The 57,671-nt window shown below is 35.3% G+C and carries 52 protein-coding genes (1 of these 52 running past the window's edge); 35 read left to right on the top strand and 17 right to left on the bottom strand.

The window, feature by feature from the left end:
• The 3 genes from SCA31_RS10610 to SCA31_RS10600 form a co-directional block, all read left to right on the top strand.
• Nucleotides 1-88 carry the 3' end of an alpha/beta fold hydrolase gene (locus SCA31_RS10610; RefSeq protein WP_410696967.1) on the top strand. Its footprint begins 800 nt before the window's first position, so 88 of the gene's 888 nt are visible here — the last part of the coding sequence; its start codon lies off the left edge, out of view; it ends in the stop codon at nucleotides 86-88.
• Between the two features lie 250 nt (nucleotides 89-338).
• Entirely contained in the window at nucleotides 339-1,241 is a 903-nt protein-coding gene (locus SCA31_RS10605; RefSeq protein WP_410696966.1) for a LysR family transcriptional regulator, read from the top strand.
• 12 nt (nucleotides 1,242-1,253) lie between these two features.
• Nucleotides 1,254-1,757 carry a GNAT family N-acetyltransferase gene (locus SCA31_RS10600; protein WP_410696965.1) on the top strand — a complete coding sequence of 168 codons (504 nt, stop codon included), beginning with the start codon at nucleotides 1,254-1,256 and terminating at the stop codon, nucleotides 1,755-1,757.
• Nucleotide 1,758: 1 nt separating this feature from the next.
• Here the strand turns inward: SCA31_RS10600 and SCA31_RS10595 are convergent, their stop codons facing one another.
• Nucleotides 1,759-2,223 (bottom strand): GNAT family N-acetyltransferase, encoded by a 465-nt coding sequence (locus tag SCA31_RS10595; RefSeq protein WP_410696964.1) that lies wholly within the window; start codon nucleotides 2,221-2,223, stop codon nucleotides 1,759-1,761.
• Nucleotides 2,224-2,658, bottom strand: coding sequence for an acetyltransferase (locus SCA31_RS10590; protein WP_410696962.1), 435 nt, complete (start codon nucleotides 2,656-2,658; stop codon nucleotides 2,224-2,226).
• A gap of 419 nt (nucleotides 2,659-3,077) precedes the next feature.
• On the opposite strand from SCA31_RS10590, the gene SCA31_RS10585 reads away from it, so the two are divergent.
• The 3 genes from SCA31_RS10585 to SCA31_RS10575 all read left to right on the top strand — a co-directional run bounded on the left by SCA31_RS10585 (nucleotide 3,078) and on the right by SCA31_RS10575 (nucleotide 5,408).
• Nucleotides 3,078-3,953, top strand: a complete 876-nt coding sequence (locus SCA31_RS10585; RefSeq protein WP_410696961.1) for an aldo/keto reductase — start codon at nucleotides 3,078-3,080, stop codon at nucleotides 3,951-3,953.
• A gap of 46 nt (nucleotides 3,954-3,999) precedes the next feature.
• Entirely contained in the window at nucleotides 4,000-4,155 is a 156-nt protein-coding gene (locus tag SCA31_RS10580) for a hypothetical protein (protein ID WP_410696960.1), read from the top strand.
• Between the two features lie 182 nt (nucleotides 4,156-4,337).
• On the top strand, nucleotides 4,338-5,408 hold the full coding sequence (locus SCA31_RS10575; RefSeq protein ID WP_410696959.1) for an NAD(P)H-dependent flavin oxidoreductase: 1,071 nt from the start codon (nucleotides 4,338-4,340) through the stop codon (nucleotides 5,406-5,408).
• 135 nt (nucleotides 5,409-5,543) lie between these two features.
• On the opposite strand, the gene SCA31_RS10570 is transcribed toward SCA31_RS10575, so the two are convergent.
• From SCA31_RS10570 to SCA31_RS10555, 4 genes are read right to left on the bottom strand one after another with little or no spacing between them, the layout of a single operon-like run.
• Entirely contained in the window at nucleotides 5,544-6,881 is a 1,338-nt protein-coding gene (locus tag SCA31_RS10570) for a UDP-N-acetylmuramate--L-alanine ligase (RefSeq protein ID WP_410696958.1), read from the bottom strand.
• Between the two features lie 6 nt (nucleotides 6,882-6,887).
• On the bottom strand, nucleotides 6,888-7,325 hold the full coding sequence (locus tag SCA31_RS10565) for a hypothetical protein (RefSeq protein ID WP_410696956.1): 438 nt from the start codon (nucleotides 7,323-7,325) through the stop codon (nucleotides 6,888-6,890).
• Nucleotides 7,326-7,329: 4 nt separating this feature from the next.
• Entirely contained in the window at nucleotides 7,330-8,136 is an 807-nt protein-coding gene (locus tag SCA31_RS10560) for a lysophospholipid acyltransferase family protein (RefSeq protein WP_068939518.1), read from the bottom strand.
• Nucleotides 8,137-8,163: 27 nt separating this feature from the next.
• Nucleotides 8,164-8,793, bottom strand: a complete 630-nt coding sequence (locus SCA31_RS10555) for an NUDIX hydrolase (RefSeq protein ID WP_076356641.1) — start codon at nucleotides 8,791-8,793, stop codon at nucleotides 8,164-8,166.
• A gap of 435 nt (nucleotides 8,794-9,228) precedes the next feature.
• Between SCA31_RS10555 and SCA31_RS10550 the strand changes: the two genes are divergently transcribed.
• From SCA31_RS10550 to SCA31_RS10525, 6 genes are all read left to right on the top strand, one after another.
• Nucleotides 9,229-10,047, top strand: a complete 819-nt coding sequence (locus SCA31_RS10550) for a hypothetical protein (RefSeq protein WP_410696955.1) — start codon at nucleotides 9,229-9,231, stop codon at nucleotides 10,045-10,047.
• A 171-nt stretch (nucleotides 10,048-10,218) separates the two neighbouring features.
• Nucleotides 10,219-10,617, top strand: coding sequence for a hypothetical protein (locus tag SCA31_RS10545; protein WP_410696954.1), 399 nt, complete (start codon nucleotides 10,219-10,221; stop codon nucleotides 10,615-10,617).
• 10 nt (nucleotides 10,618-10,627) lie between these two features.
• Nucleotides 10,628-11,359: a CsgE family curli-type amyloid fiber assembly protein gene (locus tag SCA31_RS10540; RefSeq protein ID WP_410696953.1), complete on the top strand. Its 732-nt coding sequence runs from the start codon at nucleotides 10,628-10,630 to the stop codon at nucleotides 11,357-11,359.
• Nucleotides 11,360-11,370: 11 nt separating this feature from the next.
• A complete protein-coding gene (locus tag SCA31_RS10535) occupies nucleotides 11,371-11,781 on the top strand; it encodes a curli production assembly/transport component CsgF (protein ID WP_410696952.1) in 411 nt (136 codons plus the stop codon).
• A gap of 27 nt (nucleotides 11,782-11,808) precedes the next feature.
• Nucleotides 11,809-13,170, top strand: a complete 1,362-nt coding sequence (locus SCA31_RS10530; RefSeq protein WP_410696951.1) for a CsgG/HfaB family protein — start codon at nucleotides 11,809-11,811, stop codon at nucleotides 13,168-13,170.
• 11 nt (nucleotides 13,171-13,181) lie between these two features.
• Nucleotides 13,182-14,693, top strand: coding sequence for a carboxypeptidase-like regulatory domain-containing protein (locus SCA31_RS10525; protein WP_410696950.1), 1,512 nt, complete (start codon nucleotides 13,182-13,184; stop codon nucleotides 14,691-14,693).
• Between the two features lie 278 nt (nucleotides 14,694-14,971).
• Here SCA31_RS10525 and SCA31_RS10520 read toward each other — a convergent pair whose 3' ends face one another.
• The 6 genes from SCA31_RS10520 to SCA31_RS10495 form a co-directional block, all read right to left on the bottom strand.
• Nucleotides 14,972-15,619: a DNA-binding response regulator gene (locus tag SCA31_RS10520; RefSeq protein WP_410696949.1), complete on the bottom strand. Its 648-nt coding sequence runs from the start codon at nucleotides 15,617-15,619 to the stop codon at nucleotides 14,972-14,974.
• 229 nt (nucleotides 15,620-15,848) lie between these two features.
• Entirely contained in the window at nucleotides 15,849-16,319 is a 471-nt protein-coding gene (locus SCA31_RS10515; protein ID WP_410696948.1) for an OsmC family protein, read from the bottom strand.
• A gap of 70 nt (nucleotides 16,320-16,389) precedes the next feature.
• On the bottom strand, nucleotides 16,390-17,781 hold the full coding sequence (locus SCA31_RS10510) for a T9SS type A sorting domain-containing protein (RefSeq protein WP_410696947.1): 1,392 nt from the start codon (nucleotides 17,779-17,781) through the stop codon (nucleotides 16,390-16,392).
• Between the two features lie 117 nt (nucleotides 17,782-17,898).
• Complete coding sequence (locus tag SCA31_RS10505) at nucleotides 17,899-19,458, bottom strand: Rne/Rng family ribonuclease (protein WP_410696946.1); 1,560 nt, start codon at nucleotides 19,456-19,458, stop codon at nucleotides 17,899-17,901.
• Between the two features lie 367 nt (nucleotides 19,459-19,825).
• On the bottom strand, nucleotides 19,826-20,116 hold the full coding sequence (locus tag SCA31_RS10500) for an HU family DNA-binding protein (RefSeq protein WP_002984212.1): 291 nt from the start codon (nucleotides 20,114-20,116) through the stop codon (nucleotides 19,826-19,828).
• Nucleotides 20,117-20,396: 280 nt separating this feature from the next.
• Entirely contained in the window at nucleotides 20,397-21,068 is a 672-nt protein-coding gene (locus tag SCA31_RS10495) for a response regulator transcription factor (RefSeq protein ID WP_106917161.1), read from the bottom strand.
• A gap of 180 nt (nucleotides 21,069-21,248) precedes the next feature.
• Here SCA31_RS10495 and tssO point away from each other — a divergent pair, with 180 nt between their 5' ends.
• The 21 genes from tssO to polA all read left to right on the top strand — a co-directional run bounded on the left by tssO (nucleotide 21,249) and on the right by polA (nucleotide 48,449).
• Nucleotides 21,249-21,782, top strand: coding sequence for a type VI secretion system TssO (gene tssO, locus SCA31_RS10490; RefSeq protein ID WP_410696945.1), 534 nt, complete (start codon nucleotides 21,249-21,251; stop codon nucleotides 21,780-21,782).
• Between the two features lie 11 nt (nucleotides 21,783-21,793).
• A complete protein-coding gene (locus SCA31_RS10485; protein WP_410696944.1) occupies nucleotides 21,794-22,318 on the top strand; it encodes a type VI secretion system transmembrane protein TssO in 525 nt (174 codons plus the stop codon).
• Nucleotides 22,319-22,370: 52 nt separating this feature from the next.
• Nucleotides 22,371-23,282 carry a PKD domain-containing protein gene (locus tag SCA31_RS10480; protein WP_410696943.1) on the top strand — a complete coding sequence of 304 codons (912 nt, stop codon included), beginning with the start codon at nucleotides 22,371-22,373 and terminating at the stop codon, nucleotides 23,280-23,282.
• A gap of 46 nt (nucleotides 23,283-23,328) precedes the next feature.
• Nucleotides 23,329-25,734 carry a type VI secretion system protein TssR domain-containing protein gene (tssR, locus tag SCA31_RS10475; RefSeq protein WP_410696942.1) on the top strand — a complete coding sequence of 802 codons (2,406 nt, stop codon included), beginning with the start codon at nucleotides 23,329-23,331 and terminating at the stop codon, nucleotides 25,732-25,734.
• Between the two features lie 383 nt (nucleotides 25,735-26,117).
• A complete protein-coding gene (gene tssD / locus SCA31_RS10470; protein WP_076356671.1) occupies nucleotides 26,118-26,525 on the top strand; it encodes a type VI secretion system tube protein TssD in 408 nt (135 codons plus the stop codon).
• 171 nt (nucleotides 26,526-26,696) lie between these two features.
• On the top strand, nucleotides 26,697-28,628 hold the full coding sequence (locus tag SCA31_RS10465; RefSeq protein WP_410696941.1) for a type VI secretion system Vgr family protein: 1,932 nt from the start codon (nucleotides 26,697-26,699) through the stop codon (nucleotides 28,626-28,628).
• Nucleotides 28,629-28,631: 3 nt separating this feature from the next.
• Nucleotides 28,632-29,972: a hypothetical protein gene (locus SCA31_RS10460; protein WP_410696940.1), complete on the top strand. Its 1,341-nt coding sequence runs from the start codon at nucleotides 28,632-28,634 to the stop codon at nucleotides 29,970-29,972.
• Between the two features lie 2 nt (nucleotides 29,973-29,974).
• On the top strand, nucleotides 29,975-30,658 hold the full coding sequence (locus tag SCA31_RS10455) for a hypothetical protein (RefSeq protein ID WP_410696939.1): 684 nt from the start codon (nucleotides 29,975-29,977) through the stop codon (nucleotides 30,656-30,658).
• A 123-nt stretch (nucleotides 30,659-30,781) separates the two neighbouring features.
• Complete coding sequence (locus SCA31_RS10450; RefSeq protein ID WP_410696938.1) at nucleotides 30,782-32,476, top strand: hypothetical protein; 1,695 nt, start codon at nucleotides 30,782-30,784, stop codon at nucleotides 32,474-32,476.
• A gap of 425 nt (nucleotides 32,477-32,901) precedes the next feature.
• Complete coding sequence (locus tag SCA31_RS10445; protein ID WP_410696936.1) at nucleotides 32,902-33,474, top strand: hypothetical protein; 573 nt, start codon at nucleotides 32,902-32,904, stop codon at nucleotides 33,472-33,474.
• Nucleotides 33,475-33,508: 34 nt separating this feature from the next.
• Complete coding sequence (locus tag SCA31_RS10440; protein ID WP_410696935.1) at nucleotides 33,509-34,180, top strand: hypothetical protein; 672 nt, start codon at nucleotides 33,509-33,511, stop codon at nucleotides 34,178-34,180.
• Between the two features lie 267 nt (nucleotides 34,181-34,447).
• Entirely contained in the window at nucleotides 34,448-36,943 is a 2,496-nt protein-coding gene (locus tag SCA31_RS10435; RefSeq protein ID WP_410696934.1) for an ATP-dependent Clp protease ATP-binding subunit, read from the top strand.
• Between the two features lie 66 nt (nucleotides 36,944-37,009).
• Nucleotides 37,010-37,873, top strand: coding sequence for a lytic transglycosylase domain-containing protein (locus SCA31_RS10430; protein WP_410696933.1), 864 nt, complete (start codon nucleotides 37,010-37,012; stop codon nucleotides 37,871-37,873).
• Between the two features lie 355 nt (nucleotides 37,874-38,228).
• The gene (tssD, locus tag SCA31_RS10425; RefSeq protein ID WP_106917148.1) at nucleotides 38,229-38,642 is read left to right on the top strand and encodes a type VI secretion system tube protein TssD; all 414 of its coding nucleotides are present in this window, start codon (nucleotides 38,229-38,231) and stop codon (nucleotides 38,640-38,642) included.
• A gap of 198 nt (nucleotides 38,643-38,840) precedes the next feature.
• Entirely contained in the window at nucleotides 38,841-41,009 is a 2,169-nt protein-coding gene (locus tag SCA31_RS10420; RefSeq protein WP_410696932.1) for a type VI secretion system Vgr family protein, read from the top strand.
• Nucleotides 41,010-41,015: 6 nt separating this feature from the next.
• The gene (locus SCA31_RS10415) at nucleotides 41,016-42,092 is read left to right on the top strand and encodes a LysM peptidoglycan-binding domain-containing protein (protein WP_410696930.1); all 1,077 of its coding nucleotides are present in this window, start codon (nucleotides 41,016-41,018) and stop codon (nucleotides 42,090-42,092) included.
• Between the two features lie 2 nt (nucleotides 42,093-42,094).
• Nucleotides 42,095-42,781: a hypothetical protein gene (locus SCA31_RS10410; protein ID WP_410696929.1), complete on the top strand. Its 687-nt coding sequence runs from the start codon at nucleotides 42,095-42,097 to the stop codon at nucleotides 42,779-42,781.
• Nucleotides 42,782-42,792: 11 nt separating this feature from the next.
• Nucleotides 42,793-44,130, top strand: coding sequence for a hypothetical protein (locus SCA31_RS10405; protein ID WP_410696928.1), 1,338 nt, complete (start codon nucleotides 42,793-42,795; stop codon nucleotides 44,128-44,130).
• A 397-nt stretch (nucleotides 44,131-44,527) separates the two neighbouring features.
• Nucleotides 44,528-44,941 carry a type VI secretion system tube protein TssD gene (gene tssD / locus SCA31_RS10400; protein ID WP_084086641.1) on the top strand — a complete coding sequence of 138 codons (414 nt, stop codon included), beginning with the start codon at nucleotides 44,528-44,530 and terminating at the stop codon, nucleotides 44,939-44,941.
• Between the two features lie 97 nt (nucleotides 44,942-45,038).
• Nucleotides 45,039-45,470, top strand: coding sequence for a hypothetical protein (locus SCA31_RS10395; RefSeq protein ID WP_410696927.1), 432 nt, complete (start codon nucleotides 45,039-45,041; stop codon nucleotides 45,468-45,470).
• 144 nt (nucleotides 45,471-45,614) lie between these two features.
• On the top strand, nucleotides 45,615-48,449 hold the full coding sequence (gene polA, locus SCA31_RS10390; RefSeq protein ID WP_410696926.1) for a DNA polymerase I: 2,835 nt from the start codon (nucleotides 45,615-45,617) through the stop codon (nucleotides 48,447-48,449).
• Between the two features lie 82 nt (nucleotides 48,450-48,531).
• Here polA and SCA31_RS10385 read toward each other — a convergent pair whose 3' ends face one another.
• The 3 genes from SCA31_RS10385 to SCA31_RS10375 form a co-directional block, all read right to left on the bottom strand.
• Nucleotides 48,532-48,951 carry a hypothetical protein gene (locus SCA31_RS10385; RefSeq protein ID WP_410696925.1) on the bottom strand — a complete coding sequence of 140 codons (420 nt, stop codon included), beginning with the start codon at nucleotides 48,949-48,951 and terminating at the stop codon, nucleotides 48,532-48,534.
• A gap of 106 nt (nucleotides 48,952-49,057) precedes the next feature.
• Nucleotides 49,058-49,807 carry a protein phosphatase 2C domain-containing protein gene (locus SCA31_RS10380; RefSeq protein WP_410696924.1) on the bottom strand — a complete coding sequence of 250 codons (750 nt, stop codon included), beginning with the start codon at nucleotides 49,805-49,807 and terminating at the stop codon, nucleotides 49,058-49,060.
• A 146-nt stretch (nucleotides 49,808-49,953) separates the two neighbouring features.
• Complete coding sequence (locus SCA31_RS10375; protein ID WP_109622558.1) at nucleotides 49,954-50,352, bottom strand: immunity 22 family protein; 399 nt, start codon at nucleotides 50,350-50,352, stop codon at nucleotides 49,954-49,956.
• A gap of 201 nt (nucleotides 50,353-50,553) precedes the next feature.
• Between SCA31_RS10375 and SCA31_RS10370 the strand changes: the two genes are divergently transcribed.
• The gene (locus tag SCA31_RS10370; protein ID WP_410696923.1) at nucleotides 50,554-51,201 is read left to right on the top strand and encodes an MgtC/SapB family protein; all 648 of its coding nucleotides are present in this window, start codon (nucleotides 50,554-50,556) and stop codon (nucleotides 51,199-51,201) included.
• Between the two features lie 36 nt (nucleotides 51,202-51,237).
• On the opposite strand, the gene SCA31_RS10365 is transcribed toward SCA31_RS10370, so the two are convergent.
• Complete coding sequence (locus SCA31_RS10365; RefSeq protein ID WP_410696922.1) at nucleotides 51,238-51,726, bottom strand: copper resistance protein NlpE; 489 nt, start codon at nucleotides 51,724-51,726, stop codon at nucleotides 51,238-51,240.
• Between the two features lie 354 nt (nucleotides 51,727-52,080).
• Between SCA31_RS10365 and SCA31_RS10360 the strand changes: the two genes are divergently transcribed.
• Nucleotides 52,081-54,219, top strand: a complete 2,139-nt coding sequence (locus tag SCA31_RS10360; RefSeq protein WP_410696920.1) for a S46 family peptidase — start codon at nucleotides 52,081-52,083, stop codon at nucleotides 54,217-54,219.
• Between the two features lie 227 nt (nucleotides 54,220-54,446).
• Here SCA31_RS10360 and SCA31_RS10355 read toward each other — a convergent pair whose 3' ends face one another.
• Complete coding sequence (locus SCA31_RS10355) at nucleotides 54,447-57,314, bottom strand: M16 family metallopeptidase (RefSeq protein ID WP_410696919.1); 2,868 nt, start codon at nucleotides 57,312-57,314, stop codon at nucleotides 54,447-54,449.
• Nucleotides 57,315-57,671: the final 357 nt, after the last annotated feature.

Here is a 57,671-nt window from a genome sequence, read left to right as displayed (position 1 = left end):
TTTGGTTTTATTTGAAAATTCAGGACATCAGATTCATAAAGATGAACCGGTAAAGTTCCAGAATTCAATGATCGAGGTATTAAAATAAATTGAATCCGGACTAAAAATATTCATAACAAGAAGCTGGAAGATTGAACCTGTAAATTACCATAGGACAGATTATGTATAGATGTTATTTTGATTAAGTAATTTAAAAAATCAATAAAGTCCGATGATTGTTACTTTATAAGGTTTATTGACTTCTATCTTCTTGTTTTAAACTGTATCATCTCCTTGATTAAGTAATTAGTATTGTAATTATTTTGTAATTTTGTATCAGAATATTAATAGCTAAAGTAATGGTTAATTTAGAATGGTATCGTACTTTTAAAGCCATATATAAAACAGGTACTCTTACAGGCGCAGCAGATGCTTTGTTTATTTCGCAACCGGGAGTAAGTTTGCATTTAAGCTCTCTGGAAGCCTATGTAGGATACAAACTGTTTGATAGGACTGGCAGGAAGATGATTCCCACAGAAAGAGGAAAAGTTTTGTTTAATGCAGTGGCTGAGCCTATTACCAAATTGGAAGATGTAGAGAAAAATTTTCAAAAGTCTACAGAAAAACATACCCCAACCATTAGTGTGGGAATGTGTTTTGAAACTTTTCAGACGACTTTGGAACAATATGTTTCTACTTTACCTTTCAATCTGATTATAAGTTTTGGAGAATATCCCGAGATGTTGGATCAACTGGATAAAGGTATTCTTGATCTCATCATCACCCCGAAAAAAGGATCGTCACCCAATATAGAACACGAAGCATTTTCTTCCGAGCAGATCATTCTGGTAGGAGGAAAGGATGTTGATACGGGTAGTTTCAATAAAGTTTTAAAAACAAGGGATGCAGATCAGATCGAGGAATGGTTGAAAAATGAAAAATGGTATGGAACCACTGGAGATATGGAGCACCTTTTTCAGTTTTGGACTCTGAACTTTGGTCACAAGCCTAACTTCCGTCCGAATTATATTGTCCCTAATTTAAATTCTATTATCCGCTGCCTGAAAGGAGGTACCGGACTGGCCGTTGTTCCTGATTTTTTATGTAAGAATGAAATAGAAAGTGGCGAAGTAAAGCTAATTTGGGAAGGAAAGAAGAAATTAGAAAATACACTCTATTTCGGATGCAGGAAAAAGACTAACTATCAAACAGAGATAGATCATATTAAAGGATTGTTCCGTAAGATGATGGGAAAAAATTAAATTTTTGTAACAGTGAAGAAAATACTAGAAACTGATCGCTTTTTATTAAGAGAACTTACGGTAGACGATGCTATGAGTTTTTATGAACTTAATAAAAATTCAAAAGTGATTCAATACACTGGAGACAGGTCTTTTGAAAGTGTAGAAGAAGCAGTAACTTTTTTGCGGAATTATAAGGATTATGGGGAGAACGGGTATGGAAGATGGGCCGTTATTGATAAATCTAATAATGAATTCTTGGGGTGGTGTGGCTTAAAATATGACTCTTCTAAAGACGAAACAGATCTTGGATTTCGTTTTTTTGAAAAATTTTGGAACAGAGGGGTGGCCACAGAAAGTGCTATTGCCTGTCTGAAGTACGGATTAGGCCAGTTAAAGCTTAAAAAGATTGTTGGCAGAGCAATGTCTGAAAATATAGCTTCCATAAAAGTATTACAGAAGTTAGGATTTACCTTTGATAAGGAATTTGATTTTGATGGATATAAAGGAGTGATCTATACTATTGAAAAAAAATAATTTAGAATAATAGAAATTCTAAAATAACCATATCCCGCATCTGTAATCCGTTTTCATAAATAGGTGCGGGATAATTTTTGATGAAAAAATCTTTGCGTATTCCGGTTGTTGCAAAGCCATTTTTCTCATAAAATCTGATCTGTTGAAAACCGGTATCGGAAGTTCCAACGGTAAGAATTTTATAGTTGTTTTCACGGGCAATTTCCTTAGCCTTATTGATTAAGATACTTCCAACCCCTTTACTTCTATAGCTTTCAATAACGGCAATATTTTTAAGTTCCAGCTCAGTATCATTATTTTTATGTAATGCCATTACAGCAATATTCTCAGCTCCGTCATGTAAAAGATAAATCTCAGAGTTGAAAATGTATTGGTCAATAGCCTCGGTGGTTTCATCGGCTAACAGGAGCAACTCATAAGGGGTTTCCGAATCTCTGGCAGTTTTGTTAAATGTAAATTGTTTCATTTACAGACTCATATGAATAAGTGGATAGTCTTTTCCTGAACCATCTTTTTCGGATCTTCCTGTTCTTTTGAATCCCATTTTTTCATAAAAGCCAATAGCCTGAGGATTTTGTTCATTAACATCTACCTTGGTAAGGCCGGTTTTGTCTTTCATAAATTGATAAAGTGTCTTTCCATAGCCTTTTCCACGGGTATCATTGTGAATGAAAAGCATTTCCAGATTTCCGTCAGCTACAGAAGCAAATCCTTTTGCATTGTCATTTTCAGTAATTAAATAAACCTCAAGATTTGGGAGATAGTCCCTTGGAATAGCTTCTTTGAAATAATTAAAGTCTTCTTCAGCAAGAAAATCGTGTGTTGCTTTTACAGCAGATTCCCAAATTTCCATAATTCTTGGATAATCTTCCGGATTAGCGAGTCTGATTTGATGTGACATGATTTAAAATTTGTACAAAAATAGGGAAAATAAAGATTATTAGCCGGATGTTATTGTTTAGGAACATGTTTTAGATGGTTTGATTTAATTGTGAATTGTTTAAAACGGGAAGGCACAAAGGGAATTATTAAGTTACTTTTTCAAGGCGCAAGAAAATCGAAGATTTTCGGCAGGGATTGGACTTCTTTTTTATTATAATAGGGAATTGACAGTATTCAATTTTATCAAAGATAAAATCCTTGCGCCTTATCAACATAATTAAAGGAAAAACTATAGCATCTTTGGGTTCTCCAACAGCATTTAAAAGCTTATTAAATAACAATTTTTAACAAAAAACAGTAAAATTGGTAAGTCGTAGTTTCGATTTTTTGTAGCAAATTTGTGTAATCACTTTATATTAATAATTAAAATAAAGATTTATGCAAAAGAAAACCTATACAGGACAACCTGTAGTAACTTTAAATAATGGGGTAGATATTCCTGCTTTAGGCTTTGGAGTTTGGCAGATGGAAGATCTGAAAGAATGTGAGAATGCGGTAGTTAAAGCCATTCAAACCGGATACAGGATGATTGATACTGCTGCCATTTATCAGAATGAAACAGCTGTTGGAACTGCCGTGAAAAATAGTGGTGTAGATAGAGATGAGTTATTCATCACTTCCAAAGTTTGGGTTCAGGATCATGGCTATGAAAAAGCAAAGAGTGCATTTCAGAGAACATTGAACAGATTGCAGATGGATTATCTTGATATGTATCTTATTCATTGGCCTTACGGAGACTTTTTGGGAACATGGAAAGCTTTGGAAGAGTTGTACACGGAGGGTAAAATTAAGGCAATTGGGGTATGTAATTTTACGGTTGAAAAATTAGAGGAGCTAAAGGCAAATTCAACAGTTTCGCCGGTCATCAACCAGATTGAACTGCATCCGGTATTCCAGCAAAAGGAATTGCAGGTTTATGACAGAGAAAATAATATTATTACTCAACCGTGGAGCCCGCTTGGAAATGGAAATGCGAACCTATTAAGCAACACAGAACTAAAAACCATCGCTGAAAAGTATAATAAAACAGTGGCTCAGGTGATTTTAAGATGGCATCTGCAGGAAGGTTTTGTGGTGATCCCGAAATCTGTAACTCCATCCAGAATTGAAGAAAACTTTAATGTATTTGATTTCGAACTGACAGCAGATGAAATGAACGTTGTTCGTTCTTTGGATACAGGAAAAAGATTGTTCTTTGATCCTAAGGATCCTGAATGGGAGCAGAAGATGCTGAATGCTGTAGCAGATATTTAATAATTCAATGTGGATTTATACTAAAAGATTCGATGAAGATAAAAATATGGTCACTTTAAACAGTGGCTATATTTTTTCGTATTCTACGTATGATGATTTTTGCGAAAGACTTTTAGCTGCTGAATTATTAGTTGATCATGATTTTATCTTCTTTGATACTACAGATCGTGGCTCACAGCAGTTTCTGCTTAATTTGGATTAGGAAATAGAAGTCAGTCTTGTAGACGAATTGCCTTTGGAATATTTTGACACAGAAACTGAATTATTGTTGTTTGAGTTTAATGAATATATGAAAACTTGGATAGAATAGGTGTGAGTAATGTCATATCCTATTGATACTGAATGATTCATATTTTTTGTACCTTTTTAATTAAAATAATTCTTATGTTTTGGCCGGATACAATCAGTAAAAAAGTAGGAGTACAATATCCTTTAATTCAGGCCCCGATGTTTGGGGTGAGTACACCTCGAATGACAGCTGCTGCATCAAATGCAGACTGTTTAGGATCTTTGGCTTTGGGTGATCTCTCAGCAGATGAATCCATTAAGCTGATCAGGGAAACAAGAAATCTTACGGATAAACCTTTTGCTGCCAATGTTTTTGTACATCAGATTCCCGAGATAACTCATACTTTAAAAGATCAATTTGTAAAGACCAAGCAATTTCTTGAGCAACTGGCTAAGGAAAATCATATAGATGTCAGTTTTCCCGATCTTGAAAATATCAGGATAAGAAGTTATCATGAACAGGTGGAGGCAATAATTGAAGAGGGCTGTAAAATTCTGAGCTTTACTTTTGGAAATCTGGATGATAAAAGTATTCAAAAGCTTAAAGAAAGTGGAGTGGTGCTTATTGGTACTTGTACTTCAGTAAAAGAGGCTTTAATTTTAGATCAATCAGGAATTGATATCATTTGTGTACAGGGAACAGAAGCAGGTGGCCATCGTGGTACCTTTGATCCGGATCATGTTCTGCAGATTGGAGGTTTATCCTTGTTGTCGCAGGTTTATGATCATGTAAATGTTCCGTTAATATATGCCGGTGGAATTTATAATGCAAAAACTTTATGGGCGGTAAAAGATCTTGGTGCAAAGGGCTTTCAGGTAGGAAATATTTTGTTGGCATCTAAGGAAAGTTCTTTACAGGCTTTTGAGAAGGATAGGCTTAAGAAAGTTAGAGAAGATGAAATTATTTTAACGAAAAGCTTTTCAGGACGATATGCCAGAGGAATTAGAAATAAGTACATAGAGGTTGTTGAAAATACAGAATATATTTTACCATACCCTTATCAGAATAAATTGACGAATGCATTGCGTAAGGCGGCTAAAGATCAGCAGAATATAGATTTTGTAGGACTTTGGACGGGGCAGTCTATTCATGATTATAGTGAATTGTCCACAGAGAATATTCTGAGAAACCTCATACAACAATCGGAGGAGATCGGGAAAGAATAAATATGAACCTGATTGTACTTCAAACCTATTTTGTAAGTATTAAAGAATATAAAATTCCTTTCAACTAGTGAAAGGAATTTTGTTTTATATAGAAATTTGAAATGAAAGCTCTCATTGTCAAATTTTCAAGTTAATTTATTTTGTAAGATCTAGTCCTCCAAAGTTTCCTGAGCTCATCATCAGATAAACCCCATTCGTTTTATCCAATGTGTTCCAATAGGCATGAAGTTCTTCAGCATTGGTGAAAACTCTTAAATTTTCATTCCTGAATTTTTCCTTAATGAATTCCGGAGAAATTGGCTCCATTCTTTTGATTTTTAAAGCATCTTCAGAATAGAATACAATAGCTGCTTCTAATCCATCCATTGCGTGGTCATATTGCTCTAAAAAGATAGGGTTTAAGCTTGAATACGTATGAAGTTCAAGGAAACCATATTTCTTTTCATTCTTAAATTGTTCCTTGAAGGCTTTTACTGCTGCTTTTACCTTACTTGGCGCATGGGCAAAGTCTTTATAAAGAGTTCCGTTATCCTCTCTTTCAACTTTTTCAAGACGTTTGGATGCTCCCTTAAAGCTCATGATTGCCTCATAGAAATCTTCATCCATAATGCCCAGTTGTCGGCAGATATGTCTTGCCCCTTCAAGATTCAATAGGTTGTGTGCTCCAAAAACAGAAAGAGGAACATCCCCCATTTCAGTTTTTAGGTATACTTTTCCATTGTTGATCTCATATTCAGGGGTTTTATAAGGGATTTTTCTGAAGTAATTTTCAGCATTCTCCACAACCTTTACCACTTCAGGATCTTCTTCATTATATACCAAAACTCCACCTGCAGTAATGCTGGCTACAAATTTTCTGAACTGTTCAATATAATCATCAAACGTTTTGAAAACATTGATATGATCCCATGCGATACCGCTCATTAAAGCAATATTTGGTTGATACAGTAAAAACTTAGAACGTAGGTCAATAGGAGAGGAAAGGTATTCATCACCTTCCAGTACCATAAAATCATTATCCTGCGTTAGTTTTACCATACAATCGAAACCTTCCAGTTGTGCTCCTACCATAAAATCTACCTCTTTCTGGTGGAAGTTTAATACGTGAAGAATCATTGAGGTAATGGTAGTTTTACCGTGTGAACCTGCAATAACAACTCTGGTTTTATTCTTTGACTGCTCGTACAAAAATTCAGGATAGGAATATATCTTTAACCCTAGTTCTTTTGCCCTTGCCAACTCAGGATTGTCCTGGTGAGCATGCATTCCAAGGATGACAGCATCAATATCTGAAGTGATCTTTTCGGGGAACCAACCCATTTCCTGAGGAAGTATTCCTTTTTTTTCCAGTCTGGACCTTGAGGGTTCAAAAATAGCATCATCTGAACCTGTAACCTGATATCCTTTATCTTTTAATGCGATGGCAAGATTGTGCATGGCGCTTCCGCCAATGGCAATGAAGTGGGTTTTCAATTGTAATTACTGTTTTTTAACATTAGTATTAATGATCTGTTGGAAAGCCTCCAGAATATTGTTCCAGTTTGTTTGATAATTTGGAATAATCAAGCTGGCATCTGTTTTACTGCCTTCGTTTGGACCTTTCTTCACATTAATCGAAATTGAAACATTATCGTAAAGTTTTTTACGGTCTTCCTGTATTCTTCTGAAGTTATTTTGGGAAAGTACCTGATCCAGTTTCTTCAAATCTTCATTAGAGATTTTAAAATCTTCTTTATACTTTTTCCCCTGGCCTTCAAAAGAATAATGAACATTATTCCCTTTGATAAGCAGGTTTTCATATACAGGAGCATAACCTCCACTCTTCGAATAGCTGATATCAAAATCCGAATATACCTTTTGGCTATTGCATGAAACGAGTACTATGATGGCGAATAAGATTCCAATTATTCTGTTCATAATTTTAATTATTTGAGTCCTTTTGTTCTAATTTTTTAGCTTTAAGTTCTTCATCATAATTGTGTAGTAGGTTGAAGTCTTCAGTCTGCTCAATGGCAGTCATGATCTTCAATAGAATTTCCGGTGCTTTTTCATTATCATAATCGATATCCAGAGGAGCCTTGAATTCCATCGTAGGTTTTACACCAGTTACCTTTACGCGGAGTCCTTTTTTATCAAATGCTCTTCTGAAACCGTTGATCTTAATTGGAATAACAATAGGACGTTGGTTTTTTACCAATTTGGCGGTACCTCTTCGTCCCTGGGCAAAAGCAGATGTTGTTCCCTGTGGAAAAGTAGCTACCCAACCGTTGTCCAGTGCTTTCATGATATTGTCTACCTCGCTCATGTCTACCATTCTGTTGACATTTTTTCCTTCTGCTCTCCAAGTCCTTTTTACCGTAACGGCACCGGCTATTTTGAAAATTTTAGGAAGAATACCTTTATTCATGGTTTCCTCAGCCGCTACATAGTAAAAATCAATTTTTGGATTCAACAGGTAGATCGGATTTTTGATTGTATTCAAATATCCGTTATTTACGGCACAGAAAGCATGATACATGGCTGCTACATCTGCAAAATAAGTTTGATGGTTAGATACAAACAGTACATTAGAGTCCGGAAGATCCACAAGGTGTTCTGTACCGGTTATTTTTAACTTATTAAAGCCGTTGAATCTTCTGTATGATACAACTCCTAAAATAAAAATAATAAACCTTTTCAAAAAATAAGGTGTTCCGAATGCATCGGTGAAAATATTTTTCTTCGCCATCTCTCAATTAAACACGGTTGTGCAAAGTTACATTTTTTTCAGCAACTGGCTGAATTCACTTAATATCATTGCTGTAGCTCCCCAGATAATATATCCATTGAAGTTAATAACAGGGACTTCATGTCCTCCTGCACTCGGAAGCGCCATAATTTCAGGGGTATCCGACAGATTTAGGAAAGAAGTGATAGGGAATTCAATAGATTCCACGGCTTCACTCTGCTGAAGAATAAATTCAGGATTCTTTTTAGTATATGAGATATAAGGATATACGTAGAAATTGCTTGGTGGAACATAGATGGGAGACATTTCTCTGATGATGCGTACATAATGCTTATCTATCCCAATTTCTTCAGAGGTTTCCCGAACAGCTGTTTCAGCAAAGTCCCTGTCCATTTCCTCGCGCTTTCCTCCAGGTAATGAGATCTGTCCGCTATGTCTGTCGTGTTCATTAATAGTCCTTTGGATCAGTGGAAAATACCATTCGTTGTCCCTTAAATATAATACAATATTGACTGCCGCAAACTTAGGGTTTTTTGCTAGTACTTCGTCATAGGTGAAAACGGGACGGGAGGGAGGTGAGAATACTCCATGGGCGTGTTCACCGGGAAGTTCTACACTTTTTATTTTCCTTAATAAATCTTTTCCAAAATTTTCCATACCTCAAATTTAACAATATATTCTTGAAGAAATAAGAGCCTTAACATTAATTAACCAATGTAGCAGATAGGAGTAAAAGATGTAAGCATTCAGATGAATCTTGTGTTGAATAAAAATTGGGATGTTAATAATAGCAGAGAGTACTTTAAACTTTACATATCAATAGTGAATTTTTGTTTTGCAAAATGAATAATGAATACGTATTTGATGAACAATTGACGAGTAAAGTGAATGGATAATCTCCTGCTGAATTCCCATTTCTGTAATCAATACCGTATTTTCACGTAACTGAAACCCATGATTTTCTAAAACCCATAAATGGTGACTTTAAGAACTGTATATGGTGATTTTTAGAATTTACACTTTGATGGTGGTTTTTCACTTTGGTGCAGCGTATACCTTTGTCATACTATTAACCAATTAATTTTTAATAAAATGAAAAATTTACTTGCAGGTGTGTTTACACTAATCGCCATGAGTTTCAGCTTCGCTCAATTTAATATTGACGTAACTACTCAAACTGGAAACTTGAATACAGCTACTGTAGACCAAACAGGTCTTTTGAACATTAATTCCTTAACACAAACAGGGAATCGGAATACTGCAGATATTGATCAGGTAGGTATCTTAAATATGAATACTGCAGTAAGTACCGGAAACAGAAACTCAATAGACGTAGATCAGATTGGTATTGCAAACTCAAATAATGTAAACCAACTGGGAAACAGAAACTCTGCTTCAACTTGGCAGCTTGGGGTTCTTAACTCTACAGATCAAACTCAGATCGGAAGAAGAAATAATGCATCTTCAGTACAGATAGGTTTAGGGAACTCTGTAGTCCAGTATCAGGATGGAAGAAGAAATGATGCTTCAGCGATCCAGTTAGGAGCAGGTAATGCTGCTTTTCAGGTTCAGTTAGGAAGACGAAATGAAGCAGACGGACTTCAGGTGGGATCTAATAATTTCCTTGTTCAGTATCAGGATGGTAATGATAATGTTGCAAACCATACTCAATTTGGTAGCAATAACGTTGCCGCTGCTGTTCAGGTTGGAGATGATAACACTGCCGTAGGAATACAGGTTGGTAACGCTAACCAATTATACCAATTTCAATTAGGAGATTCCAATACAGCTATTGACTTACAGATGGGTAATGGTAACTTTAGCTGGATCACTCAAACTGGTGATTCTCACTTCCATCTAGGAACTCAGGTAGGTAATGGAAACTCAATGATTGTGAATCAGTCCAATTAAGCCCTTTTTTATACTGTAAATCTTTAAAAATAAGGAGGAACTACAGGGTGGTTTCTCCTTTTTTGGCTTACTACCAGAAATATACCCAGAAACCGTGATTTTACATCAGTACCTGCTGGGCGTGTTTTTTTCGATTCTCTATTAATGTACCTTTAATTAAAATAAAATGCCATGTATAACTTAAGATGGAGTATTCTAGCTCTAATTGCGTTATTGCCATTGCATGCTCAGGAAATTGACTGGGATAAGGTGAATAGTAATACAGTCTTCAATCTTATAACCAGGCAGACCATTGATCAGGGCTCCTATTATTCCGATATCATTCAGGTAGGGGATCATAATAATGCCGAGCTTTCTCTTAATGCAAGAACTACTATTATTGTAAAACAGTTGGGGGACTATAATGCTCTTTTATTTATCAACTCATTCACAGATAAAGAAACCCAAACTGTCATTACGACACAAGGAAGTAATAATATTATTGATATTACGGGAAGCAACAGTATTTCTGATGGAATTCAGATCAATGTAAAGGGAGACAATAAAACAGTTTTCATGAGAAATTATTAAAACACATGTGATGAAACTTTTAAATTCCCTAAGTCTGAGCACTTTTTTTATCGTCCTGTCTGTATTGGCTTATGGGCAGGAGGATAAAAAAGTAACCGCTAAAATCCAGAGTAGCTTTCTGGAAAACCAGATTAAGCTCAAAGCGGTTGTAATGAATAATACTGCTGTCTACAAAGAACTGAACTACCTTTTGATATCCATAAAAAAAGGAAATGAAGGAAATCTTTCCAACAACCAGCAAAGTGGTAAATTTTCTATAAATCCCAATGAAGTAAAGATTTTGTCTGAATTCAGTGTCAACCTTGATTCTAAGGATGCTATGAAAGCTTTTCTGTATATCAGAGATGAAGAAACCCGAACATTGGTGGCTAAGGATAGCCTGGAACTCAACAGTGGTCTTTTTAAAAAGAAAATTGCCAAGATAGAAGATGATGCTGTTTATGAGTTGAAAGGGCTTACCATTGATGAAACCAAAACCAAGGTTGGAAAAGACTTTTATGATATGTTTTATATACAGTACAGCCAGCTTCCGGATAAAAGCAGCAGCGCCATTACAATTTCTGAACTTCCCCTCCGTGGAACAAGCGGCCAAATCAATATCCAGATCGATGATAAAGTGATCTACAGCTTCATGAGCAATCCGGGGGAAGATTATCTCAAGGAACAATTGACTTTCAGTTTAAAATATATCAAAGAATTTAACGCAAAGAAAAACCTTATTAAAAATGAATTTATCTATTAAAAACGTCCGCCATGAAAACATTAATCCTTATTTTAATCTTTATTGCGGGTATTTTCTTCGGAAAATCTCAACAGCTCGTTTATAAACCTGTAAATCCTGCATTCGGAGGAGATACGTTTAATTACCAGTGGCTATTAAGCTCTGCAAATGCACAAAATCAATTTGATGAAAAAAACGATTATAGTGACTTACTTGATCGTGTAAATTCTCTTGACAGCTTTACCCAAAGTCTCAACAGGCAGATTCTCAGTGAGCTTTCAAGAAAACTGTTTGAAGACCAGTTCGGAGAAGGAAGTTTAAAACCCGGTAACTATCTCTTCGGATCACTTTATCTACAGATTACCAACACAAATCAGGGACTTTTGATCAATATTTTGGATACCAGTACAGGCGATCAGTCCGAGATCGTAATTCCAAAATAACAAATAAACTTAAAAACCAAACTTACCATGAGAACTTACATTTACACCAGAATTTTTTTCTGTAGTTTTCTGCTATGTATTTTGCAGGCTTGTAGTTCTATCTTTGGCTTACCTTCAGATCCCGAAAAGCCAACGATGGGAGAGGTGACCTCTTCTACAGAAGAATTAAAGAACCTTCCTTTACCGAAAGAAAAAGTAGTAATAGGAGTCTACAAATTCAGAGATCAGACAGGCCAGTATAAACCGTCAGAAAACGGAAACAACTGGAGTACCGCAGTGCCACAAGGGACTACTACCATACTCATTAAGGCACTGGAAGACAGCCGATGGTTTATCCCGATTGAAAGGGAAAATATCGCAAATCTACTCAACGAAAGGCAGATCATCAGATCCACACGTCAGGAATACATAAAGGATGCAGATAAAAGCAGCCAGGCACTTCCACCGCTTCTATATGCCGGAATTCTTCTGGAAGGTGGGGTTATTTCCTATGATAGTAATATTTTGACAGGAGGCCTTGGTGCCAGATACTTTGGAATAGGTGCCTCCACACAATACCGTCAGGATAGAATTACTATTTACCTGCGTGCTGTCTCCACACTCAATGGAGAAATTCTTAAAACTGTTTATACTTCCAAAACCATTCTTTCAACCAGCGTGAACGGCAGCTTTTTCCGATATGTAGATACGGAAAGACTCTTGGAGGGTGAGGTAGGATTTACCCAAAACGAACCCGTTCAGCTTGCCGTAACCGAAGCTATTGAAAAAGCTGTGAAATCTCTGATTATAGAAGGAATTCAGGATAAGATATGGGGCAAAGCCATTGAAAATACCAGTTATCAAGCCCTGATTAATGAATATAAGAAAGAACAGGAGCATAATGCAGGAAGAGCTATTGGTAATCGATTTCCTGATAACTATAGACAAAAGATGTCCGTATTTGCCAATGTAGAGGCACAAAAAGTAAAAGATGACTACGTAAACCCTAAGATGAATATAGGAGGAAAAGCGGGTGTTAAATACTTTCTCAATCCTAATTTTAATATAGAGATTAGTGGTAATTATTTTACATTGGAAAATGAAAATATTGTAAAAAGAAACTACTTCGGTCCTGAAGTAAATCTGGAATACCTGCTTTTTCCCAAGTATAGATTTAGCCCATACATTTATGGTGGGGCAGGAGCTTTCTATTCTAAATACAAACCTCAGTACAAGGGACAGTTTGGAGGAGGCCTTGAATATATGTTGGATCACAATGTTTCTCTGAGAGCTTCTGCACAATATGACCTTGGCTTCAAGGATAATTGGGAAGGTCTTGTGAACGGAAAAAGAAAAGATCAGGCCCTACGCTTTGCTCTGGGAATCAATTTTTACCTTGGAAACAAATAAAAACACCAATTATGAAAACTTTAATAAAAATACTTAGCATATTCATCCTTGCCTTTTGTCTGTTTTCGTGTAGTGAAGAACTTGTAGAGCAGGCTCAAACAGGAATATTAAAAGGAAAAGTAGTAAAAAGAGGCAGCAATACGCCGCTAGCAAATGTAAAAATCTTTACAAACCCTACAACACAGACTGTTTTCAGTGGCACTGACGGATCTTTTGAGATCGCTGCCATGCCGGTAGGGAATTACTCTGTAAAAGCAGAACTTTCAGGATATATTACAAGCTTTCAGTCTGTTAATATGCAGAATCAAAATCAGACGGTGACCGTGGTATTTGAGATGGATGATGATGAATCTCTAAACTCTCCACCTACAACACCGCAACTGCTAAGTCCGATAGACAATGCGGTAAACCAACCGCTAAGCGTTGAGCTGACCTGGAGTGCAACCGATCCGGATACAGCAGATGTTTTAAAGTACAGTTTGACAATTAAAAATAATCTTGACACTAATGTGATTCAGGTTAATGATTTGACAGCTAATCATTATACGCTTTCAAATTTGAAGTTTGGTGTAAGTTACTTCTGGCAGGTGTCTGTTTCGGACGACATTCACCAGCCAGTTTTAAGCTTAATCGGTAAATTTACCACCAATACGGTTCCTGCAAACAGGTATCACTATGTACAAAAACAAAACGGTAATTTTGTGATCATATCCAGCGATGAAGCAGGAAATCATTTTCAGTTTACCGATGGATCCTACAACAGCTGGAGACCGCGGAAAAATAACAATGCCGGTCTTATAGCATTTCTGCGAACAGAGGGTGGAAGTACACATATTTACACTGCCAATCCTGACGGTTCCAATCCTTTTAAAGTAACAACCGTTCCAGTTGCCGGATTCAATAATTTTGAAATGGATTTTGCCTGGAGTACCAATGGTAAAGAAATTATTTATTCAAACTTTAATAAACTGTACAGGATCAATAAAGATGGCAGTGGGCTTACATTGATGTATACCACACCTGACGGTAGCTTGATCTCCGAATGTGACTGGAGTTATGACGGAAGTAAAATAGCCCTGAAAACCAATGATTATAATGGTTACAACACCAAGGTATATGTGATAGATCCTACAGGAAATGTCCTTAAAACAGTATTGTCCGGATCATTGGGAGCCAGCGGGGGGCTTAATTTTTCCGTGGATGGGCAACTTCTTCTGTTTACCCGTGATATATCAGGCTATCAGGATGGAAGCGGAAATTACCGCCAACTGGACTCACATATCTTTATCTATAATCTAAACACGGATGCCCTTTATGACATTTCTGCGGAAAGTGAAAAAGCAATGGGAACAAATGATCTTGATCCAAGGTTCTCTCCGAATAATGCACAGGTAATCTTTATGAATACCTCCAATGATAATATTTCGCAAAGAAATATAATGGCTATTGACCTAAGCAGTAGTATGACGGACCTTACACGTTCTGCGCTTTTCAGTAATGGTGAGATGCCGGATTACGAGTAATAATGGGTATTACCAGAAATTAATTTATGGTTTATGCTGCGAAATATAAGTTAAAAAGGATAAGATTTAGGGAAATAGAAAGTAATTCATGATTAAAGTTTTAAAGTTAGACTTCTTATTGCTATCCGAAATCTTATTCTTTGCTATCTATCCTATCTGTAAGAATTAATAATCAGTTTTGCCTGGCTTTTTATTAATAGGAATTAGGGAAATAGGCAAAAAAAATTCCAGACTGTAAGATCTGGAATTTTTTTTGGTTAATTTTTGGTGATTTTCGATTAGTCGATAATATGGTTTTCAATAGCATATTTTACGACTCCTACAGTGTTTTTTACGTTAAGCTTCAAAAGAATTTTTTTTCGGTGTGTTTCTACCGTGTTGATGCTTATAAATAATTTTTCAGAGATATCTTTACTGCTGAAGCCGTCACAAATAAGTTTTAGGATTTCCATTTCACGACGGGTGAGAGGATCTCTTATATGGATACTTCTTTTTTCATGTTCATTGCTGATAAAATTGATCATTCTTTCCTTGGCATGATCACAGATATAAATTTCGTTAAGAAGTAAGGCATTAATGGATCTTAAAAACTCATCATACTTGCAATTTTTATCAAGATAGCTTTTTATGCCTTTGTTGAAAAGCTTACGAATATCAATTACATCATAGCAATTTCCAATGATAATTATTTTAATGTTATGATTTTCGGAGGTGATATTTTCTACAGACTTGTAAAGTTCCGTAAGCATGAGCATGTTTGAACTCATGACAAGAATTTCGGGAGGTTCATCTTTTAAATGCTTTGAAAGAACTTCTAAGGAATTACAGATATGAATTGCGTTGAAAATTTTGCTTTGGGTCAGCAATTTTGACAGGCCTTCAGTATATAACATAGGCTCGTCAAAAATGGTTAGTCTTGGTTTCATCATGGTTAGTTTTGTTTATATAAAAATATAAAAAAAACTTCATATTTTAAACAAAATTGACATATATTTTCGATTTTTTATAAATATATTGATAGTAAAGTGTTATTATTGTTGATTATTTGTTAATATAATTCTCTTTTTGTTGAGTTTTGATATGATAATTTAGAGTTATTGTATTGAAATTGCTTATTTAATCAGTGTTTTAGTATTGTTGTTTTTGTCTGTTAAATTATTTAACTAACACGATAGGGATATGTTTTACTGAAAAATTAACTGAGTTGGCAATAAAGCAAAACTCATTGGCTTTATGATGTAACTGTTCTGCTTTTTCTATCATTGATTTATCTGCTACTGTAACTTTAGGGTGTAAAGTAACCTCAGTAAAGTGGCCGCTTCCATTAGATGTTTCCGACATGATTCCGGTAGCTTCATCTCTATAATCTGTAACAATAACGCCTGCTTCAGAACAGAAATGGAGATACCAAAGCATATGACATGAGGAAAGTGAGGAAAGAAACATTTCTTCAGGATTATACTTTGTCTTATCGCCCCGGAATGATGGGTCAGATGAACCTTCAATGTTAATTTTATGGTCTACGGAGATAATATGGCTTCTTTCGTAATCTTTATAGCTGCTGGTTCCGGTTCCCTTATTTCCCGTCCATTGAATAGTAGTTTTGTAATGGTGCTCTTTGCTCATTTTAATTAAAATAAAAAAGTATCTGCTAAAATTAGCAAATACTTTTAAAAAAAATCAAATATCAAGTGTATTAGTTCTTGATAAGTTTTTTGGTTGTGCTATTTCCTTTTTCAAAGATGACTTTAGCCATATAAATGCCTTTAGGTAAATCAGAAACATAAATATTGCTGTCTTTTAAGGTTTTTAAAATCTTTCCGTCAAGAGAATAGATTTCAATTTTGTTTATCTTTTCTTTTGATTGATAAACCAGATTTTGTTTAATAGGGTTTTCAAAAGAAATATCATTATTGATCTTTATAATATCAGTTGTTGATAGAGTAGTATTGGTAAGCAGATATTTTACAATGTGTCCGTTTCCTCTTATAATGATATTGTCATTATTAATAACCATTTCCTCTACATCAGAATCTGTTTGTAAATAATCGTTAAAAATAGGATCCACTGAGCCATTTTGAGTAAGTTTTGAAATTATATTACTTGAATTGCCGCTTCCCCCAAGATAGTAAGATCCATCTTTTTCGGTAATACTTTGAACCCATGTCCCTCCATTCAGTCCGGAATTTGTATTTATATTGTAGTTAAATGTATTATCAAGACTTCCGTCTGGGTTTATTCTTAAAAGTTTATCATCTGAACCTAAAGAGAAAAGTATTTTATTATTGCTATCTACAAATACAGCAGTAGTGCCACCATATCCATATCCGTTAGCATCTAACAATGGTGCTGTACCATTATTCCCAAAGTTCGTTATTGGTTGCCCATTGGAATTAAATTTTTGAATAAAGCCGCTGTTACTATTGAAACATATAATATTAGATTGATTGTCCATGCGTACAAATGTTCTGCCTGCAGGACTTCCTTGTGTAGTTGTATAGCCATTGTTTCCAAAAGTATTGTCCAAACTTCCGTTGGTATTAAGTCTGAGAATTATATGCTGGCTCTGAATATTTTCGACGTATTTGATAGCATGAACAAGTATTTTGTCATTCTGCAAAATAATTCCATAGGAAGCATAGTTTTGATCAGCAATAAGGGAAGGTATAGTTACAGTACCGTTTGTTCCAAAAGAGTTGTCTAATTGACCATTAGGAAGTATTCTTGATATTGCGACTGCTTCTGTATTCGTAAAACCGAAAACGACCAATTTCCCATCTGATTGTATTTTAACTTCATTCAGATAACTATTATTGGGTAATTGAGCTTTTCCATTGTTTCCGAAAGTTTGATCTAAGGTTCCGTTGGCTGTAAGTTTTGATAAATAAGATTCAGTAACGTTGATTCCATTACCAATATTCACATTATGAGTAAAATAAATTTGATTGTTAGAATCTTGAACCATTGACCAGGTAAGGTTTCCTGGCATTGTAGCTATTCCGTTCGAAGCAAAAGCTGGATCCTTAGAAATAATTTGAGCAGAGATATTCTGGATCACCAGAATAGCCAGTAATAAAATTTTTTTCATTTGTTTGAGTTTTTAAAATGTGCTTAAAAAAAGCTGATAATAATTTTATTTTTTTAGAACTTTTTTGCAAATGTAATAAAAAATCCTCCATTTTTTACTGGAGGATTGAATTTTGTCTTAATTAGAGAATTCTATTAATTCTTCTTTTTTAGCATTGTAGATTTTGTATTCTAAATATTTGAAAGAATCCCTTGGAACAATGGTTACCCATTTTTTGTATTTGATAAACCATTTCATTTGGATACTTTTGATGCCTTTGGTTAGGTAGGCTTCTACAAATGGATGTACATGCAGATAAATTTTTCCTTTTTCTTTCTGCAGAATATTTCTTAGGGTTTCACCCATTCTTTCCACGATAACAATTGGAGCTACAATTTCTCCATCTTTGTTCGGGTTTTCTTCTTTGGTTTCAATCTGTTTTTCCGGACGGTTTCTTTGTCTGGTAATCTGGATCAGACCGAATTTACTTGGAGGAAGAATTTTGTGACGTGCCTTGTCACGCTTCATTTCCTCTTTTAGATGTTCATAAAGATCTCTTCTGTGATCGGAATTGATCATGTCGATGAAGTCAATCACAATGATGCCTCCCATATCGCGGAGGCGAAGCTGTCTGGCAATCTCAGTGGCTGCCATTTTATTCACCTTTAAGGCGTGTTCTTTATTAACAGCAGTTCCGGTAGTAATATTATTTCCGGAGTTGACGTCAACAACGTGAAGTGCTTCTGTGTGTTCAATAACAAGATAAGCGCCTTTTGAGCTTGGAATGTTTACGTGCTTTCCGAAGCTTTGTTTAAGCTGTTTTTCAACATTATAATATTCCAGGAGAGGAATATGGGAATTATAAAACTGGACAATATTTTTCTTTTCAGGAGCAATTACTTCAACGTAATTGGTCATTTCATTCACCATTTGCTCGTCATCACAAATGATATTCACGAAATCCTGATTAAAATTGTCCCTTAAAATAGCTGAAGCCTTGTCTTCTTCGCTTAAAACTTTGGACGGAACTTTATTCCTCTGGATATTTTTAAAGGTGCTTTCCCATTTTTGAATCAGCTGATTCATGTCATTATGTAGGTCGGCAACCTTTTTTCCTTCGGCAACCGTTCTGATGATAACTCCGAAACCTTCAGGCTTGATACTGTCTATAAGAGTTCTCAGTCTTTCCTTTTCCTCAGAACTTCTGATTTTTTTGGAAATGGAAACCTTATTGTCGAATGGAATTAAAACCAAAAAACGGCCTGTAAGTGAAATTTGGGTAGAAATCCTGGGTCCTTTTGTAGAAATAGGCTCCTTGGTGATCTGTAGCAGAACAAGATCATCCTTTGCTATTACTTTTTCTACCGTTCCATTTTTATCTATTTCGGGTTGTATCTCGAAATTTTTTAAGCTTGAAGTGCTTTGTTTTTTAGAAATAGTATCTTTTAAAAACTTTCTGTAGGTAAGATACTGCGGTCCCAGATCCTGATAGTGTAGGAATGCATCCTTGTCATATCCAATATTTACGAATGCTGCATTCAGGTTGGGTGCCAGCTTTTTTACTTTTCCTATAAACAGATCTCCAACTATAAAATCGCTTTTGTCCTCTTGCTCATGAAGTTCACATAGTCTTCCGTCTTCCAGCAGTGCAATCTTTGTAAGATCATCTTCATGCGAAACTATTAGTTCTTTCTTCATTTTGTTATTAGATAAAATTGTTAAGATTTTAGGGAATTGGGGGTGTTCATGATTAATTCATCTATTAAATATAAGGATTTTGAATGAAAACCATTATAATTTTATTAAAATAATATTTGAAACCGTCCATTTTCCGCGGAATCTTATAGTTGCAAACAAAAATATAGTCGGTGAACTTTAAAAACTTAAAATCACCAACTATATTATTATATTGTGAATCTCGATAAGAAGAGATTATTTTTTCTTATGTCTGTTTGCTCTTCTTCTTTTCTTTCTTTTGTGTGTTGCAACCTTGTGTCTTTTTCTTTTCTTTCCGCTTGGCATAATTTTAATTTTTTAGTAACTAGTTAATATTCAGTTAATGTTCTTATTTTACTGCAACTTTCGTTTTTACTTTCTCTACAAAAGATTTTGAAGGTTTGAAAGCAGGAATGTTATGAGCAGGAATCTCAATTGCAGTGTTCTTAGAAATATTTCTTCCTGTTTTAGCAGCTCTTGTTTTAATGATAAAAGAACCAAAACCTCTCAGATAAACGTTATCCCCATTATACATAGAAGTTCTGATCTCCTGCATAAAAGCTTCTACAACTTTCTGTGTCTCATTCTTTTCTGTTCCCAACTTATTTGAGATGGTGTTTACCAATTCTGCCTTTGTCATTTCCTTATTTTAATTTTAAATTTTAGGTGTGCAAATTTAGTTAAAAAAATTGAATACTAGCAAATTAGTGGCAAAATATTTTTGTTCAGATTGTTCAGTTTTTAATGTAAACACTATGTTAAGGTGAATTGGAGATAATTTAATAATAAAATAATATGAATGTAAATCAATGTCGAAATTTAAAGAAATAATCTTGAAAAAAAGTTGGTAAACCATTTGTTACAAGGGTATTCCGTGTTTCTTGCTGATGAAAAATTCAAAAATAAAACTCAAAAAAAATCTACATACTGGAATTATAATATCCATTTTCTACACAGAAACGAATAAGGTGAAGTTTTGTCTTCAGTCCCAGCTTTTCTGTAAGCCGATTGATGTAGGTGTCAATCGTTCTTGTACTCAGATTTAGTTTTTCTGCAATTTCCTTATTACTAAACCCTTCATAGCAGAATCTCATCAGCTGTATTTCTGAAGAAGAAAGCTCTTCTTGCCCTTTCTTCTGTCTGTCCATATATTCCTGTACAGCCAGTGGTTGCTGCTCCCATTCCTTTGAATAAGCTGCATAATCAAACTCATCAGAAGCGATACTTCCCTTAATGATATCCTTGATAGTATTACTTTTTTTCTGGCAATAATATATATTAGGGATCTTCGAAAGAATTTCAGCCATATCTTCCTGATAAGTCCCCGAATAGGTGACAATAGGAGTTTCTGCGTTGTTTTTTCTAATGTATTTAATGGCTTCAATTCCACTCAATACCGGCATAAATAGCTCAATGACGAATACATCTTCCTGTCTTCTGTAGATTCTGTTGACAAGCTCGTGGCCATTGTTACAGTCATTCAGAAGCATGTAGAAAGGATTCTCCATAAGGGTTTTGATCATTATTTTTTTAAAATAAAAATCACTGTCTGCTATTGAGAAACGCACGGTATTAGATAATATTTTACTCATTCTTAATATCGATTTGGCGAATGATATTTAAAATTCAGAGGCCTAATTTATGAAAAACTTATTAAAGTGGAAATTAATATTAATTTAATCAGGGTTTTTACGAAAACAAGACGGGGAAAATACGTATTGTGCATAAAATTTTTTTTTTATATTTTCACAGGCCAAACAAATCGCAAATATATGTCTTCGAACAGGGAAAAAAAATTGAACAAATCTGACGTCAGAACGGGCATTTGGAAGTTTATTCTTTCTTTTGCTGTATTGTCTGTAGTATCCTTTGGTTGTCTGTACCTCTTTTTTAAAAGCTACGATATACAACGTGAGGGGATCAGCAGGGAAGCCGAAAATTATATGGAACTGATGCGTCGAAGTGACTTACTGAAAACCCGTGTGGATAATATTTATGATCGTATGACCCAGCTTGACATGAACAAGGTGGAGAATGACGTGTTTCTCAGAACCAATATCATGGATAACGTGAGAGATGCTAAAAATATTATGGGGAAGGATAGTACAGGGAATTTTAAGCACTATGCTGTTTTAATGAAACAGATAGAACCTATGATTAATTTAAAAACTAAAATTATAGGGGTTGAGTATAAGAAGAAAACAGTTCTAAGGGATCTGGAAGAGTGTATGGGAAAAGTAGGTAGGGCCAATAATGAGCTTAGAAAAGATCCTACAAGAAATTTTACAGGAGGTAGAAGAAGATAAAAATAAAGGATATGCAAGGACACATTACATTATCTAAGAAAGAAAGGCATTATCAGTTTTTTTATTTAATACTGATGCTTGTAACTGCCATGTTATTTTTGGGAGTTATCTTTTTAAAAGGATTTGAATCCCCATTTTCTGATGAAGACGTAAGAGGTATTCAGAACCTTGAACAGAAAGCAGAGTTTGAACAACACCAGAAAGTTATTCTACCAATCATGGACAGTACTTATACCATGATTACTAAACTTACGGATGAAGCACCACAGCCTTTTGTGGAAAATAATATCTTTGTAGGGGTTAACGATCTTAACAATTACTTTAAAAGCTACAATATTGTTGATACCCGAAAAGATGCCTACCCACAGATCGCCAAATTCTATAAAATGTATTTTGAAGACAAAAAGATAATCTCAACCACTTCAGATGATATCAAGAGATTTGAAAAGCAGGTGGAAGAATGCAGAATTGGCTTTAAGGATAAGCAAGATAAGATTTACCAGCGTAAAAGTGCTCTAAAGGCGCGTACGCAGTAATGCATTAATGAATACTAGGAACTATAAATAAAACACATCACAATTATTAACTATGAATTATTTTCAAAAGAACAAAAAGAACATTATTATCGGTGTTATTGCAACATTGCTCATTGCAGCCCTTGTTGTGCTTTGGTTGCAGAAAAAGGTGATCCACTCTGCTGATGATATTGTTGGGGTAGTTTATCCGTCTGCATTGTCGGTAGGGGATACACTTTTATTTGAAGATAAAACCCAGTTTGCAAAATCCAAGAGATGGAATTTCGGAGACGGTACAACTTCTGATAAAAATAGTGGAATCCATTTTTATAATAAACCGGGATATTACCAGGTAAGTTTGATCGTTGATAACAAGTACACTAAATCTTTCCCGGTAATGGTATCGGCAAGAAGTGTTAAGCAATCCAAAGACAGCGTGAAATCTAAAACAACCATTGAGGCGCCGGCCACTGCTATGCTGAATGAAAATGTACAATTCCGTGCTGTTTCTGATGCTACACAGTTTGCATGGAAGTTTGGAGAAACAGGAAATACAGATTCTAAAGAGAAATTAGCCATTTATTCCTATAAAAAAGCGGGAGATTATGTGGTTACTTTATACACAGAAGAAAGCCAGGAGCCTATCTACCATCGCATCAAGATTAATCCTGTCTACAATTCCCTTGAAGAAGAGGAGGTATCTATAGAAGATTCTTATGCGAAAATTGATAACGACTTTAAATATCACCTACAGCAAATTGCTAACGGAAACAGTTTCAATATGCATTACAATTACCTGTTGAAAACTTATTTGTGTAACAATGAAAATACAGTGGTAAAGGTAAATGACAACAAAGTAAACAACTTCTACATGTATTGTGCAGGTCTTCAGTTTGATAAAAACATGGTGATCCAAACTGTAAAAGTGAATTTTGATGATACACAAAACTGTGTAACAAAAGTAGATATAAACCAAAGCAAATAATACCGTCCAGTCTTCTGGATGCGCCAATCATAAAAGATAAAATAGGATGAAAAATAAATTTCCTCTAGCAGCATATTACATAGGATTATCAGTATTATTGACGAGTTGCCAGGTAAAGCTTCCGTCAAAGAAAACACCGGAACCATCACAGTATGGTCAGGTAGATAATTCACCAGTAGTCAATGGGTATCCTAAAAAGTCAGTTCCATGGATCGTTGTTTCAGACAGATCAAGAAACACGGCTTATTTGGATAAAGATGATGAAAAATCATACAAGGAAGTTAAATTTCTGGAACCTTTGATGGTTTTAAAACATAGAGATGGCATGGTAAAGGTTGCGGAATATGTTCCAGATGCCTTAATGAAGAAAGTTTCATCAAAATCCGTAAAAACATACGGTTGGATTCCCGAATCCGACCTGCTCCTATGGAACCACTCTCTAAAAAGCGAAAAAACAGGGTATCCTGTAAGAGTTGCAGTAGTACCTAATAACAGCGAAGTTATTAAAAGTGCTGAAAGATACTACAAAAATGACTCTATTATGGTGTTCAACTCACCAAGCCTTATTGAAACAGCCAACGTTAAAATTCCTAACGGACAGATGGTGTATGTTTACAAGCAGGCAGAAAATAATAAAAGATTTCTGGTAGGAAAAAAACCATCTGTTGATATCGATAGTATTGGTAAAAGCCTTTACGGATGGGTAAGTTCTAATGTGATTTCTACATGGGGAGAACGTTCCGCTGTAAAACTGAAAAATACAACAGGAATCAACGAATCTGAATTGGGAATACATGAAGGGTATCCTGGGGGATCATCATCAGATGCTGAAAACAAAACAGCAATTCTGCTTACTGATGTCAATAAAAGAAAACCATTGGAGAATATTTTTCCGGTGACTTTACCTTTAACTGAAGCTCCTACTCCAAATTCCAAAACAAAGTATTTTACCAATATCCTGGATTACAGTAAAAACTACGTATTTAACGTACTGGGAGAACCTATCTACTTTGACCGTTATAGAGAGATTACAGATAGAGATAAAAATATCAATATTGTTTTTGCATTGGATGTAAGTGCTGGAAATGCTCCATATGCCCCAATTGTAAAATCTTTATTACAGGATCTACAGCTTAGATTTGAAAAGCCATCTTATTTCAATAATGTGAAATATGGAGTAGTTTTATATAAAAATAATCCTTGCGGAAACAATCTTTCAGTTTCTAACCTAAGTACTGATTACAGTAAAATAACAACATTTATTGATCAGAAGACCAATGAGATGAACTGTACCAGTAATAGCGGCTATCAGCCGGTAGGAGAGGCGCTTTCTGCAGCCGGAAATCTTCTTTCCAATGTTCCGGATGAAACCAATATTGTAGTGACTGTAGGAACATCTGCCAACCAAAGTGGAAACATGTACAGTGTAATAGGTTCCCTTACACAGGCACAGGCAAGGCTGATTATGTTCCAGACAAGTGCAAGATCTTCTGATACCTACAACGACTTTGTATTGATGGCAGAAAATGTGGTTACGGCTACTGCTAAAAATATTGCTGAACTTAAAAAGCAAAAGATCATTAATCAGTCAGATGTTCTTACCAAAAATAATTTCAGCCTAGTAGAAGGAGATGCTGGATTTTTCTCATTGGCTTATCCTAAGCAGAGTATGTCTCAGGGATTTGTTATCTTCCCTAAAAAAGGAGATGTTGCTACACCGGGATTCCTGAAAAAATCTGTAGATAGTCTTATTGCACAGGTTACAGTAGACAACCAGAGTATTGATAAATCACTTAATGAATATTTCCACTCCTCAGTAGGTGCCGGAAAAACTGATGTTGACTTAAAATACAAATATCTGTATCCAGGGCTTACCAATCCGGTTTCCGCAGGAATTGCAGCACAGCTGATCAACTATGGAAATCCGTTCCTGGTAAAAGGTTATATTCCAAAAGAACTGAAAGAATATACACCGGGAATAGAAAAAGGAATTCTTATTTCTGAAGCAGAATATGATAATCTGAAAGCTTTCTACACAGAAGTATACAAAAATACAGGGGCAGAAAAAGCAGATTTCAATCAGGCTGCAGCCATCAGAGAATATGTGAAACTTTTAAAGAAATATAATCCTACCATCAAATTCCTGGATAAAGGAGACCTTTATGAGTTACCAATGTCTTACGCTGTGGGGATGAGTACAGGATTTGATCTTTCTGAAGAAGAATTGATGGCCAAGTATAAGCTTAAAGGATGGAAAAAGTCTAAAATTGTTCCTAATGAAACAGTAAGAACATATTTCCGTCACTACAAGGATCTGGCAGAAAGAATGCTTAATCATAGAAATAATCCAGCGGTGAAGATTCAGCAAAATGGACAGACTTTCTATTGGCTAAACGAGTATTTTACACCGTCAAGACTTCCAACAGAAGCACCGGAATATACTAAACATTAATTGTTAGTTTTTATAATATGAAAAAGCAGAAGTACAAGTACTTCTGCTTTTTTTTACAATGAACTCGTAAATGTCATTTAAATGATTGACCTGTATATGTAGAATCTTGATCCAAAAATTGAATTTGAAAGCTGTTTATTTCTCTTTCAGGTGTAAAAAAGGTGTTTTATCTTTAAAGTGTGAAAATATGTAAATTACTTTAATGGTGGTAGTTATCGCGATGCTTATAAATCTAATATCGTAGAATTACTACAAAAAGTAGTAGAACTACTACAATTTTTCAGATTTATACTGAAAAGTTTTTTTAAGAGTAAAAGACCCTCTATATTTGCTACACAATCACTGAATCACAAGATATTACTAACGATTAAAATTTACAAATCATGGCGGAAAGAAATTCAAGAGGAATCTTAAAATTCAACAACGGAGAAGGTCAGAAATTATTAAAGATGAACTATAGCGTGGCCAGATCTACAGATGTATCAGGACGTGTAGCATCAGATCCTTCTAACGCATTAATTAAGGTTACAGTAGAAGCTACTGAAAAATCTGATATCCTGGAAAGTTTATTGAACGGAAAATATAAACCTACAGTAGGAGAAATTGTATTTAACAAATCTCACGAAGAAGGAACATTAATCACTTTGAACTGGCAAAATGGATATGTAATCCAGCACCAGGTTGATTTTGATGCAATTGACAGCAATAGTATGTTGATCAGCTTTGTAATCAGTGCTGAGACAATTGGTTATGGTACTTCTGAGTATGCAGGACTTTGGCCAACTAGCTAAAATTATACACATTATCAACATTCATACGAAAAAAAAGACTGTCCCTATTAAAGGCGGTCTTTTTTTGCCTAGGATGAACTTTATATTGGTTGTTTTATTTTCATATCATATTGATATGGTGACTATTTCGTAAAAAAATGCTATCTTTAAACTAAACCAAACACAAAGCATATGAAAACCGAATCACAGACAAAAGGTTCTTCATTCCGTCCATCACAAAATGCAGACGGAGTTTCTGAAAACCACCAGGCAGGAATTAATAGGCTGGTAAAACTTTCCCTGGTTGTGGAAGGGAAAATTATTAAGTATTATAAACATTTCACACTTAATCAAAAAGCAGGTAATCACCACGAGTTCAGTCTTACTCTTGCCCATGACGCATTGGGAGACAGACAGAGCCATACCCTTGAGGAAGCTAATAAATTCTTAGGGAAACGTCTCACAGTGGTTATTTCTTATAAAGATATTGAACAAAGTCCTGAAAGAAATTTTGTAGGAATCATTACCAAGGTAGGATTCAGCCAAGAGAAGATGAGTTTAGGAAATATTGTTCTTTCTGGCTTCAGTCCAACAATATTATTGGATGGGGCACCTCATATTCAAAGCTTTGGAGGCGCACAGCCTGTTAATATGGGGATTATTGCTGAGGAGGTCATTAAACAGGGAATAGACAAAGGCCGTTTTGATATCAGAGTAGATACAAACGACTATTCTCAGATTATCTACAGCAGCCAGTACAACGAAACGCATTATAACTATCTTGCAAGAATGGCAGAGGCTTATGGAGAGCAATTCTATTATGATGGAGAAGTGTTACACTTTGGAAAACTTCCGCCACAAAATAAGCCTATAAAACTTACTTATGGAAGTAATGCAGATGACATCAGGGTAGAACTAAAGGCCGTTCATACTAAACCACAATATTATGGTTATAACAGTAGTAAGAATGAAAAATTAACCTCTGGAGAAACTCCGGTTAATCACTTGGGAGATCTTGCCAAGACTGCCTATAGTCATAACGAAAAAATATATAAAACCCCCGCTCTTCAGGTAGCTCCCATCAAGGCGTCTACTCATTTGGATGTAGAAAACTCCCAAAAAAGTACCTCAGGAAGTGAAGCGGTAAGTGTATTTTCAGTTTCCGGTTCTACAACTGTTCCGTTTTTGCATCCCGGATGTGTAGTGGATATTCATATGAGAAAGCCGGACAGCAATGAAACTACTTATTTTACTAAAATTATGGTGACTGATGTTGTTCATGAAATTGATACCATCGGCCATTATAAAGGAAGTTTTGAGTCTATTGCAGCAGATACAGGATTCTTACCAAAGCCAGAATTTACACTCCCTATTGCACAGCCACAAATTGCTACGGTAATTGCCAATGCAGACCCAGAAGGACAGGGTAGAGTTCAGGTAAGATTCGACTGGCAAATGAATGATGTCACACACTTTGTACGTGTAATGACCCCAGATGCAGGAGGAACTGACCAGATTACTCAAAACCGAGGCTATGTAGCAATTCCTGAAGTAGGAGATCAGGTAATGGTTAATTTTGTTCACAGCCACCCTGATAGGCCATTTGTAATGGGAGGAATGTTCCATGGTGGAGTTGGATTAGGTGGTGGTGCAGACAACCGTGTAAAATCTATTCAGACCAGAAGTGGACACAGAGTTGTTTTTACAGAAGATGAAAGCATCATCATCACCGATAAAAGCGGTAATGAGATTCACCTGGATACTACAGGAAGCAATATCAATATCACAGCACCGGAAACAATGACCCTGAATTGTAAGAATATGAACATCAATGTAGGTGAAAATATGACGACAACCGTGGGACTGAATAAATCAAACAGCATCGGAATGAACAATACGGAAAGTGTAGGAGCAATGAAAATGACTTCCGTAGTTGGAGACGCAAGTATGTTTATAACCGGAAAACTGACAGAGATGATTGATGGTGATGTTCACAGCGAAACAAAAAAAGAGCGAAACGAAGTCAGCGAAAAAGACATGAATATCCAATCCAGTAAGTTTGTTCATAAACATGCCCAGGAAGAAGTACAAAATAATAGCGGAGAAAAATCCAAATCACACTAAGCAATGAGCAGAACGAGAATTGTAAAAGGTACCTATACCAAGATTTCTCAAGAAGGCCATAGCATGTACTCCAATGCAAATATTATAACCAACGCAGGAGCAGCCATAACAGAAACTGGCGAGAAAGAAGGGGTAAGCTATGGAGACCCTAAAAATCCTCCTGCAGGGGAAATTAAGGCAAAATGTATTGTTATGTTTAGACCTCATGCCAATTGGACTGGGGAATTTGGCTTTGATTGGCTAAGAGCGGGAGATACGGGAACAAAGGGAGATACATGGTATAGAAATATTATAGGGAAATATAGGAACGCTTCCACAAAGGCATTACAACAAATATACTATGGCGGAGCCTTTGTGAAAGAAGCTGCAGAATATAGCAAACTTTTAAATAAGTTTAGTAATATGACCATCTTCTGGAAACCCAAGGTGAACAAGCAGCCCTATTTGTATCCTGTTCCTTATATGACAATCTATAAAGGAGATACCCAAAAATTATCATTAAAAGTTGAAATTGAGGAAGAGCCTAAAAAGCTTACCCTTGTGCATCTTAAAGGAAAAGATGATAAAAACGATTACTTTAAATTTAATAAAGATCAGATCACTATAAAGAAAGGAAAATATACCCTGGATAATTTTCTTGAAATCACGTGCCTGAAATCATTCAGCAGAGATCAGATCATTGAGGTCTGGGCAGATGATACCGTTTGTGGTAAATTAAAGATTCTGGCCAATGATGCTGCGCATCAAAAACAGGGTAAGGTATTATTTATTAAGGTTATTTCATCATCCGGAACCGGAAGTACAACTGGAGAAGCCGAAAGGTTAAAAAACTATATGAAGCAGGCTTATATCAATGTTGATGTTAAGAGCATTAATATCAACCTTTCCAGTGATGCTAACTTTATTCCAAAGCTGAGAAGTAATAGTGGAATACATCAATATCTTGATGCTAAATTGAGAGGGGCTAAGTTTTCAGATGGCAGTGTGGTAGGGAGCAGGTATGACGATTTCTATAGAGTTTACTTTATTTCTGAAGTGATCCATTTGGCGAGTGGCGGCTATCTCTTGGGCCAGGCTCAAGAGATTCCCTCCAAAACTGTATTTGTCCTGAATTTGCAAGACACAGCTACAACGGCCGGAGTTCCTTTTGAATCTGTAAAAACAACCGCCACACATGAGTTGCTTCATGCGATAGGATTATACCATACATTTGATAATGATGGACCTTTAACATTCGAAAAATTCCATACAGACAATATTATGGATTATTACTCTCAGTCTACAGCAATCATAGCAAAGCAAACGTATAAATGGCAATGGGATATATTAAAAAAAATGATTTAATTATGAAAATAATTTTTATATGGCTTTTGCTATCATTCTTTAATTGTAGTGAAGGCAATACAGGAAAATCAGTTTCAAACCAGAATATAATTCAATCAGTAAACACCAATTTACAAATGACAAAATTTGATATTGCAAAATATGAAGCTAATATAAAGAAAGATCCCTCCTATGAAGGGTACGCTAAGGATAAGGATACCTATGTTAAGCAGTATCATATTATTAAGGATGGATATGTAGAAGAAGCCTATACAAAAAGCCTTGTACAAAACTATGTGGAAGAAATCATTACCCATAATAGGTTCAGAGATATCTATATCTTTGACAACACAGGTACATTACAGTCTGTTAAACATTATTTCGGAAACCATTTAGAGATTGGAAAATGGGAATATTATCAGAATGGTGCTGTTGTAAAGACCGAAGATAAAGATGAAAACTATGCATTCGATCTGAATAAGGTTTTAAAATATGGTAAAGATAAAAAAGTAGATTTCACTAAAAATGGTGAAATTTCCAGATCCCAATCTAAGAAATATAATGCCTATGTTTGGGAACTCAACTGGAATACCGGAAAAATGGCTGGTGACGGGGAATCTTATTTGTTTAAAAAAGCAATTCTTAACGGAAATACAGGGGCTGAATTAAGTGTAACGGAATACACCTTAAATCCGCTTGCACGTTAGAATTAAACTCATCATCTGGTAGAGAATCTGACCCAAGATAAAATATTGTGTAAGAGTATTCTTTTTTACCATAGAATGTAAATACAAAACAGCAGCTACGGAAAATCAAAATATCATTCAGCTATGAGTAGGACGAGAATCGTAAAAGGAACGTATACCAAAATATCTCAGGAGGGACATAGCATGTATTCCAAGGAAAACATCATTACCAGTGCCGGAGAGTCTGTAACAGAAACGGGCGAAGCAAGTGGTATAAAATATGGCGGTCCCAAAAGTCCTCCCAAGTCTGAGAAAAGAATCATTGATGTAGTCATGTTTGTGGCCGGAACTACAGATCCGGTGAATACTGCAGGTCTGAAGCATCAGGCCAACACGAATTACTGGAGAAGCAGCCAGAATAATTTCTGGAACAAGATAAAAGATATAAAGCCTCAGTTTTTAGATCTCCATATTGAAGGAGACTTCTTCAGCTGGTCCGGAGATAATGATACAAAAGAAAGAAATCTTGCTGCAGAAAGGCTGTTGGACTTATTTTTGAGAGTATACAAATTCTGGAAAAATCAGGAAGTTCATATCCATTTAATAGGACATTCTCATGGTGGAAATGTTATCAATCAGTTTACAGAGCTTATAGCAACAGATGCAAAATATCCTAAGCCTTGGAAAGTGAAGAGCATCACCTATTTATCTACTCCGTTTTTCAAGAAGAAACACCAGCTTAACCATAGTAAGCTGCATAAAGAATGTAAGATCATCAATGTACATAATGAATATGATCTTACCCAACAGCTTATTGCCGATTTCAGCTTGGTAAATCTGGAAATTTTTCTGAGAAACTTTCAAATGAAAAGCTTCCAGACAGGATTGGATACCCTAAAGTCGGTAGATACCTCTGCATTTAAACATTTATTGAATGTATGGATCAATGATGATACCGAGGGACCACAACTTTGGAGAGAGACAGCTACAGGATTAGCAGGTATAAACCAACTTACGGTAGAGTTCATCAACTACCTTGAAAATATAAAGCCAAGTAAACCAAACTTGACAAAGGAAATGGATCAATTTATCAATGTATTGAAGATCTTCCAACACTGGACCTTTACAAGCCATGCTACCTTTAATAGAAATAGCCGAAACCGTACCGGAGGCTACGGAAGACCGGAATTTTTTGCAGATCTGGACCTTGCATCAGGAATCGGTGCCATTAATAATCTATTCAGTATAAGAACAGGGGTTACCGATAGTTATATACTCAACTTTTTAGCTAAAGTTTTTGCTGCTGAAGCCGGTATTACAGATAGTATTGAAGTGACTTCCTGGACACCGGTGCATCAGACAAAGGGACTTTCAATCTTAGATGTCAATATTACCACCAGCGATCCTTACCATACCAGAAATAAAAAATTGGTATCCAAGAGGTTTATATCAAATACATCAAAAGCAGTTCAAAACAATAATCTTCAGGAAGTATTGATGAGGTTGCTAAGCCAATTTGTAAAACCAAATAAAGTAAAATATGTAACTTACGCCTTGCATGGAGCAGAAATGTACTTTAAAGGTCAAACAGATGCCCAGATTAAAATATTAAGAAAAAATCTAGAAGTCTATATTGATCTTGTAAAACAATATAATGCCGATTTGGTGACAGAAAAAGATGAGCGGGAAATTTCGGATATGATGAAAAGGCCCGGAACAGTTCCTTATTTGGCTATGGCCTCACACAGTTTAAGCCATACTCAGTTTTGGCCTCAGGTAGAGGAGGGATTAAAAAATGCTTTCAGTTCCGGTAAAAATCCTGGTTACAAAAAAAAATAGTACAACAATGAGATTATTAAAATCATTTTTTATTGAATTTTTAATTCTTTTTTTATTCGTTAATATTGTAATAGTCCTTTTCTTGTGTATTGATATTCCTGAAATACAATTTAACTTAAAGACTGTTTTAAATATTATACTGAAATTTGGAATTATATTTTCAATTCCTGTTTCCTTAATTGTCACAGGAAGCCACTTTCTATATAGTAAAATTGCTAAAAATACATTTTTAAAAATCTTAATAATTATTACCGTACTGGTTTTGCTCTATATTATATACTACATTTTTTTATGGTATGTAGGAATTAGTGGTCTAATAGAGGATCCTTTTGCTCAATAAGATCTCATAATTTTGAGAAAGATTAAGATGAAAGCGTATTCATGGTAAATCATGAATGTAAACGGTATTAAATAATAGTAAAGTAATGAAGAAAGTAAGTTTTTTGCTCTTAATGGGCTTATCAGTTTTGGCCTTTGGACAAACAACCCGTGAGATCATCAAGGATTTTGACGGAGACTCCATCAAGGATACTATTCGTATTGATAGTGATAGCCGTACCCTTATTTGCTTTTTGTCTACCCAAAAATTTAAGAAGATACAAAGTGGGGTTATCCAGAAATTGAATTTCGGAAATACCCTTGAGCCTACAAAAAAAGGATTTGAATTTTGGAATGATTTTGACAGATCAGGCTTTAGATGTGTTTTTGAATACGATGCCCAGGCAAAGAAAATGCGTTTGGTGCAAATGCGAAGAATTGATGATATCCTAAGCTTTGATTATGGAGACGAAGCAAAAGGAGAATCAAGGGTAAACCTTATCACCAATGAGTATATTGGGAACTTTTATAAGGCGTCCCATGGAAAACTACAAAAAATGCCAACCATTAAAGCAAAAATGACTTTTCCTGTCACTTATCTGGAAACATTTGATGATGCCCTGTGTTTTGATTATGAGGAGAAATGCCTGGCTTTATATAAAGAAAACGAAAAAAAATAACCACCTTAACCGAACTAGACAACCATGATGGCCAATGAATAATATAACGACTCATTTAAAATATTTCTCAAAACTATCTGCTGTATTTATCTTCAGTGTATTAAAAATCTATGCAATAGGAGTTCTCTCTACTGTCATCACTTTCACATTGGGAATTTATCTTTTGGCCAACAGTTTAGGCTCGTCTTTAGGACATAGTGGTGCCCTTGCATTTTTGGTAGCAACAGTAATGGCGAAGCCGGTATCAGCCGGTCTTTTCTATGTATTAATGATTATCGCACCATTTTGTACTGCCATTTTTGCAACGAAATACGCAATGTCGAGAATTATCAGCAAACTTATACAGGATCACTCAAAGACAATTTTAATCCCTTTTATAGATAAAGTTCTTGATAAATTTAAAACCAATCAGCCAATAATGGTCCGCACAAGTGCAGATTATGCTCTGGCCAGGGTTAAGCTTTTGAATGAGTTCAAGAACAGTTCAGAAAACAAACTACTTAAACGTATTCTGGGCTATGCCTTGAAGAAAATAAAGTTTGACGAACTGAACCTAGGTGATGAAGATATCAACTTCTATGATATTATTAAAACAACCCTGATTGAAAAACTACATGAACTGGCAGAACCCTCAGCCATGTTATTCTATATTTACATTGGACTTCAGTGGCTGAGTTTGGTCTTAATATACTTTTTGAATATATAAGAAATAATGCCTTAACAGTATTAATTGGGATTTTATTTTTGTCTGAAAACAGATGATTAAGATAAAAAAATACGGTTATTACTTCTCTAATTGAAGAATTAACTATCTTTATAACGTTTAGAATAAAATATTTAATTTTAGCAAAACAAAGAGAACACCTTTTGATTCATAGATCACCAATGATGAAAAGTAAAGGTTCCAAACATCAAATAATCTGAAAAAGATCATAAACAGAACGCAAATATATTAATATAAGAAAAATTATAAATGGGAGTACTAGTAACCAACGAAACAGTAAAACAGCTATTTCATATTGCTCAGTCGATAGCGAAGGAAAATTATAATGCCACCTACGGAGGTCCGCATATTCTGCAGGCCTTAATGCATAAAGATATTGGTCTTAATGAATTTTTAAAGAATATAGATAAAGATCCCGGCTATTTCTACGAATGGGCCGATGTTCGCATTGAAGAATATCCTAAAACCAATCATCTTCCCGATGAAGTAGCTCAGGATGATGCTGTAGATACCCTTATAGAAGAAGCAGATGATATCCGTTTAAAACTGGGATTGGATGAGGTTACGCCTATCTGTATTCTGACAGCCATTGTAAAGCCTCAGGTTGTATTTTCATTGCAACAACTAAAGTCTCTTCCTTTAAGAGAACATGATATTTTTAATCTGTATAGAAAAGATACCCCATTTGCCGTTTCAGAAAACGGTGACTTTGCCTCATTATTTTCCAATGGATCAGACTTTACAGATTCATCATTTCCATCCATTAAAAGCTATTGTGTAGACAGAACAGCACAGGCAAGAAACGGAAGTCTGGAAAACATTATCGGTAGAGATAAAGAACTCAGAATGCTGGTTGAAATCCTTTGTCGTAGAAGCAAACCAAACGTAATCATCATTGGAGAACCTGGTGTTGGAAAAACAGCATTGGTAGAAGGTTTTGCCATCGAAATTACAAAGGGAAATGTTCCGGAAATGCTTAAAAACGGTACCCTTTTAGAACTGGACACCGGAGCATTACTGGCAGGAACCTCTTATAAAGGAGAAATAGAAGATCGTCTGAAAAAAGTAATCAATGAATGTAAGAAAATTGAAAAAGCAATTCTTTTCATTGATGAAATCCATACCCTTTTAGATCCCAAGGGAAGCATCGGAAACGTAGCCAATTTATTAAAACCAGAATTGGCAAGAGGTGAAATCACCGTAATTGGAGCTACTACACAGGAGGAATACAGAAAAATTATAGAGCCGGAACAGGCGTTCAACCGTCGTTTTGAAGTATTAACCGTTAATGAACCGGATGAAAAAACCTGCGTAAAAATGATTGACGTTCTTCTTGATGGGTACAAAAAACACCATGGCATCGAAGTAGAAAAAACATCTATTCCGGAATGTGTACGCTTGGCAAAAAGGTATGCAAAAGGTAAAAAATTACCGGACGCAGCGATTGACTTGCTGGACAGAACAATGGCCGCCATCAAAATGCTTGACGAACTTTCAGAAAAAGAATTGGGAAGCTGGAAAGAAAGCTATGATGCAATTTTACAAGAAGAATTTCTCGATAATAAAGATAAGGCAGACGAACTGATCTGGACATACAATTTATTGAGAGATAAAATAAGCCCTATTTTATGGGGATCATTAAGTGAGCAGCCTGCCATTGACAATTCAATGCCTGTAGATCAGATTCAGAAGATTATTGAAGATACCTATGCTGAACTGTTACAACATGCTGCCAAAAAAAGAGAAAAAGTAGATCGTCTGGAACTGGCTGCTGTAATGGCTGCCAAAACTAATATTCCCATTGGAAAGATCCAGGCTCAGGAAAAAGAAAAACTTCTGAATATGGAGTCACTTCTGTTGAATAGAGTAGTAGGACAGGATCATGCATTAAAAATCCTTTCCGATGCCATTGTTGAAAACCGAAGCGGATTAAATAAACCTGGTCAGCCAATCGGTTCATTCTTCCTGTTAGGACCTACCGGAACAGGAAAGACAGAACTTGCAAAATCAATGGCGGAATTATTATTCAACGATGAAAAGGCAATGGTTCGTTTCGATATGTCAGAATTTAAAGAAGAACATTCAGCGGCATTATTATACGGAGCGCCTCCGGGATATGTAGGTTATGAAGAAGGAGGGATGCTGGTTAATAAGATCAGACAACAGCCTTATACCGTTGTTCTGTTTGATGAAATTGAAAAAGCCCACCATTCCGTTTTTGATGTATTCCTTCAGATTATGGATGAAGGAAAAGTACATGATAAACTTGGAAAAGAAGGAGATTTTAGCAATGCTTTGATTTTATTTACCTCCAATATCGGAAGCGAGGAAATCGTAAAACAGTTTGAAGAAGGTAAAATTCCGGAATCATCCTCATTGATGCAGATTATGTCAAATTCAGGAAGATTCAGACCTGAATTTCTGGCGAGAATTACAGAGATTATTCCTTTTGCACCAATCACAGAGTCCATTGCAGAAAGAATCTTCAATATTCAGTTAAAATCGCTTCATACTTCATTAACAAGATTAGGAATAGCCTTAAAGATCACCGATGATGCTGTAAGAAACCTTGCATTAGGAGGGTTCAGCAGTAAATATGGAGCTAGACAAATTTCCGGAGTGATCCGTGCACAACTGGCAAGACCTATTTCCAAAATGATTGTAAGGGAAGAAGTGAAATCCGGACAAACCATTCATGTAGATTGGAATAAGGAAGAAGAAAAGCTAAGCTGGAAAGTAGATTAAATTATAAAATGAAAAGGCTGGCTGGCACATTTGCTCTTTAGCCTTTTTACTATTAATACATTTAAGATGAAAACCATTGTCAAAAATATCTTTACAGGTATCATGCTTTTAGGAACTGTTGCTTTAGTAAACGGACAGTTTCTGGCGGCCTCAGATACTTCGGAAAGCAGTGTGAAAAAATATCAGGGAATTATTAATTCCAATAAAGATCTTGTTGAATTCATTGAACAGCTGCTCATGCAGAAAGGTCTTCCCAAGCATTTAAGAAACCTTGCCCTGATTGAATCACACTTTAACAGGAATATAACCTCAGGAGCGGGAGCAGTAGGTATCTGGCAGCTTATGACGGCACATGCCAACCAGTATGGCCTTTCAGAACAGAACCGTACAGATGTTTATAAGAGTACAAAAACAGCTGTTATTTCCCTGGCCAATCTTTACAAAAAGTATAACAACTGGGTAACCGTAGTGGCAGCCTACAACTGTGGTGAAGGAAACATTGCAAAAGCCATGCAGGCTGCTGGTTCCACTCAATATCACGAATTTTCTCAATATCTTCCCGGAGAAACAATCAATCACGTAAAAAAATATCTTAATGCCTGTTATGCAACAGGAGAGCTGCAAAGTGTTTTAAGTAATTATAACTCTTCACGTATTAATAAAATTTTCTTTGAAGAAGGAAACAGAAAGGTAACGGCTGCAGCACTTTCCGAAACAGAGATCAATGCCGGATTTAGCCTAAAGGTAATTGCTGATGAACTTGATGTAGAAGTGAATGAACTTCTTGCCTGGAATCCCGGAATAACAGAAGAATTACAGAAAAAAGGAGAAAGTTCATTTTATCTTCCTGTAGATTTGATGCCAGATTTTCTTCTAAGAAAACATAAAATCCTTACACGATCTATAAAGGAAGGAAATAGTTTTCAGTAGTAAGTCTGTTTGAATATAATAAATAATGATTGCCGTACTTTTAGTGACGGCTTTTTTTGTATCTTTTTTAGTTTGTTAAATCATGCTAATTTTTATTAAAAAATCACAATATTTCTCTTTAGTGTGTAAAATGTGTCTTTATTTCTGTGTTTTGTAATATTTGTAAATTATTAATTTTAAGACGTTTATATCCTATTGTTAAATCCAATGTCGTAGAATTACTACAAAAAGTAGTAGAACTACTACAATTTTTCAGATTTATGTTTAAAAGTTTTTTTTACCAAAAAAGACCCTATATATTTGCTACACAATCACCGAATCACAAAATATTACTAACGATTAAAATTTACAAATCATGGCAGAAAGAAATTCGAGAGGAATCTTAAAATTCAACAACGGAGAAGGACAGAAATTATTAAAGATGAACTACAGTGTAGCCAGATCTACAGACGTATCAGGACGTGTAGCATCAGATCCTTCTAACGCATTAATCAAGGTTACAGTAGAAGCTACTGAAAAATCTGACATCCTTGAAAGCTTACTAAACGGAAAATATAAGCCTACAGTAGGAGAAATTGTATTTAATAAATCTCACGAAGAAGGAACACTCATCACTTTGAACTGGCAGAACGGGTATGTAATTCAGCACGAAGTAGATTTCGATGCAGTTGACAGTAACAGTATGTTGATCAGCTTCGTAATCAGTGCTGAAACAATTGACTACGGTACTTCTCAGTACGCTGGACTGTGGCCTTCATCAGGTAAATAAGCCTATTCATCATCTTAGTAAAAATAAAATTGGTACAGGACAGTGCACTCGCAAGAGTATACTGTTCTGTTTTTTCATATAGGGAATAAAGAAAATGCTGTCTTAGAGAAAGGCCATGAAATTACCTTATATTTTTTGATTCTGTATATGCTGTATTATCAGCAGTTTATTTAATATTTAACTTAAACACAAAACGCTATGTTTCAGGATGACAAAACAATTAAAGTAGAAAGCCCAAAGAATGATATGACGGCTGGCAAAGAGCAGTTGAAAAATACAGTTCATGAGAATGTTGCCAAAAAAGCAGAAGGAAAAATGAATAAAGCGGGCGAGAAAGTTAAAAAAGTGGCAAAAGCAGGGCAACAAGGGGTAAGTGCTGTACAAGGAGCTAATATGTTTATGAATCAAACTTTCATTCCGAATAATCCGGATATCATTGAAAATAAAGTATGGGCCAAGCAACCAACATCAAAAATACATAATGCTGAGGCTATTCCTGAAAGTTTTATCGCCGGTATTAACCGCGTTGTAAAATTGGATGTGGTGATTGAAGGGAAGATCATTAAACACTTCAAGCATTTTAAGCTGGTACAGAGTGCAGCCAAACATCATGAATTTAGCCTGACATTGGCCCATGATACATTGGGAAGAGCAGAAAACCATAATTTGCAAGAAGCACAAAATTTTCTTGGAAAGAGAATTACTGTGATCTTCAAATATAAAGATATTGACAAAGGCGCTGAACGTAACTTTGTAGGCGTTGTTACAGAAGTAGGATTCAGTCAGGAAAAAGGAAGCCTTGGAAATATAGTTCTTAAGGGATACAGTCCTACTGTACTTCTGGATGCAGCACCTCATATCCAAAGTTTTGGAGGAAGTCAATCAGTTAGTCTGAATAGTATTGCTGACCACGTGATCAGAGAAGGGCTGGGACAAAATAAATTTGATTTCAGGATAGACGCCCAGCATGGAAGTGTCTCCTACAGTTCGCAATACGAAGAAACCCATTATAACTACCTTGCCAGAATGGCTGAAGCTTATGGTGAACAGTTTTACTATGATGGAGAGGTTCTTCACTTTGGAAAACTCCCCCCTCAGGAAAAACCTGTAAAACTAACCTATGGCAGCAGTGTCAATGATATTGCAATCAAGATGAAAGCTCAACATGTAAGTCCAACTTTTTATGGCTACAATAGCAGTAAGCATGAAAAACTGACAGCAGGAAGTTCTAAGATCAGCCATACCTCAGACATTGCAAGACGCGCCTACGAAATTTCAGAAAAAACCTTTACAACTCCATCTCTAAGAGTGGCTCCTATAAAAGCTACCTCTTTTATGGATATTGATGCTTCCCAAAAAGGAACAGCAGGAAGTAAAGCTTCGGAGGTATTTATTACCTCAGGAACAACCACTGTACCCTTCCTATATCCGGGATGTACAGCAGATATTGAAATGCGTAAATCAGACAGTAATGAAACCTCTTATTTTACCAAGCTGATGATCATGGAGGTTACACATGAAGTAGATGCCAGAGGATATTATGATGGGAAATTTGAAGCGATTGCTGCAGATACAGGATTTATTCCACGGCCGGAATTTGAACAGCCAAGAGCGGAAGCTCAATTTGCAAAAGTAATTTCTAATACTGATCCACAAAATCAGGGGCGAGTTCAGGTACAGTTTGATTGGCAAAGCGGACCTGATATCACAGAATTTATCCGTGTAATGTCTCCTGATGCAGGAAGCAGTGACAAAGTAGATAAAAACCGTGGTTTTATGTCTATTCCTGAAGTAGGGGATCAGGTGATTATCAATTTTGTACACCAGCATCCTGACCGCCCATTTGTAATGGGAGGAATGTTTCATGGAAATATAGGAGCCGGAGGAGGAGCCGGAAATAATATAATGAGCTTTAGCGGAAGAAGCGGAGCCGAACTAAAATATGATAATGGTGCAGGTTCCATGAATCTTAAAGATCAGGGAGGAGCTAATATGTTTTTTGATGGAGCAGGAAATGTAACCCATAACGCAAATAATGACAGTACAAAGACGGTAGGGAATGACAAAACAGACAAAATTGGTAACAACAAAAAACTGGAAGTTGGCTGCGATCATATTTCCGATGTGGGGAATACCCATAAAGTAGCAGTGGGAGGAAAAAACAGTGTGTTTAAAATGGATAGTAAAGGAGTAATTGATTTAACCGGCATTGAAAAAATCACCCTAAAAGTAGGAACCAGTGAGATTGTAATTACAGGTGATAAAATTAATATAAAGAGTGATAAGGTAGAAATTAATGGATGCGGTGCTACAGCAGTATTTGAAGGAAAAACAACAATTACAGGAACACAGGTCGATATAAATTAATGAAGAATGGAGTTTATAAAATATGAAATAAAAAAAGGAGATACTCTACAATCCATAGCAGAAAAATATGAATTGGATGCGAAAGAATTGCAGACATTTCACAATCAAAACTGTGGTATAACAGAAATTATTTTAAAAGAACATTTTCCACCACATCTTGAATATCTCCTGATAGAAAAAAATGCAATAAAACAAAAAAAAATACAAAAAGCCAGAAACGGAGAGCTAGAATTTACCCAGCAGGCAAGATATAGATGTGAGCAGATCAACACTTCTAAATTTAATGATAATCTGGTACATTATGTAGAACAAAGATTTCAGTATCTTCTTAAGCATAATCTTTCTATTGAAACAGGCTTTGTAAAATTAGAAGACTATAATAAAGATATATCTCCTAAATTTCTTGAAGAAACTTTTGACTTTATTGAAGCAACAGATAAAATTAAAAATCATGTTTTTTTTAGCCTTGATAATACATCGGGCAAATTGAAAGAAATATTGAATAGAAAAGAGCTTCACAATAATTGGCAGGACTTTAAACAAAAAGATTTTTATAACATGCCATTTATAAAGAAAATTGGAGAGATGAATCCAAGTTCTGTATCCGAATTGTTGAAAATGGGGGATGACCAATTCTCATTATCCAATGAAAATGAAGAAGAGTATTGGAGAAACTTTTTTTACTTCTGTTGTTTTGATCAATATTTGTTTAAAGACAATAACTGGGAAACTGTAAATTTTGATTTTGTATCTACTATTGTTCCTCCGCTGGTTATCCCATTGCGTTTGAGATACGATACAGTAGAAGAAAAAAACGGAATGGTATCCATCAGAAAAGTCGCAGAATGTGAAATGTCTGAGCAACTCCTCCAAGAAATTAAAGAAAGATATAACGAACTTCATAGAGCAGTTGTAAAATATGATTTTACAGCCTATAAAATTATTTTTCGCTCAACATTAGAAATGGATATGGAAACTAAAATCATCAAGAATGCTAGGGTAGTTTTAAAAGAAGAAATTTCTGATAATATTGAAAATGAATGTATATTTACGTTAAAGAAGTTAGAAAATTTCACTCCATAAATATGAATAATAAAGAATTTAGGTTCCAGGGACTTGATGCGAAAACAGAGTTTAGACTGGCTTTAATATTAATTTTTCCTTCTCTTATTATTATGCTGGGAATTCTGTACGGGAGTCATATTCTTTTCCCAAAAATTCCTTTTTTAATGCCGCTCCTTATGGGTGCTGGCCTTGCTTTGGGAGTAAGCATGATTATTTTAAAACAATTATCAAATCTTATAAAAGATAAGGAATGGATCATAAAAATACAAGGAGATGATCTTAACCTGGTGTTTAGAAAAGAAAATTTTCATGTGAAATTTTCTGATATTCTGATGATAAAGAATATGGGAAATGTCGGTTTAAGATATTTAACCATCAAGACGAAAAATGATGTAATAAAAGTAAGGGTCGGGGATACCGGCTTAGCCCCTTTTTCTACACAAGAAGATATAGATCAGCTTGATGCATTTGTTGAATATATAAAACCTTACATAGATACAAACTTCAATAAGAAAATATTGAAAAATGCAGCAACACCTAATATTATTCCCAACTTTGGAGTATATGTTGCAAAAGGAGAGAAAATAAAGTATTCCATAATAAATAAAATGAAGCCTTGGCAGGTAACCTTATTTATTTTAGGAACTTCGGTATTAGTAATGATACTTTTAATGACAGGATTTCTATACTATATTGATCATAAGTAATTTTTTAAATAATGGCAGTTTATTTACCTGAAAACGTATTTGCAGTTTGTACCAATCAACTAAGCTCAAATTATAAGCAATTTAAATTGAGTGATGACAGACAGATGAGGTCTGTACAACTAGGAAGTCAAAATCGAGTTTTTCTTGTGAAAATAGATAAAAAGTTATCTGATGATTTTACCTGTAAAAGCGGTTGGAGCTCCGGTGCCGGAACTGCAGCCTTTGGAGGTGGAGTTGTAGTGGGAATGCTTTTGTTGGCAGGAGGAGCAGCAACAGTTCCTGTTGCCGGCTGGATTGTTGGAGGAGCGCTCGCCATTGCAGCCATTGGATATGGAATTTGGCAAATGATGCAGACGCCTACATGCAGTGAGATGATTGGTTTTCAGGAAAGTCAGTGGAAAAAGCACCATACTACAGTACGTTTCGATAGTGCTCAAGTTGGGAATAAAGATATGTACTTGGCATTGACAAAAAATTCAATGTTGGCATGCAAAGAGGGAGGAATTTTACTTCCTTTTATCAGTCGTACTTCAGCAATGAATGCAGCGGCAAATATTGCTAATAATAACAGAATAGAAATGGCCGTGAATATCGGTTCAGGATTTATTGCGGGGGTGCTATTTGGATATAGTATGGGAACTACATTACCCATAGGGGGCTTTTTAGGAGGAGCAAGAACCTTATTTGTATTGAAGCAAACTGCCATTTTTGGGGCATTCTTGCCGGTTGGATATTTTGCTATAAACCGTTTCGCATCATACACAGCTACAGCTACTAATGCTGCAATGGGTGACAATAGCTATGAAAATGTAAAAGGGGCGGGAGAAGATACCACAAGTCTGCTACAGCCTACGGATAGCTGGGATCCATATTCTGTTGCCATGGATGCTAAAGACATTCCTAATATCAGAACCAGAATGAACCAAAATAAAGCTACTAAAAGTGATATTGCAAAGTTCGATGCCGCAGTAGCTGAAGCAGAAAGGCAAGGCTCTTATTCACTTAAAAATAATCCCCAGCTTAAAGAAATGATAACGAGAATGAAGAATGGTGAGTTTGGCGCTGCATTGAAAGAGATGATAACCAATAAGAGCAATAATTTGCGAGGAATGGTAAATAAAAAAAATGTTGGAAATACAGCCAATATTCATAATGAAAATGGAAAAGCTTCCATTAAAGCCAATGTAAGATCGAATATTGAAACTTCAGGAAAAGTTTCTGGTGGGATAATTACTTTAATAGCACCATTTATCAGTAGTTTCTTTGCCGAAAGAGCGATAAGAGTTGGAGCAGAAGATTTTGCAAACGACGTTACAAATAGCATAACCGTTAATGCATTGAATGCTTAGTTACATTACCATACAAAATCCGTAATTTATTTTCTTTAAAATATCAGGGGTAAAAGAACAGTTTATCATACCTTAACTATATCAATTTCCAAGATCCGATAGTCTAAAAGTTTAGGGGTCTAAAATTGCTGTAAAAAGAATTTTGAAGTATAATATATCTCTTATTGGTGTTATAGTTGATGTTTTATTGCTGATTTTTAATTATGATTAAAGTATTTATTAATAAGGAATTATACACGTGTTTAAGTCTATTGTCGTAGAATTACGACACGAAATCGTAGAACTACTACAAATTTTCAGATTTCCTCCCAAAAGCTTTTTTTTCATTTGCAACGGCTTTATCTTTGTTCTACAATTATTGAATAACAAATATTATTAACGACTAAAATTTACAATCATGGCAGAAAGAAATTCAAGAGGAATTTTAAAATTCAACGGAGGAGAAGGACAAAAATTATTAAAAATGAACTACAGCGTTTCTAGATCTACAGACGTATCAGGACGTGTAGCATCAGATCCTTCTAACGCATTAATTAAGGTTACAGTAGAAGCTACTGAAAAATCTGACATCCTTGAAAGCTTACTAAACGGAAAATATAAGCCTACAAAAGGAGAAATTACTTTCAACAAATCTCACGAAGAAGGAACATTAATCACTTTGAACTGGGAAAATGGATACGTAATTCAGCACGAAGTAGATTTCGATGCAGTTGACAGCAATAGTATGTTGATCAGCTTCGTAATCAGCGCTGAAACAATTGATTACGGTACTTCTCAGTACGCTGGACTTTGGCCATCATCTGGTAAATAATCCGGTAACACTTAAAAAAACAAATCAAGGCAGTATACTCATTGGGTATACTGTCTTATTTTTGCAGTAAAATACATTAAACACTAAAAACTAAAAAATGCTCAAAAAAATTCTGTTTATTCTAACAATAACAATATTCTCCATCTCCCTAAATGCACAAAGCAATCCTACCTTGTATAAAGGAACAATTAACGGAAAAATGTCAATAACATTATTTATACATGCTATAGAAAATGGTTGTGGCGGAGACCCTTACTACGATGCAATGTATCGGTATGATAAAGTAAGCAATTGGTTACAACTTAGCGTTACAGAAGGAGTGAAGCAACAGTTCGCAATGGTAGAAGAGGGTTTTACAGGACTGATGATTGTAAAAAAAGAGGGTGATATGATGAATGGAACATGGATAAGTCCGGATGGCAAAAAACAGATTCCTGTAGAATTGAAAAAAGTAACCATAAGTAAAAAAGAAATAGAAAGCTATCAGGACAGAATGGAAAAACTGAACTATGAAAATCACGACTGCTAGTTTATTGTTAGAAGATAGAGCTAAAACATTTAATCCCAATAAGGCAGCTTTATATCCAGCATTTCAAAATTTCCCTACTCGAAACGCTCCCTACAAATAGCAAATTATACTCCTATTTTCTTATATTTGTTCATTATAGATAATATGGACGCAACACAAGATAAAAGGCTGTTTCTCATCGATGCCTATGCGATGATTTTCAGAGGATATTACGCATTGATCAGGAATCCGAGGTTAACCAGTAAAGGGCTGGATACTTCCGCAATTTTTGGTTTTACCAATTCATTGATCGAATTGATCAGAAGAGAAAAACCAAGCCACTTAGCCGTAGTTTTTGATGTAGGAAGAGCAAGCGTAAGAACCGATGATTTTGCAGATTACAAAGCCAATAGAAGCGAAACTCCTGAAGCCATTAAAATTGCTGTCCCATACATTCACAGGATTCTGGAAGGAATGCATATTCCTATTCTGGGCGTAGAAGGATATGAAGCAGATGACGTGATAGGTACCATTGCCTGCAAAGCTGAAAAAGAAGGATATACCACTTTTATGGTAACTCCGGATAAAGACTTTGCACAGCTGGTAACAGATAAAATCAAGATTTATAAACCTGGTTTAAAAGGTGGAGATATTGAAATTCTTGGCGTAGAAGAAGTCAAGGCAAAATATGAAATTGAAGACCCTAAACAGGTCATAGATTATTTAGCCATGATGGGTGATGCAGTAGATAATATCCCTGGATTGGAGGGTGTAGGAGAAAAGACTGCCATGAAGTTCCTGAAAGAATTCGGAAGCATTGAAAATCTGCTTGCAAATACCGATACGCTGAAAGGGAAGCTTAAAGAAAAAGTAGAAGCTTCTGCGGAACGTGGAATTTTGTCCAAAAAGCTAGCCACCATTATCTGTGATGCTCCTGTAGAGTTTCATCAGGAACAATATGACCTTGAAACTCCGGATTTTGAAAAAGTAAAGGAAGTCTTTGAAGAAATTGAATTCAGAAGACTGTATGAAAATCTTTACAGAGCTTTTGCTTCTGCACCTGTAGAAACGGTGATAGAAAGTGAAGTAGAAGTAAAGCAGACCCCAACAAGCGCTGAAGTAAAAGGACAGGCAATGCAACTTGATCTTTTTGCCAACTTTGAAGAGCTGGATCAGGCTACCACTACAAAAACTTCTATTGAGCACAATGATCACCTTTATCAGTTCATAGATAATCCAAAGGCTCAGAAAAAGCTGGTAGAAAACCTGTTGAAGCAAAAATCTGTTTGTTTTGATACAGAAACCACTTCATTAAACGAGCTGGAAGCAGAACTGGTAGGAATGAGCTTTTCCTACAAAAAAGGACTGGCCTATTATATTCCATTATCTGAAGACAGAGATGAAGTTTTGAAGACCTTGGAAATTTTCAGATCGTTTTTTGAAAAAGAAGACCTACTGAAAATTGCCCACAACTTAAAATTCGATTATAAAATATTAAAGCAGTACGACATCACCGTGAAGGGTGCCATGTTCGATACCATGATTGCCCATTATCTGTTGAATCCGGACGGAAGACACGGTATGGACTACCTTTCAGAAGTATACCTGAACTATAAACCCGTTTCCATTGAAACCATTATCGGAAAGAAAGGTAAAAAGCAAGGAACCTTTAGAGATGCAGATCTGAGAACGCAGACAGATTATGCTGCAGAAGATGCAGACGTAACATTCCAGTTGTACGAGTTATTTGCTCCACAATTGAAAAAAGAAAACCTGGAAGAGCTTTTCTACAACATAGAAATGCCTTTGATGGAAGTATTGGCAAAAATGGAACTGACAGGAATTTCTCTGGATGAAAAATGGCTGGCTCAGGAAAGTATAGACCTGGAAAATGACCTGAAACAATTAGAAACTACGATTTTTGAACTTTCAGAAGAAGAATTCAACATGAATTCACCAAAACAATTGGGTGAAATTCTGTTTGAAAAAATGCAGCTTGATCCAAAGGCAAAGAAAACCAAGACAGGACAATATGCTACCTCAGAAGATGTTCTTCAAAAATTAGCTTCAAAACATGAGATTATCAAGCATATTCTTGAATACAGAACTTACCAGAAGCTAAAATCTACCTATGTAGATGCTTTACCATCACAGATAGACAAACATGATAACAGGGTACACACTAACTTCTCACAGACTACGGCGGCTACAGGCCGTTTAGCAAGTGTGAATCCTAACCTGCAGAATATTCCGATCAGAACACTGAGAGGTCAGCAGATTCGTGGAGCCTTCGTTTCAGGAGAAGGAAAGAAGATTATTTCTGCCGATTACTCACAGATTGAACTTCGTCTTATCGCTGAAATTTCAGGAGAAGATAATATGATCAAAGCTTTCCAGGATGGTGAAGATATTCACGCTTCAACAGCTGCGAAACTATTCAAAATTCCTTTGGAAGAAGTTTCTAAAACCCAGAGAAGCCAGGCTAAAACAGTAAATTTCGGTATTATTTATGGTCAGGGTGCTTTTGCATTGGCAGAACAAACAGGATTGTCACGTACTGAGGCTAAGCAGATGATTGAAGCCTATTTTGAAACCTATCCGAAACTGAAAGAATACATGGCAGAACAGGTAAATAAAGCCCGTCAGCAAGGATATGTTGAAACAATTTTAGGAAGAAAACGTCATTTAAAAGATATTAATTCCAATAATTTCGTTGTAAGGGGTCATGCAGAAAGAAACGCAGTCAATGCTCCTGTTCAGGGAAGTGCTGCAGATGTTGTAAAACTGGCAATGATTAAAATCGATAGAGAACTGGAGGAACAGCAATTAAAAACCAAAATGCTGCTTCAGGTACATGACGAATTGATATTTGAATCCCCGATTGATGAGATTGAAGCTGCTTCAAAATTAATTAAAACTGAAATGGAAAATGCCTTAAAAACACAGGTTCCATTATTGGTGGAGATTGGAGTAGGAGATAACTGGCTGGAAGCTCATTAATGAAAAATATACTTTCAAATTTATCTTTGAATGAAAAAATAAAAACGTTTGCTCATAAGCAAACGTTTTTTGTTTTTTATATTTATCTTCTTCTTGACGGAGAACTTCGAGTATGTGGCTTAACATAAGTTCCATTTTTTCTATAGTATCCTTTTACACTTACACTACCTCCTGATGATCTTGTATTTTCCGAACTGTAATTATATGTTGATGTTCTGGAAGGTGTCTTTACTGGTATATAATTGTTGTAAGAAGTATAAACCGGATTATGTGCCCATCCTGAGTAATTATTCCATTTTATTTTTTTGTAATTTCCTTTATTAGGTTTAGATGATAAAAAAACTTGTGTATTTTTGGGAATAATGGTTACAATATTGGTAGAATCTGCAGAACTATAGACGGTAGCATCTTCAGATAATAAAACAGTATAGTAATTTGTGGAACATGATAAGATAGAAAAACAAATTGTTAGAAAAAAGACTAGATTTAAAATACGTTTCATGATTTTATTATATTTTTCAAATCTATTAGGTATTTTCATTTCTTCTTTACGGAAATCCATATTTTGAAAATAGTATAAAGAGAAATGATAAACAAATAGTCTTTTTTTAATTAGAAAATCTATCTTTTATCAATCTTATAATAGATAAGTCGTCCGTTGGTTTTAGACCATATTGATGTTCCAGTTTTTTAATTTTTTGGTTAAGCATTTCATCAGTATTACTACCTGTTTGATCCATCATCAGATATTCAATGGAGTTTATATTGTCTTCAGAATCTACCTTTTTAATTTTTGAAAAGGTAAGAATTCCATCAGTAGCAATAGAAATATCATTCATGTCATCAAAAAATATTTTTTGATTTTGAGATTCATACCAATTATCAAAGTTTTCATTAAGATGATAAGCTAAATAATCTGGTTTGTTATCTCTGTCAAACTCAGTTATGATCCCATTGATACAAACAACTCCATCACCAACGGATAGAATAATACCCTTATTTTCTGGAACATCATAAAGTAAAATGATAAGAGTTGTTAATAGCTCTTTTTCATCTAACATCAAGTGATTTTTTAGAAAGGTTATTTCACGGAATAAACTCCTTAGAATTTCTTTAAGTTGTTCATCTAAGTTAATAGGATTATTAGTTTCATATAATTCTTTATAGCCAATTTCAGTAATAATCTTACGCAGAAATTTTGCAACTAAGGTAGACGCGAAATGGCTGTCCATAGCAGTAGAACAGCCATCCATAACTGCACATACTAATTTGTTGGAATTTATTTTTTTGATTAGGAGATGATCTTCACAATGATTAGTATGATAATCTCCAATTTGTAAGGAAGAATATATATTCATGAATTTTGTTGAAATGATCTTTTTAAAAGATTATGAATGTCTTTATGGAGAACCAGCTTGACCAGATTGTTTAACAAAAAAACAAGGCTGTAAAACAAAAAATTACAGCCAGGTATTTAAATTTATATTTCTCTAAGTATAGATAATTAAACATCAAATTCAATTTCACCTACATAATACAATTTGTTTTCTTCCCCGTCTACAGAAACAGGATTAGGAATAACAAATCTACTGGCAAAAACGATCGTATTTACAGGGGTATCTAATCCCATTTTATTAAGTTTTTCCTCAAGGATTGGAAGCCATTGATCTGCATAAGAATATTCTGAAAACTTTTCGTAAAGTCCTAATCTTTCATCTTCAAATCCATATTCTATAAAATCATCATCAAACCACTTGATCCCTTGGGATTTTGCAAATTTTGAAACGTACTGATCATCATTTTCCTCTTCCAAGTAATAATTTTCATCCTCTTCTACAAAGTCATAAAAGTCCTCTTCATTTTTAAAATATCCCAGCCAGAAGTGAGAAGTTTCTTTGTCCATAATTTATTTTTGTTAATTTCTGAATTCTTTATTTGTTGTTAAAAAAGCAAGTTCAATACCTGCTTTTTTTATTTGAAATGTAATATTACAAAAGTTTTTTCTTGAAATCAATTTTTTCATAACAGTATAAAGTCAGAGAATCAAAAATAGTTCCGTCAATTTTTTTATTGTAATTTTATTCTTAGGTTAAAATATTTAAAAATGGAATTTCTTCAGGACCATTATACGGTCAAAAATGAACTGCTTCTAATTTTTATCTCTGTAATTCTGGGATTACTCATTGGTGCTGAACGGGAATACCGTAACAAATCTGCGGGGCTTCGTACTTTCATTTTGGTATGCTTTGGTTCCTGCCTGTTTACGATACTTTCCATAAAAATCGGAGTGGCTAATCCGGATCGGTTAGCAGCCAATATTATTACAGGAATAGGCTTTTTGGGAGCTGGAGTAATATTTAAAGGAGAAAATAAAATTGAAGGAATTACTACGGCAACTACCATTTGGGCAACAGCTTCAATAGGAATGGCCGTAGGTTCAGGATATGTCTATTTTTCACTTTTAGGAACAGCCTTGGTATTGATTGTTCTAAGTGCATTAACTTATCTTCAAAGCTTCATCGATAACTATAATAAAATAAGGGAATATAAAATTGCAGTAACAGATTCAATAGGTTTTAAACATTGTGAAACTATTTTCAAAGATCATCATTTAAAATATTTGATGATAAAACAACAGTATACACAAGGGAATTTAACCGTTACCTGGAGACTTACCGGAAAAAATAGCTATCATGAAGAAGTGATCAAATGCCTGATGGAAGACCCTAAAATAATAGCTTATCAATTTTAATATAAAGCAAAAAAATAAAGGCCTAAGCCTTTATTTTTATTTTTTCTTGAATACATACAGATCTTTGTTAGGACCGTCAATTTCCTTGCCGTCCATATCCAGTTGGATAAGCATATTTTCACCCACCTTATATTTATAGTTTGCCGTTTTTCCTTTTAAAGTAATACTACTTCCCGTAGTATCCCATGTGAAAGATCCTTTATCCTGGTTCTTAGAATTTCTTTCAAGGTATTCCTCAGTAATGCTGAATGTTTTATCATCATTCAAGGTTAATGAAGTCTTGATTCCCGGGCAGTCTGCACAAGGAACTACCGCTTCATAGGTTCCATTCCAGTCAAGAGAATTTTCAGAAGTGTCGCCGGCTGCTGTTGGAGTTGCCTTTGTGATACTGTCTGTAGCCACTGGCTGAACAGCTGTTGCAGAGTCTGTAGAAGTCCCTGAGGTTTCAACGGTTTCCTTTTTAGAACAAGAGGCAAGAAACAAAGCTGCTCCAATTCCCAAAATAAACATTTTGTTTTTCATCATAATAAATAATTGATTTTAGTATACTTTTAATAATAAACTGGCTAGTAATAAACAAAAACTGAGCCAAGGAAACAAGAGAAGATCGTGCATTAATTATGGATTAAATTGAGATGGGAAATAGGTGTTCAGCAGCTTGTAGATCAGGTTTAAAGCTTAACATTAGTATTGTAATACATAGTTGCTGACTATTACCTTAGAACTACTGGATTTAGTTTCTAACTTCTAATCTCTTACTTCCAGATTCATTAATAGATTGCCTATTTTATATCATACAAAATACTTTGACCAACTTTTACGGGCGTTTTATGGGGACTATTCTTATTTTTCTTCGTAAATTCGGGCAAAATTTTGATTATGACAAAAAAGATACTTTTATCCGTATTTCTTTTGCCGGCTGCAATGGCATTTGCACAACAATATGGAGGAATGTGGATTCCTACAGAACTGAATGAAAAGGAAATGAAGGATCTGGGAATGAAAATCTCTGCTAAGGATATTTTCAATCCTCAGAAGCCAAGCATTAAGGATGCTGTAGTGCAGTTTAACGGTGGATGTACCGCGGAAATTATTTCTCCTAAAGGATTGTTGTTGACCAATCACCACTGTGGTTATGGTCAGATTCAGGCACACTCTACCGTTCAGAACGATCTTCTTTCAAACGGATTCTGGGCTAAAAATACCAATGGTGAACTTCCTAATCCGGGAGTGAAAGTAGACTTTATTGTAGATATAAAAGAAGCTACAGACCAGGTATTGGAAGGAACAGATAACCTTACAGAACCTGAACTTACCAAAAGAATCAATAACAATATTGAGGTGTATAAAAACTCTCAGAAAATTGAATCTTATCAGTCCATCATGGTAAAGCCAATGTACTATGGAAACAAGTACTACGCTTACACCATAGAAACCTATAAAGACATCCGTCTTGTAGGGGCACCGCCTCAAAGCATAGGGAAGTTCGGAAGTGATACTGATAACTGGGTTTGGCCTAGACATACGGGAGATTTCTCAATGTTCAGAATCTATGCAGACAAAAACAATAAGCCTGCAGAATATTCCAAAGACAATGTACCTTACGTTCCAAAGCATTATTTACCAGTTTCTATAAAGGATAAAAACGAAAACGATTTTACATTTGTATTCGGTTTCCCTGGGAAAACTACAGAATATCTTCCTGCAGTAGCGGTAGAGAAGATTATGAAAGATATTGACCCTGCAAGAATTGCTGTACGTGATGTAGCTTTAAAGACATTGGATGAAAAAATGCGTGTAGATAGTGAAACACGTATTAAGTATGCTTCAAAGTATGCCTCTGTTGCCAATTACTGGAAAAAATGGATCGGTGAAGTAGAAGGATTAAAGAAATCCAATGCTGTTGAGAAAAAAGTAATGTATGAAGGTTCTTTAGTTTCTAAAAATCCTGAAATCAAGACTACTTTAGATCAATTGAACAAACTTTACAATGATCAGGCTCCCTATGCATTAAACAATGCTTACTATACAGAAGTGGTAAAAAATGCAGAAACATTAAAGCTGGCCGGAGATTATTATGATTTTGTAGCTTCTGTAGAAGCGGGCAGAATGGATGAGAAAGAACTTACAAAGTTAAAAACAAAGCTAACGTCTTTCTATAAGGACTACAGCGCAGAACTGGATGCAAGAGTAACTGCAAAATTATTGGCTTTATACACCAATAAAACGGCACCACAGTTTTTACCGGCAGGTTTCAACAAATATAAGGACGAAAATGCAAATATTCCTGTAGTGGAAGATATGTCTAAAAACTCTATCATCACAGGAAGAATTGCTGTAAATGGAGGGGCATTAACTACAGATATTGATAAGGCATTTTCTAATCAGGATAAACTGATAAAAACATTAAAGAAAGATCCTATTTATCAATTGTATGTTTCCATGAAAGAAACGTATATGAAGACCGCTGATCCACAGTATTCTTCACTTCAGGCAAAAATTGATGCCATGCAGAAGAAGTTTATGGCTCAGCAGATGGAAACTGATAAAGACAGAAAATTCTTCCCGGATGCCAACTCAACTCTTCGTGTAACGTATGGTAAAGTAAAAGGATCTGCTCCAAGAGATGCTGTTTCTTATGGTTATCAGACTCACTTGGCTGGAGTAATGGAAAAATATGTTCCTGGAGATTATGAATTTGATGTTCCTAAGAAACTGATTGAACTTTATAATAAAAAGGATTTCGGAATCTATAAAGATAAAACAGGTGACGTTCCTGTTGGGTTTACCGCAACAAACCATACTACAGGAGGAAACTCAGGAAGTCCGGCCCTTGATGCCAATGGAAATCTGGTAGGATTGAACTTCGACAGACAGTGGGAGGGAACGATGAGTGATATTAACTACGATCCTCGTTTCAGTAGAAACATTATGGTAGATACAAAATATATCCTTTTCATCATTGAAAAATTTGCCGATTCAAAATGGCTAGTTGATGAAATGAAAGTGATCAAATAAACAAAAAACCTATTTAATCAAAAATTAAATAGGTTTTTTGTTTATTGGGACTTTGGAGCGTTTTAAAATTTAAAGAAAGATTAAAGATTTTATATATAGGTTAATTCTTATTCCTATCAAAATGTAGAAAAGAATGCCAAAGAGATTGTGAAAAATTCTTTGGCTAAATACCAATAAAAAATCCCGGGTTATTCCGGGATCTTTTTGTTTTTATTGAGTGTAGTTTTCTAATGTCCAAAAATATCTTCTAGCTTGAGTTCAGTAAATGTTCCCATCTTTCCAACAGCGTCCATGTTAAGGTTTTCCTTTTTACCAATAATGGCTGTATTGAAATGCACAGGCTTAATTTCTGTTTCATAAAACTGCTTGATATCTTCAAATTTCAGACTTTGGATCTCTTCATAAATATCTTTTCTGAAATCATGATAAATACCCAGTTTCTTTAGATTTAAAGTATTGAAGAAGATGTTATTTCTGATAACTCTGGTTGATGCAATTTGTTTCAGCGCTGCATTCTTTGCATTTTCAAACTGAATGGGCACTTCAGGAAGCTCATCCATCAGTTCATTCATGGTATCCACAGCAATCATGAGCTTATCCGGCTGCGTTCCTATATAAGTTGTAATGTAATCAGGGTGCTTTAGCTCAGCATTGGCAGAGTAGGAGACATAGGCAGAATAAGCAAGGCTCTTACTTTCGCGGATTTCCTGGAAAACAATTGAAGATAATCCTCTTCCAAAATACTCATTGAATACATTGATCTTTCCAAAATGAGACGGGTTAACCAGATTTCCCTTTCCAATTTTACTCATTTCCATCTGAACCATGTCATAGTCTGTAAAATAAACGTTACCTCCCGTAGCAGGTTCCGGATATTGTCTGGCGTCCGGCATCTGAAGACTTTCTGTCTCAATATATTGACCAATATACCCTTTGAATCTTTCAAAGTCCTTTCCATAAAAGAAAACTTGGTAAGGATACTTGAAAAGCTGCTTCATTCGGTCGGTGAATATTTCAGCTTTGCTGCTTTCAAGTTCTTCCTTGGAAATAATATCCGTAAATCGTGAAGTACTTCCCAATTTGGTATAATTGATGAGTGCTGTCATAATACGGTTCTTATCTTTCTTCATGGCCTGACGGTTTTCCAGAACAGTTCCTACAAATTGTTGATAGATCTCCTGGCTAGGCTGTACATTATACATCCAATTCTGTAAAAGAGAAATTCCCTTTTCAATATTTTCTTCCAATCCACTCAGAGAGATGAGTAACTGGTTACTGGTTGTTTTAAAATTATTGCTTACTCCGATTTTGAAAAACTCCTTTTTTAAATCCTCAGGAGAAAGATCATCGGTTCCTAAATATTGCAATAACTGTGTAGAAATTCCCAGTTCTCTATCATTATCACTTCCAAAAGGGAAAATAAAATGCACCTGGGCAAGATCGTTATATTTATTTTTTACAAAGCTTAATTTCTTACCCTTAATTTCATCAGTGGTGATCTCTTTTTGATAGTTGATGAATTCAGGTTGTATATCTTCTGTTTTCTCAGATAATATTTCCTTTAAAAAGTCAGATTGCGTATCGCGGTTAATTTTAATAGGAGTAATGCCCGGGTTCTCAACTCGGATTAATCTTTCATTAACCCCTTTCTCCTTATTAACAACAATATAATTTTCCTTGAAAAAAGTATTGGCAAAATTGACAATATCTTCTTTTGTAAAGCTAGTATACTCGTCCATTTCATTCAGTTCCTGTTCCCAGCTTCTCCCTTTTATATAAGTGTCATAAAGAGTAGTGGCAAGACCTTCCGATGTTTCAAGGCCTTTCATTCTTTGAAGCTTAAAGTCATTAATGATGGCGGGAAGCATCCAGTCTGGGAAATTACCTTTCTTTACAAGCTCAATTTCTTCTAAAACCATTTCAGTAGCTTCTTCCAGAGTTTGAGTTTCCTTGGGAACGGCAACAATGGAAAAATAACCATATTGTTTTAATCCCACAGAAAAAGCCTGTGCCCAAAGCATTTTTTGAGTCTGGTTGATATGCAGATCCAATAGTCCCGCTTCACCTCTATTGCTCAAAATATTGGCAAGAACATCTGCAAGCATGGCTTCTCTGGTTCCATAGCTATCAGTTCTCCAGGCCAATTGAACCCTTGGAGTAGTAGGGCTTTTTACAGTTTTTTTCACAATCTTGGTAATTGGCTCTTCAACAATTGGTGTTTTTTTCGGCAATTCTTTATAAGGAAGAGTGCCAAAAGATTGATCAATTAATTGGATGGTTTCCTCAAAATCAAGATCCCCAACCAAGACCATTGCATAATTATTAGGAACATAGTATTCATCAAAATACTTATGGATAGCTTTCATGGAAGGGTTTTTCAAATGTTCCGGATTACCCAGTGTAGTTTGCTGTCCATTAGGATGAGTTGGGAAAAGAGCTGCCATCAGTTCATAGTTGACAAGTCTCGTATCATTATCCTGTGCTCTGTTGAACTCCTCATATACAGATTCTAGTTCAGTATGGAAGAGACGAAGTACAATTTCAGAAAACCTGTCTTTCTCTACTTTGAGCCATTTTTCCAATTCATTATTAGGAATATTATTCTTATAAACTGTTTCATCAAACCAGGTATGTGCATTAGTTCCGCTCGCTCCAAGTGAAGAAATAGCCTTGTCATACTCATTGGCAATTGCATATTGGCTGGCCTCTTGAGAGACTTCATCAATCTTTTTATAGATTTCCTTTTTCTTTTCAGAATTTTGCTCAGTTTTATGTTCCTCAAATAGAGTTGAGATCTGATCAAGAAGTTCTTTCTCTTTCTCCCAGTTTTGAGTACCTAATTTAGAGGTGCCTTTGAACATCATATGTTCAAGATAATGAGCTAGTCCGGTATTATCTGCAGGATCATTATTACTTCCCGTTCTCACCGGAATAAAGGTTTGTATTCTTGGGGCATCGAAATTTTGGGCAAGGAAAACCTTTAGACCATTTTTCAATGTATAGATTCTTACCTTATTTTCATCGTGAGTTACTGTAGTATATTCGTATTGATTGTTATCTGTATGAATCGTTTCTTTATATCTTCTGTCTATCATATATAAGCTCATTTCATTCCTTATAGAATAAGAATGTGATACAAATGTAAGCAATCAAAAAAAATGTTCCCTGTTTTTTATGACTATTACATCTATTATTATAGTTGAAAACCTGAATCACAAACCAAGAACACTGTATTTACTATTAAAAATAGGCAATAATTGACCTCCTTATATAATATTGGATATATCCTCCATTCCTATCAGGGCTAGGGAGGAGGGCATCCACAAAAATAGATATCCTTCCTGCTTATATTCACTAGTGATGGGCTTTAGCCCGTCTTAATAAATCCCCATCGAATTCGGCCTTGGCCAAAACCTATAGAAAGTATCCGTTCCCTAAAAACGTCATCCTTA

The sequence above is a fragment of the Chryseobacterium sp. SIMBA_028 genome (genome assembly GCF_046535285.1).
Taxonomy (GTDB): Bacteria; Bacteroidota; Bacteroidia; order Flavobacteriales; family Weeksellaceae; genus Chryseobacterium.
The sequence above is the reverse complement of the archived record's forward strand: the minus strand, read 5'-3'. Positions and strand labels throughout refer to the sequence as shown.

Bases quoted from the DNA above. Each gene is read 5' to 3' on its own strand.
- SCA31_RS10605 (WP_410696966.1), top strand. From the start codon at position 339: ATGGTTAATTTAGAATGGTATCGTACTTTTAAAGCCATATATAAAACA.
- SCA31_RS10595 (WP_410696964.1), bottom strand. From the start codon at position 2,223: ATGAAACAATTTACATTTAACAAAACTGCCAGAGATTCGGAAACCCCT.
- SCA31_RS10590 (WP_410696962.1), bottom strand. From the start codon at position 2,658: ATGTCACATCAAATCAGACTCGCTAATCCGGAAGATTATCCAAGAATT.
- SCA31_RS10585 (WP_410696961.1), top strand. From the start codon at position 3,078: ATGCAAAAGAAAACCTATACAGGACAACCTGTAGTAACTTTAAATAAT.
- SCA31_RS10580 (WP_410696960.1), top strand. From the start codon at position 4,000: ATGGTCACTTTAAACAGTGGCTATATTTTTTCGTATTCTACGTATGAT.
- SCA31_RS10575 (WP_410696959.1), top strand. From the start codon at position 4,338: ATGTTTTGGCCGGATACAATCAGTAAAAAAGTAGGAGTACAATATCCT.
- SCA31_RS10565 (WP_410696956.1), bottom strand. From the start codon at position 7,325: ATGAACAGAATAATTGGAATCTTATTCGCCATCATAGTACTCGTTTCA.
- SCA31_RS10560 (WP_068939518.1), bottom strand. From the start codon at position 8,136: ATGGCGAAGAAAAATATTTTCACCGATGCATTCGGAACACCTTATTTT.
- SCA31_RS10555 (WP_076356641.1), bottom strand. From the start codon at position 8,793: ATGGAAAATTTTGGAAAAGATTTATTAAGGAAAATAAAAAGTGTAGAA.
- SCA31_RS10550 (WP_410696955.1), top strand. From the start codon at position 9,229: ATGAAAAATTTACTTGCAGGTGTGTTTACACTAATCGCCATGAGTTTC.
- SCA31_RS10545 (WP_410696954.1), top strand. From the start codon at position 10,219: ATGTATAACTTAAGATGGAGTATTCTAGCTCTAATTGCGTTATTGCCA.
- SCA31_RS10540 (WP_410696953.1), top strand. From the start codon at position 10,628: ATGAAACTTTTAAATTCCCTAAGTCTGAGCACTTTTTTTATCGTCCTG.
- SCA31_RS10535 (WP_410696952.1), top strand. From the start codon at position 11,371: ATGAAAACATTAATCCTTATTTTAATCTTTATTGCGGGTATTTTCTTC.
- SCA31_RS10530 (WP_410696951.1), top strand. From the start codon at position 11,809: ATGAGAACTTACATTTACACCAGAATTTTTTTCTGTAGTTTTCTGCTA.
- SCA31_RS10525 (WP_410696950.1), top strand. From the start codon at position 13,182: ATGAAAACTTTAATAAAAATACTTAGCATATTCATCCTTGCCTTTTGT.
- SCA31_RS10520 (WP_410696949.1), bottom strand. From the start codon at position 15,619: ATGAAACCAAGACTAACCATTTTTGACGAGCCTATGTTATATACTGAA.
- SCA31_RS10515 (WP_410696948.1), bottom strand. From the start codon at position 16,319: ATGAGCAAAGAGCACCATTACAAAACTACTATTCAATGGACGGGAAAT.
- SCA31_RS10510 (WP_410696947.1), bottom strand. From the start codon at position 17,781: ATGAAAAAAATTTTATTACTGGCTATTCTGGTGATCCAGAATATCTCT.
- SCA31_RS10505 (WP_410696946.1), bottom strand. From the start codon at position 19,458: ATGAAGAAAGAACTAATAGTTTCGCATGAAGATGATCTTACAAAGATT.
- SCA31_RS10500 (WP_002984212.1), bottom strand. From the start codon at position 20,116: ATGACAAAGGCAGAATTGGTAAACACCATCTCAAATAAGTTGGGAACA.
- SCA31_RS10495 (WP_106917161.1), bottom strand. From the start codon at position 21,068: ATGAGTAAAATATTATCTAATACCGTGCGTTTCTCAATAGCAGACAGT.
- tssO (WP_410696945.1), top strand. From the start codon at position 21,249: ATGTCTTCGAACAGGGAAAAAAAATTGAACAAATCTGACGTCAGAACG.
- SCA31_RS10485 (WP_410696944.1), top strand. From the start codon at position 21,794: ATGCAAGGACACATTACATTATCTAAGAAAGAAAGGCATTATCAGTTT.
- SCA31_RS10480 (WP_410696943.1), top strand. From the start codon at position 22,371: ATGAATTATTTTCAAAAGAACAAAAAGAACATTATTATCGGTGTTATT.
- tssR (WP_410696942.1), top strand. From the start codon at position 23,329: ATGAAAAATAAATTTCCTCTAGCAGCATATTACATAGGATTATCAGTA.
- tssD (WP_076356671.1), top strand. From the start codon at position 26,118: ATGGCGGAAAGAAATTCAAGAGGAATCTTAAAATTCAACAACGGAGAA.
- SCA31_RS10465 (WP_410696941.1), top strand. From the start codon at position 26,697: ATGAAAACCGAATCACAGACAAAAGGTTCTTCATTCCGTCCATCACAA.
- SCA31_RS10460 (WP_410696940.1), top strand. From the start codon at position 28,632: ATGAGCAGAACGAGAATTGTAAAAGGTACCTATACCAAGATTTCTCAA.
- SCA31_RS10455 (WP_410696939.1), top strand. From the start codon at position 29,975: ATGAAAATAATTTTTATATGGCTTTTGCTATCATTCTTTAATTGTAGT.
- SCA31_RS10450 (WP_410696938.1), top strand. From the start codon at position 30,782: ATGAGTAGGACGAGAATCGTAAAAGGAACGTATACCAAAATATCTCAG.
- SCA31_RS10445 (WP_410696936.1), top strand. From the start codon at position 32,902: ATGAAGAAAGTAAGTTTTTTGCTCTTAATGGGCTTATCAGTTTTGGCC.
- SCA31_RS10440 (WP_410696935.1), top strand. From the start codon at position 33,509: ATGAATAATATAACGACTCATTTAAAATATTTCTCAAAACTATCTGCT.
- SCA31_RS10435 (WP_410696934.1), top strand. From the start codon at position 34,448: ATGGGAGTACTAGTAACCAACGAAACAGTAAAACAGCTATTTCATATT.
- SCA31_RS10430 (WP_410696933.1), top strand. From the start codon at position 37,010: ATGAAAACCATTGTCAAAAATATCTTTACAGGTATCATGCTTTTAGGA.
- tssD (WP_106917148.1), top strand. From the start codon at position 38,229: ATGGCAGAAAGAAATTCGAGAGGAATCTTAAAATTCAACAACGGAGAA.
- SCA31_RS10420 (WP_410696932.1), top strand. From the start codon at position 38,841: ATGTTTCAGGATGACAAAACAATTAAAGTAGAAAGCCCAAAGAATGAT.
- SCA31_RS10415 (WP_410696930.1), top strand. From the start codon at position 41,016: ATGGAGTTTATAAAATATGAAATAAAAAAAGGAGATACTCTACAATCC.
- SCA31_RS10410 (WP_410696929.1), top strand. From the start codon at position 42,095: ATGAATAATAAAGAATTTAGGTTCCAGGGACTTGATGCGAAAACAGAG.
- SCA31_RS10405 (WP_410696928.1), top strand. From the start codon at position 42,793: ATGGCAGTTTATTTACCTGAAAACGTATTTGCAGTTTGTACCAATCAA.
- tssD (WP_084086641.1), top strand. From the start codon at position 44,528: ATGGCAGAAAGAAATTCAAGAGGAATTTTAAAATTCAACGGAGGAGAA.
- SCA31_RS10395 (WP_410696927.1), top strand. From the start codon at position 45,039: ATGCTCAAAAAAATTCTGTTTATTCTAACAATAACAATATTCTCCATC.
- polA (WP_410696926.1), top strand. From the start codon at position 45,615: ATGGACGCAACACAAGATAAAAGGCTGTTTCTCATCGATGCCTATGCG.
- SCA31_RS10385 (WP_410696925.1), bottom strand. From the start codon at position 48,951: ATGAAACGTATTTTAAATCTAGTCTTTTTTCTAACAATTTGTTTTTCT.
- SCA31_RS10380 (WP_410696924.1), bottom strand. From the start codon at position 49,807: ATGAATATATATTCTTCCTTACAAATTGGAGATTATCATACTAATCAT.
- SCA31_RS10375 (WP_109622558.1), bottom strand. From the start codon at position 50,352: ATGGACAAAGAAACTTCTCACTTCTGGCTGGGATATTTTAAAAATGAA.
- SCA31_RS10370 (WP_410696923.1), top strand. From the start codon at position 50,554: ATGGAATTTCTTCAGGACCATTATACGGTCAAAAATGAACTGCTTCTA.
- SCA31_RS10365 (WP_410696922.1), bottom strand. From the start codon at position 51,726: ATGATGAAAAACAAAATGTTTATTTTGGGAATTGGAGCAGCTTTGTTT.
- SCA31_RS10360 (WP_410696920.1), top strand. From the start codon at position 52,081: ATGACAAAAAAGATACTTTTATCCGTATTTCTTTTGCCGGCTGCAATG.
- SCA31_RS10355 (WP_410696919.1), bottom strand. From the start codon at position 57,314: ATGATAGACAGAAGATATAAAGAAACGATTCATACAGATAACAATCAA.